At 67.5% G+C, this 56501-nt stretch carries 50 protein-coding genes (1 of these 50 running past the window's edge); 30 read left to right on the top strand and 20 right to left on the bottom strand.

All coding sequences use genetic code 11. The annotated features are described in order from the left end of the window. Nucleotides 1-181 precede the first annotated feature (181 nt). Nucleotides 182-949, top strand: a complete 768-nt coding sequence (locus tag ACEU5R_RS11650; RefSeq protein ID WP_103274422.1) for a sulfite exporter TauE/SafE family protein — start codon at nt 182-184, stop codon at nt 947-949. Between the two features lie 39 nt (nt 950-988). On the opposite strand, the gene ACEU5R_RS11655 is transcribed toward ACEU5R_RS11650, so the two are convergent. Beyond that, nucleotides 989-1849: a LysR substrate-binding domain-containing protein gene (locus ACEU5R_RS11655; protein ID WP_392410266.1), complete on the bottom strand. Its 861-nt coding sequence runs from the start codon at nt 1847-1849 to the stop codon at nt 989-991. A 186-nt stretch (nt 1850-2035) separates the two neighbouring features. Between ACEU5R_RS11655 and eno the strand changes: the two genes are divergently transcribed. The 4 genes from eno (at nt 2036) to copD (ending at nt 5262) form a co-directional block, all read left to right on the top strand. Further along, on the top strand, nt 2036-3334 hold the full coding sequence (eno, locus tag ACEU5R_RS11660; protein ID WP_392410268.1) for a phosphopyruvate hydratase: 1299 nt from the start codon (nt 2036-2038) through the stop codon (nt 3332-3334). Nucleotides 3335-3361: 27 nt separating this feature from the next. Then, nucleotides 3362-3763, top strand: coding sequence for a DUF2946 family protein (locus tag ACEU5R_RS11665; protein WP_392410269.1), 402 nt, complete (start codon nt 3362-3364; stop codon nt 3761-3763). Nucleotides 3764-3979: 216 nt separating this feature from the next. After that, nucleotides 3980-4342: a copper homeostasis periplasmic binding protein CopC gene (gene copC / locus ACEU5R_RS11670; protein WP_392410271.1), complete on the top strand. Its 363-nt coding sequence runs from the start codon at nt 3980-3982 to the stop codon at nt 4340-4342. A gap of 41 nt (nt 4343-4383) precedes the next feature. Further along, complete coding sequence (gene copD / locus ACEU5R_RS11675; RefSeq protein ID WP_392410272.1) at nt 4384-5262, top strand: copper homeostasis membrane protein CopD; 879 nt, start codon at nt 4384-4386, stop codon at nt 5260-5262. A gap of 54 nt (nt 5263-5316) precedes the next feature. On the opposite strand, the gene ACEU5R_RS11680 is transcribed toward copD, so the two are convergent. Continuing rightward, nucleotides 5317-5511, bottom strand: coding sequence for a hypothetical protein (locus ACEU5R_RS11680; RefSeq protein ID WP_392410274.1), 195 nt, complete (start codon nt 5509-5511; stop codon nt 5317-5319). Nucleotides 5512-5817: 306 nt separating this feature from the next. Between ACEU5R_RS11680 and ACEU5R_RS11685 the strand changes: the two genes are divergently transcribed. From ACEU5R_RS11685 to ACEU5R_RS11695, 3 genes are all read left to right on the top strand, one after another. Further along, the gene (locus ACEU5R_RS11685) at nt 5818-6243 is read left to right on the top strand and encodes an Hsp20/alpha crystallin family protein (RefSeq protein WP_103274417.1); all 426 of its coding nucleotides are present in this window, start codon (nt 5818-5820) and stop codon (nt 6241-6243) included. A gap of 79 nt (nt 6244-6322) precedes the next feature. Continuing rightward, nucleotides 6323-6970: a BON domain-containing protein gene (locus tag ACEU5R_RS11690; RefSeq protein WP_392410276.1), complete on the top strand. Its 648-nt coding sequence runs from the start codon at nt 6323-6325 to the stop codon at nt 6968-6970. A gap of 49 nt (nt 6971-7019) precedes the next feature. Then, on the top strand, nt 7020-8003 hold the full coding sequence (locus tag ACEU5R_RS11695; protein WP_392410278.1) for a zinc-dependent alcohol dehydrogenase family protein: 984 nt from the start codon (nt 7020-7022) through the stop codon (nt 8001-8003). A gap of 1 nt (nt 8004) precedes the next feature. Here the strand turns inward: ACEU5R_RS11695 and ACEU5R_RS11700 are convergent, their stop codons facing one another. Then, on the bottom strand, nt 8005-8187 hold the full coding sequence (locus ACEU5R_RS11700) for a hypothetical protein (protein ID WP_392410280.1): 183 nt from the start codon (nt 8185-8187) through the stop codon (nt 8005-8007). Nucleotides 8188-8214: 27 nt separating this feature from the next. Between ACEU5R_RS11700 and ACEU5R_RS11705 the strand changes: the two genes are divergently transcribed. Beyond that, complete coding sequence (locus tag ACEU5R_RS11705; protein ID WP_392410281.1) at nt 8215-9318, top strand: CHAD domain-containing protein; 1104 nt, start codon at nt 8215-8217, stop codon at nt 9316-9318. Between the two features lie 13 nt (nt 9319-9331). On the opposite strand, the gene ACEU5R_RS11710 is transcribed toward ACEU5R_RS11705, so the two are convergent. After that, complete coding sequence (locus tag ACEU5R_RS11710; protein ID WP_392410283.1) at nt 9332-11131, bottom strand: adenosylcobalamin-dependent ribonucleoside-diphosphate reductase; 1800 nt, start codon at nt 11129-11131, stop codon at nt 9332-9334. A gap of 184 nt (nt 11132-11315) precedes the next feature. Between ACEU5R_RS11710 and ACEU5R_RS11715 the strand changes: the two genes are divergently transcribed. After that, nucleotides 11316-11951: a hypothetical protein gene (locus ACEU5R_RS11715; protein ID WP_392410285.1), complete on the top strand. Its 636-nt coding sequence runs from the start codon at nt 11316-11318 to the stop codon at nt 11949-11951. Here ACEU5R_RS11715 and ACEU5R_RS11720 read toward each other — a convergent pair. Genes ACEU5R_RS11720 through ACEU5R_RS11730 form a run of 3 tightly spaced genes read right to left on the bottom strand, consistent with a single transcriptional unit; the run spans nt 11948 to nt 16067 of the window. After that, nucleotides 11948-13222: an NRAMP family divalent metal transporter gene (locus tag ACEU5R_RS11720; protein ID WP_392410287.1), complete on the bottom strand. Its 1275-nt coding sequence runs from the start codon at nt 13220-13222 to the stop codon at nt 11948-11950. The two genes, ACEU5R_RS11715 and ACEU5R_RS11720, sit on opposite strands and share 4 nt — an antisense overlap. Beyond that, nucleotides 13215-15599: a phosphoketolase gene (locus ACEU5R_RS11725; RefSeq protein WP_392410289.1), complete on the bottom strand. Its 2385-nt coding sequence runs from the start codon at nt 15597-15599 to the stop codon at nt 13215-13217. The genes ACEU5R_RS11720 and ACEU5R_RS11725 overlap by 8 nt, the downstream gene beginning before the upstream one ends. Nucleotides 15600-15641: 42 nt before the next feature. Next, a complete protein-coding gene (locus ACEU5R_RS11730; RefSeq protein ID WP_103274409.1) occupies nt 15642-16067 on the bottom strand; it encodes a universal stress protein in 426 nt (141 codons plus the stop codon). 258 nt (nt 16068-16325) lie between these two features. On the opposite strand from ACEU5R_RS11730, the gene ACEU5R_RS11735 reads away from it, so the two are divergent. Further along, nucleotides 16326-17162, top strand: coding sequence for a universal stress protein (locus ACEU5R_RS11735; protein WP_392410290.1), 837 nt, complete (start codon nt 16326-16328; stop codon nt 17160-17162). A 129-nt stretch (nt 17163-17291) separates the two neighbouring features. Here the strand turns inward: ACEU5R_RS11735 and ACEU5R_RS11740 are convergent, their stop codons facing one another. Both ACEU5R_RS11740 and ACEU5R_RS11745 read right to left on the bottom strand, forming a co-directional pair. Then, complete coding sequence (locus ACEU5R_RS11740) at nt 17292-18437, bottom strand: nickel/cobalt efflux transporter (RefSeq protein ID WP_392410291.1); 1146 nt, start codon at nt 18435-18437, stop codon at nt 17292-17294. An 11-nt stretch (nt 18438-18448) separates the two neighbouring features. Next, nucleotides 18449-18727, bottom strand: coding sequence for a metal-sensing transcriptional repressor (locus ACEU5R_RS11745; RefSeq protein ID WP_392410292.1), 279 nt, complete (start codon nt 18725-18727; stop codon nt 18449-18451). 137 nt (nt 18728-18864) lie between these two features. Between ACEU5R_RS11745 and ACEU5R_RS11750 the strand changes: the two genes are divergently transcribed. Both ACEU5R_RS11750 and chrA read left to right on the top strand, forming a co-directional pair. Next, nucleotides 18865-19806: a chromate resistance protein ChrB domain-containing protein gene (locus ACEU5R_RS11750; protein WP_392410293.1), complete on the top strand. Its 942-nt coding sequence runs from the start codon at nt 18865-18867 to the stop codon at nt 19804-19806. Continuing rightward, nucleotides 19803-21185: a chromate efflux transporter gene (gene chrA, locus ACEU5R_RS11755; protein WP_392410294.1), complete on the top strand. Its 1383-nt coding sequence runs from the start codon at nt 19803-19805 to the stop codon at nt 21183-21185. Before ACEU5R_RS11750 ends, chrA begins: the two co-directional genes overlap by 4 nt. Nucleotides 21186-21469: 284 nt before the next feature. Here the strand turns inward: chrA and ACEU5R_RS11760 are convergent, their stop codons facing one another. The 4 genes from ACEU5R_RS11760 to ACEU5R_RS11775 are packed head-to-tail and all read right to left on the bottom strand — an operon-like array spanning nt 21470 to nt 26531. After that, complete coding sequence (locus ACEU5R_RS11760) at nt 21470-22642, bottom strand: iron-containing alcohol dehydrogenase (RefSeq protein ID WP_392410295.1); 1173 nt, start codon at nt 22640-22642, stop codon at nt 21470-21472. Nucleotides 22643-22653: 11 nt separating this feature from the next. Continuing rightward, entirely contained in the window at nt 22654-23661 is a 1008-nt protein-coding gene (locus ACEU5R_RS11765; RefSeq protein ID WP_392410296.1) for an alpha/beta hydrolase, read from the bottom strand. After that, nucleotides 23658-25133: a flavin-containing monooxygenase gene (locus ACEU5R_RS11770; protein ID WP_392410297.1), complete on the bottom strand. Its 1476-nt coding sequence runs from the start codon at nt 25131-25133 to the stop codon at nt 23658-23660. The genes ACEU5R_RS11765 and ACEU5R_RS11770 overlap by 4 nt, the downstream gene beginning before the upstream one ends. A 21-nt stretch (nt 25134-25154) precedes the next feature. After that, the gene (locus ACEU5R_RS11775) at nt 25155-26531 is read right to left on the bottom strand and encodes an MFS transporter (protein WP_103274402.1); all 1377 of its coding nucleotides are present in this window, start codon (nt 26529-26531) and stop codon (nt 25155-25157) included. Between the two features lie 194 nt (nt 26532-26725). Between ACEU5R_RS11775 and ACEU5R_RS11780 the strand changes: the two genes are divergently transcribed. Then, nucleotides 26726-27667: a helix-turn-helix domain-containing protein gene (locus ACEU5R_RS11780; protein ID WP_392410299.1), complete on the top strand. Its 942-nt coding sequence runs from the start codon at nt 26726-26728 to the stop codon at nt 27665-27667. 75 nt (nt 27668-27742) lie between these two features. On the opposite strand, the gene ACEU5R_RS11785 is transcribed toward ACEU5R_RS11780, so the two are convergent. After that, nucleotides 27743-28354: a glutathione S-transferase gene (locus ACEU5R_RS11785; RefSeq protein WP_103274400.1), complete on the bottom strand. Its 612-nt coding sequence runs from the start codon at nt 28352-28354 to the stop codon at nt 27743-27745. A gap of 747 nt (nt 28355-29101) precedes the next feature. Between ACEU5R_RS11785 and ACEU5R_RS11790 the strand changes: the two genes are divergently transcribed. The 15 genes from ACEU5R_RS11790 to ACEU5R_RS11860 are packed head-to-tail and all read left to right on the top strand — an operon-like array spanning nt 29102 to nt 50574. After that, nucleotides 29102-29812 carry a hypothetical protein gene (locus ACEU5R_RS11790; RefSeq protein ID WP_158658417.1) on the top strand — a complete coding sequence of 237 codons (711 nt, stop codon included), beginning with the start codon at nt 29102-29104 and terminating at the stop codon, nt 29810-29812. 5 nt (nt 29813-29817) lie between these two features. Next, entirely contained in the window at nt 29818-31506 is a 1689-nt protein-coding gene (locus ACEU5R_RS11795) for a hypothetical protein (protein WP_392410300.1), read from the top strand. Beyond that, nucleotides 31487-32443, top strand: a complete 957-nt coding sequence (locus tag ACEU5R_RS11800; RefSeq protein WP_392410301.1) for a class 1 isoprenoid biosynthesis enzyme — start codon at nt 31487-31489, stop codon at nt 32441-32443. The genes ACEU5R_RS11795 and ACEU5R_RS11800 overlap by 20 nt, the downstream gene beginning before the upstream one ends. Before the next feature lie 15 nt (nt 32444-32458). Further along, a complete protein-coding gene (locus tag ACEU5R_RS11805) occupies nt 32459-35608 on the top strand; it encodes an SAM-dependent methyltransferase (protein ID WP_103274396.1) in 3150 nt (1049 codons plus the stop codon). Nucleotides 35609-35650: 42 nt separating this feature from the next. Further along, nucleotides 35651-35986 (top strand): hypothetical protein, encoded by a 336-nt coding sequence (locus tag ACEU5R_RS11810; RefSeq protein ID WP_158658416.1) that lies wholly within the window; start codon nt 35651-35653, stop codon nt 35984-35986. Next, nucleotides 35983-36786, top strand: a complete 804-nt coding sequence (locus ACEU5R_RS11815; protein ID WP_392410302.1) for a cupin-like domain-containing protein — start codon at nt 35983-35985, stop codon at nt 36784-36786. Before ACEU5R_RS11810 ends, ACEU5R_RS11815 begins: the two co-directional genes overlap by 4 nt. Continuing rightward, nucleotides 36783-38813, top strand: coding sequence for an AMP-binding protein (locus tag ACEU5R_RS11820; protein ID WP_158658415.1), 2031 nt, complete (start codon nt 36783-36785; stop codon nt 38811-38813). The genes ACEU5R_RS11815 and ACEU5R_RS11820 overlap by 4 nt, the downstream gene beginning before the upstream one ends. After that, a complete protein-coding gene (locus ACEU5R_RS11825) occupies nt 38810-41617 on the top strand; it encodes a phospholipase D-like domain-containing protein (RefSeq protein WP_392410303.1) in 2808 nt (935 codons plus the stop codon). Before ACEU5R_RS11820 ends, ACEU5R_RS11825 begins: the two co-directional genes overlap by 4 nt. A gap of 24 nt (nt 41618-41641) precedes the next feature. Further along, nucleotides 41642-44842 carry a PQQ-binding-like beta-propeller repeat protein gene (locus ACEU5R_RS11830; RefSeq protein ID WP_392410304.1) on the top strand — a complete coding sequence of 1067 codons (3201 nt, stop codon included), beginning with the start codon at nt 41642-41644 and terminating at the stop codon, nt 44840-44842. Next, nucleotides 44829-46667 (top strand): carbamoyltransferase, encoded by a 1839-nt coding sequence (locus tag ACEU5R_RS11835; RefSeq protein ID WP_392410305.1) that lies wholly within the window; start codon nt 44829-44831, stop codon nt 46665-46667. The genes ACEU5R_RS11830 and ACEU5R_RS11835 overlap by 14 nt, the downstream gene beginning before the upstream one ends. Beyond that, nucleotides 46664-47341 (top strand): glycosyltransferase family 25 protein, encoded by a 678-nt coding sequence (locus ACEU5R_RS11840; RefSeq protein WP_158658412.1) that lies wholly within the window; start codon nt 46664-46666, stop codon nt 47339-47341. Before ACEU5R_RS11835 ends, ACEU5R_RS11840 begins: the two co-directional genes overlap by 4 nt. Beyond that, nucleotides 47338-47862, top strand: a complete 525-nt coding sequence (locus ACEU5R_RS11845; protein WP_392410306.1) for a hypothetical protein — start codon at nt 47338-47340, stop codon at nt 47860-47862. Before ACEU5R_RS11840 ends, ACEU5R_RS11845 begins: the two co-directional genes overlap by 4 nt. Then, a complete protein-coding gene (locus ACEU5R_RS11850) occupies nt 47859-49067 on the top strand; it encodes a cytochrome P450 (protein WP_392410307.1) in 1209 nt (402 codons plus the stop codon). Before ACEU5R_RS11845 ends, ACEU5R_RS11850 begins: the two co-directional genes overlap by 4 nt. Beyond that, nucleotides 49064-50065 (top strand): hypothetical protein, encoded by a 1002-nt coding sequence (locus tag ACEU5R_RS11855; RefSeq protein ID WP_103274387.1) that lies wholly within the window; start codon nt 49064-49066, stop codon nt 50063-50065. The genes ACEU5R_RS11850 and ACEU5R_RS11855 overlap by 4 nt, the downstream gene beginning before the upstream one ends. Beyond that, nucleotides 50065-50574, top strand: coding sequence for a hypothetical protein (locus ACEU5R_RS11860; protein WP_392410308.1), 510 nt, complete (start codon nt 50065-50067; stop codon nt 50572-50574). Before ACEU5R_RS11855 ends, ACEU5R_RS11860 begins: the two co-directional genes overlap by 1 nt. Before the next feature lie 52 nt (nt 50575-50626). On the opposite strand, the gene ACEU5R_RS11865 is transcribed toward ACEU5R_RS11860, so the two are convergent. Both ACEU5R_RS11865 and ACEU5R_RS11870 read right to left on the bottom strand, forming a co-directional pair. Continuing rightward, nucleotides 50627-50971, bottom strand: a complete 345-nt coding sequence (locus ACEU5R_RS11865) for an antibiotic biosynthesis monooxygenase (RefSeq protein ID WP_392410309.1) — start codon at nt 50969-50971, stop codon at nt 50627-50629. 103 nt (nt 50972-51074) lie between these two features. After that, complete coding sequence (locus ACEU5R_RS11870; RefSeq protein WP_392410311.1) at nt 51075-51710, bottom strand: glutathione S-transferase family protein; 636 nt, start codon at nt 51708-51710, stop codon at nt 51075-51077. A gap of 105 nt (nt 51711-51815) precedes the next feature. Between ACEU5R_RS11870 and ACEU5R_RS11875 the strand changes: the two genes are divergently transcribed. Continuing rightward, a complete protein-coding gene (locus tag ACEU5R_RS11875) occupies nt 51816-52853 on the top strand; it encodes a pyruvate dehydrogenase (RefSeq protein WP_392410312.1) in 1038 nt (345 codons plus the stop codon). A gap of 55 nt (nt 52854-52908) precedes the next feature. On the opposite strand, the gene ACEU5R_RS11880 is transcribed toward ACEU5R_RS11875, so the two are convergent. The 4 genes from ACEU5R_RS11880 to ACEU5R_RS11895 all read right to left on the bottom strand — a co-directional run. Beyond that, complete coding sequence (locus ACEU5R_RS11880) at nt 52909-53889, bottom strand: Bug family tripartite tricarboxylate transporter substrate binding protein (RefSeq protein WP_392410313.1); 981 nt, start codon at nt 53887-53889, stop codon at nt 52909-52911. A gap of 89 nt (nt 53890-53978) precedes the next feature. Then, a complete protein-coding gene (gene hpaH / locus ACEU5R_RS11885; protein ID WP_392410315.1) occupies nt 53979-54779 on the bottom strand; it encodes a 2-oxo-hept-4-ene-1,7-dioate hydratase in 801 nt (266 codons plus the stop codon). 96 nt (nt 54780-54875) lie between these two features. Then, nucleotides 54876-55289 carry a nuclear transport factor 2 family protein gene (locus ACEU5R_RS11890; protein ID WP_103274380.1) on the bottom strand — a complete coding sequence of 138 codons (414 nt, stop codon included), beginning with the start codon at nt 55287-55289 and terminating at the stop codon, nt 54876-54878. Nucleotides 55290-55321: 32 nt separating this feature from the next. Then, nucleotides 55322-56501, bottom strand: partial view of an NAD(P)/FAD-dependent oxidoreductase gene (locus ACEU5R_RS11895; RefSeq protein ID WP_392410317.1) — the 3' portion only. It continues 47 nt past the right edge of the window; the window shows 1180 of its 1227 coding nt (coding positions 48-1227); its start codon lies beyond the right edge, outside the window; its stop codon occupies nt 55322-55324.

Below are 56501 nucleotides of genomic sequence, written 5' to 3' on the forward strand. Positions count from 1 at the left end.
CCCCCCCCCCCCCCCCCCCCCCCCCCCCCCCCCCCGGCGAGTTCACCGCCTCGGATGGCCGCCGCCAGTTCCGCCGTCAGTCGTTCATACAGGTTCATGTCGCCCGCCGCCGAGTCCGATGTACTCAATACAATGATTGGATTGTATTGCCATGCGACGCCATACTGCCAGGGCACAATAAATGGAGACGATGGTGGACATGTCGATGCAGGCCATGTTGTTGATGTTCGCGCTGGGCTTGCCCTGCGGCGTGGTGGCGGTGACGGCGGGAGGCGGGGTGACGCTGGGCGTGCCGCTGCTGATGCTGGCCGGCATCGCCGCCGACGACAGCGTCATCGCGGTGAAGGTGGCGCTGTGGGCCGCCTTCCTGACGGGCTCGCTGGCCCATGCGAAGAAACTGCCGGAGACCGCCGTGCCGGTGCCCGGATGGCTGTGGCCCATGTGCCTGCTCGGTTCCGTGCTGGGCGCGCAGCTCCTGACCATCATCGACCCGATGCGGCTGCGCAGCGTGGTGCTGTTCCTGCTGGTTGCCTCCATCGTCGGCACCTTCTGGGCCGGACGCCGCCCGAAGACGGTCAACGTCTCGCCCAGCGCCATGCAGCGGTTCACCGGTTTCGTGCTGGTGCTGGTGCTGGCGGTGTATTCCGGGTTTTTCGGCGCCGGCTATGGCGTCTTCCTGATCCTGACGCTGGTGGCGCTGCACGGCCACACGCCGTCCACCGCCGCCGCGCTCGGCACGCGGTTGAGCCTGGTCATCTCGACCGCGTCCGTGGCCGTGTTCATCTGGCGCGGCGTGGTGCCGTGGCCGATGACGCTGCCGCTGGCGCTGGGTTGCGCGCTGGGCGGCACGCTGGGCGCCAAGGCGGTCAGCCGGCTGGGCGATGGCGTCGTGCGCATGACGACCTGGGCGGTCAGCATCCTGGCGGCGATCAAGCTGCTGGCGACGTGATGCAGGAGGCGGCGGGATAGGTCTGGCCGCGCGTCGCGCCTACACGGTCAGCGCGTCCCGCAGCCAAGCCACGAAGGCCTGTGCCTGCGCATTCATGCGCCGCCCGGCGGCGGGCAGGGCGCGCAGTCCGCCGTCGAACTGAACAGTGCCGAATGGCGCCACCAAGGTGCCTTCGGCCAGCTCGCGCGCGATCAATCGCGTTTCCACCAGGGCGACTCCCAGGCCGGACAACGCCGCCTCAATGCATAGATGGGTGTGCGGAAACTCCAGCACATCGCCACGCGCAACCGATTTCCCGGTCTTGGCCTCCCATTGATTCCAGGCGCTGGACGTGTAGCCATGCGCGATCCGCGTCCGCTTCGCGGCCGCCAGCCTGGCGCAGGCCGGCACGCAGACCGCCGCGAAATTCACCGGCGCCAAGGGCAGGGCGCGCCGCTGATCGGCGTCCGAGTAGCTGGACATGTCCCACGCCACCAGCACATCCGCGCCTTCGTTGCGGATCTCGCGCGCCGAGGTCATCGAAAGCCGGATGCGGATATCCGGGTGCTTGCGATAGAACACCGCCAGCTGCGGCACCAGCCAGCGCATGGCGAAGGTCGCGCTGCAGGCCACGTGCACGCCCGGACCGACGGCGCGGCTGCCCAGGTTGTCGTAGGCGCGCTCCAGCTGGTCGAACACGGAACGGGTCACGGCATAGAAGTCGGCCGCCGCCGGCGTCATTCGCAGGCCGGTGCCGTCGCGCTCGAAGAGTTCGGCGCCCACGTCGTCGGCCAGCAGCTTGAGATGCCGGCTGATCGCGCCGTGCGTGCGCGCCAGTTCCTCGGCGGCGCGCGTCACCGAGCCGGTGCGCGCGACCGCCTCGAATGCGCGCAGGGAGGCCAGGGGAGGGAGCTTGCGCATGGGCGTTCTTGAGCGTCCTTGAGCGTTCTTATGTCAGGAAAACTGACGCAATCGTAAAACAAATCGATATTCGGATGCTAGCAGGCTGGCTAGCATTTAACCAATATTCGCCGCCTTGCTCATGCGATCGGTGTCAGGGCCGGCAGCCTCGATTTGTTCAATTGACTAACATATAGGAGTCTCCCCATGCATATCGTCGATATCCGCGCTTTCGAGGCGCTGGACAGCCGAGGCAATCCCACGCTGGAGGTCGAGGTGGCGCTTTCAGACGGCGCCTGCGGCGTGGCGCTGGTGCCGTCGGGCGCGTCCACTGGCATCCGTGAAGCCTGCGAGCGGCGCGATGGCGATCCGCGTCGCTTCCATGGCCGAGGCGTCCTGGACGCGGCCCGTAGCGTCAACACGGAAGTGCGCGATGTGCTGCGGGACATGCGCGCCGACCGCCAGGCGGACCTGGACCAGGCCATGATCGCGCTGGACGGCACGCCCGACAAAAGCCGCCTCGGCGCCAACGCGATACTGGGCGTGTCGCTGGCCGCGGCGCGCGCGGCGGCGGCCAGCCTGAAACTGCCGCTGTGGCGTTACGTGGGCGGCAGCCAGGCCTGCGTCATGCCTGTGCCCATGATCAACGTGCTCAACGGCGGCGCCCATGCCGACAATCCGCTGGATTTCCAGGAATTCATGGTGCTGCCGGTGGGCGCGACCAGCTTCGCCGAGGCGGTGCGCATGGGCGCCGAAGTGTTCCATGCGCTCAAGGACGCCCTGAAACGCGCCGGCCATTCGGTCAACGTGGGTGACGAGGGCGGCTTCGCGCCCGATCTGCGCGCGGCCGAGGAAGCGCTGGACTTCCTGATGGCGGCGATCGGACAGGCCGGACTCCGGCCCGGCCAGGACGTCGCGCTGGGCCTGGATCCGGCCGCCAGCGAATTTCATCGGCCCGCCGGCTACGTCTATGCCGGACAGGACCGGCGCCTGAGCGCCCAGGAGCAGGTCGACTACCTGGCGGCGCTGACGCGGGCCTATCCGATCCTCTCCATCGAGGACGGCATGGCCGAGGACGACCCCGCCGGCTGGAAAATGCTCACCGAACGGCTGGGCGCCAGTTGCCAGTTGGTCGGCGACGACGTGTTCTGCACCAATCCGCGCCTGTTCGAGCAGGGCATCGGGCAGGGCCTGGCCAATGCCATCCTGGTCAAGCCCAACCAGATCGGCACGCTGACGGAGATGCAGCAGGTGCTGCGCCTGGCCGCCCGCAACGGCTATCGGGTGGTCATGTCGCACCGTTCCGGCGAGACCGAGGACACCAGCATCGCGGACCTGGCGGTGGCTGGCCATTGCGGCGGGATCAAGACCGGTTCGATGTCGCGCTCGGATCGCACGGCCAAATACAATCGCCTGCTCAGAATCGAGCGCGAACTCGGGGCCGCGGCGGTATACGCAGGCGCCTTGCCGCCGGGGAGGGGATTGCCGCCGCCACCTGCGTGCTAAGATTTTTTTCCGCAACAGGGGACGCCGATGCGCGCACATGCCAATGCCGGAAGACGATGGGTCGCGCTGATCGCGATGGCCCTGTTCGTCTTCCAGGCATTGATCGCGTCCTCCGCCCTGGCATCCTCGGGCCACGGATCGGACCGGGCCGGCGCCACCACGATCATCTGCACGGCCAGCGGTCCGCGCGTGGTTGCCCTGGATTCGGAAGACGCCGCGCAGCACGCCAGGCAGCAGGGCGGCGCATTGCCGCAATGCTGCACCGCCGGTTGCGCGATGCTGGGCGGTATCACTCCGCCGGCGCTGCTCCTGTACAGCTGGCTGGCGCCCGTCATCCAGCATGCCGCGCCGGCGCCTGTCGCGGCTCCCTATCTCTCCAGCGCCCTGGCACGATTGCCGCAGCGGTCGCGCGCGCCTCCTGCCGCCTGACGCCCGTTACCCGAACGAGACGGATTCCCGCCCTGACAGGGGCGGGCATGTTTGCCGCTTATGCGGCGAGCATATTGCCCGGCCGCCAGCGTGCTTTGTCGCCGCTCGCATTCTGACTCGTGCCTGGGTACGGGCCCAGACGTGTGCTCGATTTCCGGGCGAACGCCAAGCCATGTCTGGCGGAACGCCGTTCATTCAAGGTCCAGGAGAATTTCCATGCTCAAAAAATCACTGATTGCCGCCCTGGTGCTCGCCGCCGCCCCGCAACTCCTCTGGGCGCACGCCCATGTCGGAACCGCCACGCCCGCCAAGGACGCGGTCCTGGCCAAGACGCCGGCCACCGTCACGCTGACGCTGACCGAAGGGCTTGAGGCCGCGTTTTCCTCGCTGACGCTGCAGGATGCCGCCGGCAAGACCGTCCCGACCGAAAAATCGGCCCTGGCGCCCGGTGACAACAAGACGCTGGTCCTGCCGATCGGCAAGGATCTGCCGGCAGGCGTCTACACGGTGAAGTGGCAGGCCTTGTCCAAGGACGGCCACAAGACCAATGGCGCCTGGTCGTTCACGATCAAGCCCTGAGGCCGCATGCAAGCTCCCGCCGCCGACGGCGCGCCCAGGCCATGATCATCGCCACGTTCGCGCTATTGCGCTTTGTCGCCTACATGGCGTCGACGCTGCTGTTCGGCGCCAGCGCCATGCTGGCGCTGAGCGGGTCGCGCGGCTTGAGGCTGTCCGTCGAGGCGGACTTGCGCAAGGTGTTGCGCGGCGCCTCGGTGGCCGGAATGCTGTCCGTGCTGTGTCTCCTGCCATTGCAAACCGCCAGCATCGCCGGCGAATGGCAGGCCATGGCGCAGACCGACATGCTGGCCACCGTGGCGTTGCAGACCCGCTATGGACAGGCCTGGATCCTGCGGGCGGCGGCGATGCTGCTGGTGCTGTGCCTGTTTCTGCGGCCCCGGCCGGACTGGACATGGCCGCGCGCGCTCGCCTCGGGCCTGGCCCTGCTGCCGCTGGCGCTGAGCGGGCACGCCGCGATGGAGGAGGGCAGGACCGGCCTGCTCCACGCGCTGAACGACATGCTGCATTGCCTGGCGGCCGGTTTCTGGCTGGGGTCGCTGCCGGTCTTCCTGCTGATCCTGCGGCGATGGACGGAGCCCGCCTGTCGCGCCGATGCCACCCGGGCCTTGATGCGCTTCTCGACCGCCGGGCATGTCGCCGTCGCGGTCCTGCTGCTTAGCGGCGTCGTCAACGCCGTGCTGATTCTGTCCCCAGAGGGGCTGGATATCGCGTCCGCCTATCAGCAATGGCTGGGGCTGAAGATCCTGCTGGCATTAGCCATGACCGTGCTGGCCATCATGAACCGGTATTGGTGGGTGCCCAGGATCCGGCGACAGCCGGAAATCGCGCTTGGGCCGTTGCGCCGGAACACTGTGCTGGAAGTCTGCGTAGGCGTGGCGATCTTGCTGATCGTGAGCGCGCTTGGGCTGTCAGCGCCGTAATGAATGCGCGGCTGCCCGCGCGACGGCAGGGTGTTGTCGATTTTCTGGACGGCGCTAGCGCAGCCCAAGCCATCCATGCAGGCCCACGTAGATGCCAACCGCGATGATCAGCAGGCTGGAGAGGTAGGGCGCCCGCTGCGCCACCGCGCTGAACCAGGGCGCGTGCCGGCTAACGTGCCGCACGCTGAGCGCCGCGACGACACCGACCGTGACCAGGGTGATGGCCAGCCCGATCGAGAAGCACAGCACCAGCCAGCGTGTGAGAGATGCTCGCGGTGACTCCCAACAGGATGGCGCCGGGCATAAACAGCCGGGCGGGCGACGCGCTCTGGGCAAGCAGCCCGGAAAACGACAGCATGGAATATGTCAAAGAACCCTGAGCACGGCAGGGATTCATTATCGGCGGGCCGGACGGCGGGATCGCCACCGCGCCAACCGGCTCCCGCGTTCGCTCCCGATTTTTTCCCTGACAAAAGTCAACGAGGCCCGGACGCGAACGCTCAAGATGAACTGGACGGTTGCGGTTGAACGCAAGCGGTCTTCCAAGGAGCCACCATGTCCCGACTTACTCAATACAGCCCCCTGTCCCTCGATACGTTCCCCGATGTCTTCCAGGCGCTGCTGAGGCCGATCCGGTCTCGCACGGACGAGGACTTTCCGCGCATGGACATCGACGTCACCGAAGCCGGCGACAAATATGTCCTGAAAGCGGAATTGCCCGGCGTCGAGAAAAAGGACATCTCGGTCGAAATAGACGGCGCCACGGTCATGATTCTCGCCAACAAGGAGCAGAGTAGCGAGGTCAAGGATGAAGGCAAGGTTCTGCGCAAGGAACGTTACTGGGGGCAGATCCAACGCTCGGTGACGCTGGCCAGTCCGATCGATTCGGCCGCTGCCAGGGCCGTATGCGAGAACGGCGTGCTGGTGCTGACCTTGCCGAAAAAAGCGGGCAGCAACGGCCGGCTGCTGCAGATCGAGTAGGTCATGCAAAGGCTGGACGCGACCAGCGCCGCCGGCGCTGGCGCATGGCGGGGCGCCGCCCCGGAACCAGGAGAGCATCATGAGTGACGAAGCATTGCGGGACCGGGTCCGGCAGGCCCTGGCGTTCGAGCCCAGTATCGATGATCTGCATATCGACGTGACGGTCGAGAACGGCGTGGTCATGCTCAACGGCTATGTCGAAACCTATGCGCAGAAGCTGGCCGCCGAGCATACCGTGCAGCGCGTCAAGGGCGTGCGCGGCATCGCCCAGGAAATCCAGGTGCGGACGGCTGCGGCCAAGCAGCTGGCCGACGACCAGGTCGCCGCGCGCGCGCTGAACATCATCGCGTGGGATTCCACTGTGCCCGATGGCAAGGTGCAGGTAACGGTGCAGAAGGGCTGGGTGACGCTGAACGGCACGGTGGACTGGTTCTATCAGCGCGACGCCGCCGAGCGCGCGGTGCGCAAGCTGTCGGGCGTGATCGGCATCTCGAACCAGATCGAAGTCGCGCCGTCGGCGCGCGCCAGCGACATCAAGCGCCGGATCGAGGATGCCTTGCTGCGCAGCGCGCAGCTGGAGGCCAGGCGCGTCGAGGTCAACGTGCAGGACAACAAGGTCACGCTCAATGGCTGCGTGAATAGCTGGATCGAGCGCGGCGCGGCCGAGCGCGCGGCCTGGTCTGCCCCCGGCGTTGCCGAGGTCAACGACAGGCTGGTCGTGGGCTAGGGCGCGATGGGCCCGGCGCCGGCACGCCGGGCCCTTGTGGATACTTCCCATGAGAGCCATGTCGCAACGGGCGCCTGGCGCGCCCCTCAGCCTGGAACGGTTGCCCACGCCCCGGCCCGGCCCCGGCCAGGTGCTGCTGAAGGTCGAGGCATGCGCCGTCTGCCGCACGGATCTGCACGTGGTGGACGGCGAGCTGCCGGGCCTGCGGTATCCGGTCACGCCCGGACACGAGGTGATCGGCATCGTCGAGGAGACAGGCGAGGGCGTCGACCCGCGCCTGGCCGGCCGCCGCGCCGGCGCCGCCTGGCTGGCCTGGACTTGCGGCCGCTGCGCGTTCTGCCTGACCGGACGCGAGAACCTCTGCGATGCGGCGGCGTTCACCGGTTATACGCGCGACGGCGGCTTTGCGTCACACATGCTGGCCGAAGCCGCATATGTGTATCCGCTGCCGCAGGCCGGTCCGGCCGAATCCATGGCGCCGTGGATGTGCGCCGGCCTGATCGGCTGGCGCGCGCTGCGAGCGGCTGGCGACGCCCGCCGCCTGGGCGTGTACGGGTTCGGCTCGGCCGGGCAGGCGCTGGCGCAAATCTGCGCCTGGCAACATCGCCGTCTGCATGCCTACACCCGACCCGGCGACGCCGTCGCCCAGTTGCACGCGCGCACGCTGGGCGCGGCCTGGGCCGGCGACAGCGGCGTCGACCCGCCGGAACCCCTGGACGCGGCCATCATCTTCGCGCCCGTCGGCGAGCTTGTACCCATGGCCTTGCGGGCCGTCCGCAAGGGCGGATGCGTCGTGTGCGGCGGCATACACATGACGGACATTCCCGCATTTCCGTACCGCCTGCTGTGGGGCGAGCGCAAGCTGGTGTCCGTGGCCAACCTGACGCGGGCCGACGCCCGCGAATTCCTGGCGCTGGCCCCGGCGGCGGGCATACATTGCGACGTCCGGACCTATCCGCTCGAACAGGCCAACGACGCCCTGGATGACCTGCGACAGGGGCGCCTGCAGGCCACCGCTGTGCTGATTCCCTGATTCAGCGGATTTCCAGCCGGTCGGCGACGCCCGCCACGGCGGCCCCCCATCCCGTCTCCCGCCTCGCCAGAGCGGCATATTGAGCATGGTCAACCAGAAAAATCGGGCCGTTCGGTTTCGGCCCGACCGTCGCGAGCTTGACTCGCGTCAACAAGCCTGTTGCGCCAGCGAGTACCGTGGTCATGATCACCACCCACACAGGAGCGCGGTCATGGCGCAATCAACGCGGCCGGCATCGGCCAACGGCAGTGCCCGGCAGGATACCCGCGCCGCCGGGCGACCGGCCAGGAGTTCGGCCGACGGCGCGGTCCGAAGCCTTGCCGGAGCCAAGGCCTCGAGCCCAGGCAATGGCGCGGCCCGGGCGGAGCCCGCGCCAGCCTTGCACACGGGGCTGGAAGCCGTCGCCGCCACCTGGTTCGGCGAAATCTGGAGCCGCGCGCATCGGTTGGGCGAGGGCCGGGCCGCCGTGGCGGACGCCGGCCCGGATCTCATCCATGATCTGCGGATCTACGTGCGCCGGCTGTGCGCGCTGTCCGACCTGCTGCCACGGCCGCCAGGCGCGCGCCCCATGCGTCGCGCGCTGCGCAAGGAAGTGGCCTGGGCCATGCAGCCGCTGTCGCGGGCGCGCGATTGGGACGTCTTCACGATGGAAGTGCTGCCGCAGCTCTGCGATGCCGATCCGGATATCGATCCGCAAGCCTCGGCCGCGCGGGCCCGCGCCCGCTCCGAGATCGCGCACGACGAGATGTACGCCAACCTGCAGACCGAACGCTTCCAGGCCATGCTGCGCCTGCTCCGGGAACGCAGCGCGGAGATCCCCGCCGCCATGGCCGAGCGCGCGCCCCGGTCGCTGTATCGCGCGCTCGGCCGCCGCCTCGAGGGTTGGGACGCGGCGCTGCGCGCGCGCCTGGATAACGCCGCCGACCAGGGGCCGCGGCGCCAGCATGCGGCGCGGATCCGCGTCAAACGCCTGCGCTATGCCAGCGAGGCGCTGTTGCTGCTCAGTCCATCCCGCAAGCTCGAGCGCTACGTCAAGGCCCTGGCCGACGTGCAAGGCGCGCTGGGCAGCGCGCAGGACTTCCGTACAGCCGCCGCGCTGGGGCGCGATGTGTGTGTCAGCCTGTCGACCGGCAGGCTGACGGGTCGACAAGGCGACAAAGCGGCCCTGCGATTGCTGCGCAGGGCCGGCGATGGCCTGCGCTCAGCCAGCCGGCGCCTGCTGCGGCGGCCGTCTTTCTGGGCGCAGGCCAGCCGCGGACGGGTGGCCCGACGCCTCGGGCCCGCTGGCGCCGAAGCGCCGCGCGCCACCGCGTGACGCGGCATCCCCCTCAGGCGGCCGCGGGAGCCGCCGGGCCTGTCTGCCCTTCGTGCCGGGCCGGCTCCAGCACCGCCGGCATCCGGGGATCCGGCCGGAACACCGTCAGACCTTTCACTCCCAGGCGCCAGGCTCGCAGGAACAGCGCGCCGACCTCTGCCGCCGTGCACTCGGGCGGCAGCGGCACCGTCTTCGAAATCGCGGCATCCACCCAGGGCTGCAGCGCCGCCAGCATGGCGATATGCGCGGATGGGGCGATATCGGCCGCGCGGCGGAAGTAGGGCGGCAGTTCGTCGCCATCGCCATGCAACCGGCGCCAGAGCCGCCATGCGGGATTCTGCGCCACCACGTTGCGCGCCGGGGCCTCGCCGATGCGCAGCCGGCGGCGATACTGCCACGCGTGGGCCGGCTCGATGCCGGTCGAGCAATTGTCGAAGAAGGCGATGCTGACGCTGCCCGTGGGCGCGAACGAAACCAGATGGCTGTTCCTGAGGCCGTGCCGCCGGATGGCGGCCTGCACGGCGGGCGGCAGGGGTGGCCATCCGGCCCTGGGCTCCAGATACGGTCTTGGCGCATAGGCGGGAAACACGCCGCGTTCAGCCGCCAGCCCGGCCGACGCCAGATAGGCCTGGTCGCGGATGCAGCGAGCGATCCGCGCGGCGAACACGCGCGCGGCCGGCGAGCCATAGTCCAACCGCAGCATCAGCAGCGCATCCCCAAGCCCGGACAGTCCCACGCCGATACGGCGCTTGGCCTGGGCCTCGGCCGCCTGTTCCGGCAAAGGCCAGCGGGTCAGGTCCAGCACGTTGTCCAACAGGCGCACCTGTATCCGCACGCGTCGTCCCAGCTCGCTGAAATCGAAGCCGGGCGGTCCGTTCGCGCCGAACGGATTGCGCACGAAGCGCGACACATTGATCGGCCCGAGCACGCAGCTCCCATGGGGCGGCAGGGGTTGCTCGCCGCAAGGGTTGGTGGCCGACAGGCGTTCGCTGTCGCGCAGCGGATTCAGCGCATTGATCGTGTCCACGAACAGCACCCCCGGTTCAGCGTCCCGGCAGGCCGCGGCGGTCAGCGCCTCCCACAGCCGCCGCGCCGGCAGGCGGGCATAGGGCCAGGTTCCATCGTCGCCACGCACGCCTCGCTGTGATGCCTGTCCGCCCGCCGGCGGGCAGGCATGGCGCAGGGTCCACGCCTCGTCGTTCTCCACGGCCCGCAGGAAGCGGTCGCTCAGCGCGACCGACAGGTTCAGGGTCGGCCAGCGGCGCCGTCCGGCCTTGGCGCGCAGGAAGGCGGGCAGGTCGGGATGATCGCAGGCCAGCACGCCCATCTGCGCGCCCCGCCGGCGCCTGGCCGGCGTGGCCAGGGCCTGGCAGGCCTGGTCGTAGCGGTCGATGACGGCGCATGCGCCGCCCCGACCCGCGCCTGAGTCCGCGGGCGGCACAGGGCTGAAGTCATAGCCGACACCACCGCCCATGGACATCGTGCGCACGGCGCGGGCCAGCGCCGCATCCAGGCCTTGCGGCCAGCCCAGGCCAGGATCGATGGCAGGCTGGACGAAGCAGTTCACCATGGTGGCCCCGCCGTCACCGTCGCCGTCTGCGGCGCCGGCATTGGCCATGATGCGCCCCGCGCCGATCGCGCCGGCGAGGAAATTTTCCAGGAAGAGGGCGGCGTGGCGTTCCCGTTCCGGTCCGGCCTCCCGCGCCGCCAGCGCGATTGCCACCCGGCGGTACGTATCGATCCGCAACGACTCGCCTGGCCACGCGTAGCGGTCCGCATAGACCAGATCCGAAATATCCCCAGGCTCGGTCATGGCGCGTCCTCGTGATGCTGGCGCATCGGCCCGCATGGCCGCGCCGATGCCTTGGTGTAGCACCGCCCCGAGGCGCCGTGCTTGACTGTTGTCAACAGCGGGCGGGCGCGGCCATGCGTCAATGGACTTGTCCGTCCGGACGGCAAGGGGCCGCCGGACACTTGCCCAAGATCAGGGAGCCGGTATGAAAACGCGCCTCGCCCTCGTGCTGTTCCATGTCCTGCTCATGCTGTTGCCGACGGCCGGCGCCCGGGCGCAACCGGCCAGGAGCCCGATGACCGTCTCGCCTGCCATGCTCGCGCGCGTCGATCAGGAGTCCGAGGCCGTGCTGTTGCGCCTGTACCGGCTGTCTCCCCGGGCGCGCGCCGTGCTGGCCCGCGCCTTCGGCACGCTGATCGTGCCCGGCCTGCGGGCGGATGGCGGCATCCTGGGAGTGGCCTATGGGCGCGGTGTGCTGATCGAGGCGGGCGGCGAACGCACCTATTACAACGTTATCGCCGGTCCGCCCGGGGCCATACTCGGCCTGGACGACAAGTCCCTCGTCCTGTTCTTTTCGACACAGGACGCGCTGCAGACGTTCCTGGCCGCGCCGGGCTGGGTGGAGGGCGAGAACGGCGCCATCCAGATCCTGGACGAGCAGGCCCTGACGGGGCCGCGCGGTCCGGCGCCAGGACCGATCGCCGGTTTCATCCTGGCCGACGACCATCTGGCGCGCGGACTGTCCCTGTCGGGCAGCCTGTTCATCAAGGTGCCGATGTTCCTGTGCAGCGACGCGTCGGCCGCCTGCGCCGCCGACGGCGCGATGCCCCAGGGGCGCTAGAGCGTGGCCAGCATGGCGACGACGACGAGCGCCATGACGCCCGTGGCGCTCCAGCCCGCCAGGCGCAGGCAGGGACCGATGACATGCGCGCCCATGACCTTGGGCCGCGACGCCAGCAGCATCATCACGCTCATGATGGGCAGCGCGATCACGCCATTGCACACCGCCGCCCAGAACAGTTCCGCCACCGGATCGAGCGGGGTGAAGCACAGCGCCACTCCGCCCATGGTGGCCGCGCCGATGATCGCGTAGAAGGCCGCGCCCTCGCCCTTGTCCAGCCGGGCGTCCAGGCTGCCCGGCCAGCCGGTGGCCTCGGCCACGGCATAGGCGGCCGACCCCGCCAGCACCGGCACGGCCAGCAGGCCGGTGCCCACGATGCCCAGGCAGAACAGCGCGAAGCAGAAGTCCCCGGCCAGCGGCCGCAGCGCCTCGGCGGCTTGCGCGGACGTCTGGATAGCCGCGCCGCCGTCCGCGTGCAGCGTGGCGGCGGTGGCGAGAATGATGAAAAAGCCAATCAGGTTCGAGAAAGTCATGCCAACCAGGGTATCCGCGCGGATGCGCCGCAACTGTGCCCGCAGGCCGGCCCCGGAGCGCGGCCGCCCATCATGGCCGGACTCCATCTCCAGGGCGGCCTGCCAGAAGAACAGATAGGGACTGATGGTGGTGCCGAACACCGCGACGATCATCAGCAGCGCATCGTGGCCGAGCGCCAGGCCGGGCAGGGCGGTCTCGCGGATCAGGGCTGGCCAGTCCACCTCGACGGTGAAGGCGACCGCGACATAGGCCAGCAATGCCAGCGTCAGCCATTTGAGCCAGCGCACGTAGGCCTGATAACGCATGTACACCTGCAGCGTCAGGCTGAGCGCGCCGAAACCCGCCGCATACAGCCCTACCGGCCCTCCCGCGACCAGATGCACCGCCTGCGCCATCGCGGCGATATCCGCGGCCAGGTTGAGCGTGTTGGCCGTCAGCAGCAGTCCGACCACGGCCCACAGCACTATTGGCGGAAAATCGCGCTTGATGTTGGCGGCCAGGCCGCGCCGCGTAACGCAGCCGATGCGCGCGCTGACGAGCTGGATCGCGACCATCAGCGGCAGCGTCAGCGGCATGGTCCACAGCATCGCGTAGCCGAACTGCGCGCCGGCCTGGGAATAGGTGGCGATGCCGCTGGGATCGTCGTCCGCCGCGCCGGTGATCAGGCCGGCGCCCAGCGCGGGCGGGCCGATGGGCGCGGGCTTGCGCCGGCGCGCGCGAGCCCGCCCGTCACGCATTCTCCAGCCCTTGGTCGGGCCACCGGCCATTGCGAATCTCTTCCGGATCCAGGCCTTCGGCGCGCGCCTGGGCCAGCTGCCGGTCGCGCTGCGCAAGCAGGCGCTCGCGGGCGGCCGGGGCGCAGCCACGCAGGCGCGGCACGCGCTCGAGCACATCCATCGCCAGGCTGTAGCGGTCGATGCCGTTGAGCACCGCGAGTTCGAACGGCGTATTCAGGTCTCCCTCTTCACGATAGCCATGCACGTGAAAGCCGGCATGGTTGCGCCGGCGGTAGCACAGCCGGTGGATCAGCGCGGGATAGCCATGGAAATTGAAGATCACCGGCTTGTCCGCCGTGAACAGCGCGTCGAACGCCTCGTCCGGCAGGCCATGCGGATGCACGGCCGGCGGAACCAGCGTGAAAAGATCGACCACGTTGACGAAGCGGATCTTCAGGCCGTGAAACAGGGACTTGAGCAATGCGACCGCGGCCAGCGCTTCCTGCGTGGGAATGTCGCCGGCGCAGGCCAGCACCACATCGGGCTCGTGCTGCACGAACGTGCCCGCCCAATCCCAGGCGCCGATGCCGGCCCGGCAATGGCGCGCCGCCCCGGCCGCGTCGAGGTAGACGGGGTGCGCCTGCTTGTCGGCCACGATTACGTTGACATGGCCGACCGACTGCAGGCAATGCCGGGCCACGCTCAGCAGGCAATTGGCGTCCGGCGGCAGATAGATGCGCACCACGTCGGGCCGCTTGTTGGCCGCCACGTCCAGGAAGCCTGGATCCTGATGGCTGAAGCCGTTATGGTCCTGGCGCCAGACGACCGAGGTGAGCAGCAGGTTCAGCGCCGGAACCGGGGCGCGCCACGGCGCCAGCCGCTGGGCCTTGTCCAGCCACTTCGCGTGCTGGTTGAACATCGAATCGATGACGTGCGCGAAGGCCTCGTAGGTGGCGAACAGGCCGTGCCTGCCGGTCAGCGTGTAGCCTTCGAGCCAGCCTTGCAGCGTCTGCTCGCTGAGGATTTCCATGACGCGCCCGTCCGGGGCGAGGTGGCCGCCGTCGGCATCGCCCTCCAGCCGCTGGACCATCCAGGCCTTGCCGCTGGCTTCATAGACCGCCTCCAGGCGGTTGCTGGCGGTCTCGTCGGGGCCGAACAGCCGGAAGCGGTCCGGATTTGCGCGCATCACGTCCCGCAGATAGGCGCCCAGCGCCTGCGTGGGCGACGCGTCGGCGGCGCCGGGCGCGGCGACCGGCAGGCTGTATGCGTCCGGCCCGGGCAGGGCGAGCGGACGCCGCAATGCCCCGCCATCGGCATGCGGATTGGCGCTGACGCGGCGCGCGCCGGTCGGGGCCAGCGTCCTCAGCCCGGCCGCCAGCCGGCCCTCCTGGTCGAACAGGGTCTCGGGCTGGTAGGCGCGCAGCCAGGCTTCCAGCGCCTGCAATTCCTGCGGCCGCCCGGCAGGGTCGGCCAGCGGAACCTGGTGCGAGCGCCAGGAATTCTCCACGGCATGGCCGTCGACCCGCCGAGGCCCGGTCCAGCCTTTCGGCGTGCGCAGCACGATCATGGGCCAGCGAATCCTCGCCGGTCCGCCGCCGCCGCGCGCGCGGGCCTGGATCGCCCGGATTTCCGCCACGCACTGGCCCAGCGCGCGTGCCATCTTCCGGTGCATGGCGGGCGGATCGTCGCCAGCCACGAAACAGGGGCGATAGCCATGCCCCTCGAAGAAGGCCTGCAGTTCCGCGGGAGGGATGCGCGCCAGCAGGGCAGGGTTGGCGATCTTGTAGCCGTTCAGGTGCAGGATGGGCAGCACGGCGCCGTCGCGCGCCGGGTTCAGGAACTTGGCCGATTGCCAGGAGGCGGCCAGCGCGCCGGTTTCGGCCTCGCCGTCCCCGACCATCGCGGCGACGATCAGGTCGGGATTGTCGAAGGCCGCCCCAAACGCGTGCGACAGGCTGTAGCCCAGCTCACCGCCCTCGTGGATCGAGCCGGGCAGTTGTGGCGTGCAGTGCGAACCGATGCCGTGCGGCGCCGAAAAGTGCCGGAACAGGTGCGTCATGCCGGCCTCGTCCTGCGAGCATTCGGGATAGCGCTCCGAGTAGTGCCCGTCGAGATAGGCATGGGCCAGCACCGCCGCGGCGCCGTGTCCTGGGCCGCACACGAACATCAGGTCCAGGTCGTGCTCGCGGATGAGGCGGTTCAGATGCGTCAGCGTGAAGCTCAGGCCGGGGCACGTGCCCCAGTGCCCCAGGATCCGCGGTTTGATGTGCGCCGGCTCCAGCGGCCGGCGCAGCAGGACGTTGTCGCGCAGGTACAGCATGCCGGCGCACAGGTAATTGCTGGCCCGCCAATAGGCGTGCAGACGGTCCACTTCATTGTTGGACGGCACGGAAATCATGGCTTCCCCTGGTCTGGCCGGGCCAGCTTCCCCGCGCCGGTCCTAGTTGACCAGCACGACGGGGAGATGGACGATATGCAGCAGCTTGAGCGCCACCGACCCGAGCATGAGGCTGCCCGCCGCGCCCAGGCCGCGCGATCCCATCACGATATGGTCGCACTGTTGCTCGGCCGCGTAGGCCTTGATGGCTTCGGCGATCTTGCCGACCCGCAATCCCGACTGATACATGACGCCTGCCTTGTCCAGCGCGATCCGGGCATCGGCCAGCGCCGTCCTGGCTTCGTCCTCGTAGTACTCCTGGATCATGTCGCTCGACACAAAGGCAAGCACCGTGCCCGAGACGATCGGCGGCTGCACGTTCAGCAGATGCAGGTTGCAGGCGCCATGCTCGCGGACATGGTCGATCATGTAGTGCACGGCGCGCAGCGAATTGGCGGATCCGTCGACCGGGATGAGTACATTCTTCATGGCGCCTCCAGGCGGAGCAGGATGTAGCGGGGAAGGGCAGGCATGCGCCCATCATCGCGCCGCCACGGCGCGCGCCCTTGACGGCGGTCAAGCTGGCGCGCTCTTTTGCGCCCGGCCTCGACGTTCGTCCCTGTTTTTCGCTTGACTATCGTCAACCCGGAGCCGGACCGCCGGCGCAAGATGGCAGGACAGACCAGGCCGGGCAGGGCGCGCAAGCCGGCCGCCGGCAACCCATGCAAACACGGGGAGATATTCGCCATGTTCCGCCGCATCGCCGTACATCTCGACAACGGCATCGACTGCCGCCGCCGCGTTGAATTCGCCCTGCAGATGGCCAGGCCGCACGATGCCCATCTCACCGGCATATTCGCCAGCTACATGCTGCCGCGCTACTTTTACGACGAAGGCGGCATGTGGGTCCGCGCGCTCGACCTCGTCAAGGAACTCAACGCCAAGGGACGCATGGCAGTGCAGGCGGCGTTCAGCGAAGCCACGGCGCAGGCCGGCGTGGCCGCGTCCTGGCGCCAGGGCGAGGACATGCCCGCCGAGTGCGTCGTCCGGCACGCGCGTCATTCGGATGTGCTGATCCTGGGCCAGGAGAATGCCGGCGACGTGGAAGCCGCCACCGGCAACGACTTCGTTGAGCAGGTGCTGCTATCCGCCGGGCGTCCCGTCATCGTGCTGCCGACGGCGGGGTCCTTCCGCAACGCGGGCGCGCGGGTGCTGTACTGCTGGAACCAGAGCCGCGAGTCGGCCCGCGCGATCGCCGACGCGGCGCCCTTGCTGCGCGGCGCCAGCGCGCTGCGCGCCCTGACGCTGGGCCACGGGGCCCCGGCCGATCCGGATCTGCGGGCTTCCTTCGAAGACCTGGCCGCCTACTGCGCCAGCCACGGCTTTCCCCAGCTGGAGTCGGAGTTCCGCGACGCACGAGAGGCCGGCATCGGAGACGCCATCCTGAGCGCGGCCGCCGATTTCGGCGCGGACCTGATCGTCATGGGGGCATACGGACACAGCCGCACGCGCCAATGGATCATGGGAGGCGCCACTCGCTCGCTGTTGGAGGCGATGACCTTGCCGGTGTTTTTTTCTCACTAGGCGACGCCGGGCGGATGCCGGGAAAAGAGGCGGCCGTCGTTGGTTTGCATAATGCAGAGCGATGAAAGAGCATGCGCAATAGTCGTCAAGCAGCAACAAGCGGAGCGGTGCTGGCCCTCCTTTCCGACGCTAGGCGGAAGGCAGTCCAAGCCATCCATGGGCGCCAACGTAAATGCCGACTGCGATGATCAGCACACTGGACAGGTAGGGAGCCCGCCGAGCTATTGCACTGAACCAGGAAGCACGCTGGGTAACGTGCCGCACGCTAAGCGCCGCAACTGCCCCAACAGTAACCAGGGTGATGGCCAGCCCGATCGAGAAGCACAACACCAGCACAGCCCCTAAGGTGAACTCCTTTAACTGCAAACACAGGAGCAACACGGTGATGGCCGCAGGGCAGGGAATAAGACCTCCCGTCAGTCCGAACAAAGCGATCTGCCAGTTGGTCACATTCCGGTTCGCGAATCGCCGACGGATGTCGTTGGCATGCGCCAGCTGGTGGGCGTCCTGGTATTGCTCAGCCGCGACATCCAATCCGCGCAACGGTTCGTGACTGTGATCGTGTTGGTGGTTATCTGGCTGCAGGAACGCGACGTCATAGCTGTGGACGCGGCCACCGTGAGTCAACGCCAGGCGTGCCATGAACTCATGAGGTTCCGGTACCTGTTCCAGTGACTCTAGGTAGCCATCCTTCTGCACGAACAGGAACACCTGCTGACGGCCATCGGTTCGTTCGGTTGTCAGCGTCACATCCTCTGCCTGACAGTGACTCCCTCGCAGGTTGGTCAGACGCCACCGAGGAGGTACGCCGTCCTCGAACACTTCGAGGGCGACGCGGCCGTGCCCGGTGTCGACCTCGTATCGCTCCAGACCGTGGGTGTGCCCGTCGTGCTCATGATTGTGATGGGAGTGGTCGTGCGCGTCGCCATGCTGTTCCCGCCAGGTTCGCCAGAACATCCAGGCCGCGATCAACACGATGACCGCGCCCGAGGCCAGCTGGAAGTAAGGCTCCAACGCCTCGGCAGCCACGCCTCGCCATAAATACATGCCGCCCAGTCCGATGCCCCACACGATCAGCGTGTGCGAAATGGTCGCGGTGACGCCCAGCAGCACGGCCTGCCACACCGTCCCCCGGATCGCGACGATGAAGGCGGCCATCATCGTCTTGGAATGGCCGGGCTCCAGGCCGTGCAGGGCGCCCAGCAGGATGGCGCTGGGAATGAATAGCCAGGCGTGCGAAGCACCCTGAGCGATCAGCTCGGAAAACGACAACATGGAATAACGCCTTAGAGGTACTTGGTGATCTCTTTGAATTCGTCGATGGTGCGCTGCCTGTCCGCGTCCAGATCGCCCACGGCATCCTGCAGGCAATGGTCGATGTGGTCCTGGATCAGAACCTTCTTGGCCTGTGATATGGCCTTCTCGACGGCATGCAGCTGCTGTGCAAGTTCAAGGCAGGGGCGGTGCGCTTCCATCATTTGAAGAATGCTGCGCAGGTGGCCTTCCGCCCGCTTGAGACGCTTGGCGACGGCATCGTGATGGTGGTGGGGATCAGGTTTCATCATGGTCGCATCATATCCCCCCCAGGAGGATATGGACATCGACACCATGCGTACAACCAGGAATCTCTGGTGTTTCCTTGAATTGAAGAGTACGCTACAGAATAGTAGATATTTCTACATAGATATTGTTGGCGCTACAGATGACCTGGCTGACTCTGATCCTTTCGATGCCCACCGAGAACGCGACGGCACGCATGCGCGCCTGGCGGGCGCTGAAATCATCAGGTGCGGCGGTGCTGCGCGATGGCGTCTATCTATTGCCGTCATCGGACCGCACCCGGGAAACCTTGAACGCGATCGCGCATGCCGTGCAAGAGAGCAGCGGGACGGCTTATCTGGCCGACACCGGGTTTCCGGATGACGACTCCGCGCGGCTCACAGCGCTTTTCGACCGATCCGCAGACTACGCCGAACTGATGAAGAGCATTGAGCCGATTCAGGCGGTGCTATCCCCTGATACGGCGATGGATGCGTTGAAGCGATTGCGCAAGCTCCGAAAGGTCTACGCCCAACTGAGCGACATTGATTTCTTTCCGGGGGAGGCCCGGCGCCAGGCTGACGCCGCTTTGCTTGAGCTGGAAGAGGGCGCCAATCGCGCGCTCTCTCCGGACGAACCGCATGCGGTCGACGGCGCCATCGTCCGGCTGCTTGTCGACGACTATCAAGGGCGGACCTGGGCTACACGCGCGCGTCCCTGGGTGGATCGACTGGCTAGCGCTTGGCTGATTCGGCGCCACATTGATGAGGATGCCCGCATCCTGTGGCTCGCTTCGCCAGCGGAATGCCCAGACAGCGCCCTGGGATTCGACTTCGATGGCGCAAGGTTTTCCCATGCAGGCGCAAAGGTGACGTTCGAAAACCTGGTCACCGCCTTCGGCTTGCAAAGCAAGGGCATGGACCGGCTCGGCGCCATCGTTCACTTCCTGGACGTCGGTGGCGTTCAGCCTCCGGAGGCCGCCGGGGTGGAGCAGGTCCTGGCCGGCCTGAGGGCAACGATTGCCGACGACGACCAGCTCCTGGCGCTCGCCAGCGGAGTCTTCGATGGGCTCCTGGCCAGCTTCGAGGAGGAGGGCAGAGCATGAACACGCAAATCCAGGACACTGCCACGCCCACTGGCGAGCCCGTCGACAAGGTGCTCGAGCGACCCCAGCCGGTCAGCTTCCGGCAGGCGTTCTGGTTCTGGTTGAAGCTGGGGTTCATCAGTTTTGGCGGCCCGGCAGGGCAGATCGCCATCATGCACACCGAGCTGGTGGAACGCCGACGCTGGATCAGTGAACGACGATTCCTGCATGCCCTCAACTACTGCATGCTGCTGCCCGGGCCGGAGGCGCAGCAGCTCGCAACCTATATCGGGTGGCTGCTGCATCGGACTTGGGGCGGAATCGTCGCGGGAGGCCTGTTTGTCCTGCCGTCGCTGTTTATCCTCATCGGACTGTCCTGGGTCTATGTCGCCTGGGGCGATGTGCCCGTCATTGCCGGCCTGTTCCATGGCATCAAGCCGGCCGTGACCGCCATCGTCCTATACGCGGCCCATCGCATCGGATCGCGCGCGCTGAAAAACCCCGTCCTCTGGAGCATCGCTGCCGCGGCGTTCGTCGCGATCTTCGCGCTGGCGTTGCCGTTCCCGCTGATTGTCGCGATCGCGGCATTGATCGGCTTCGTTGGCGGTCGGCGATGGCCCGGGTATTTCCAGGTGGGGTCGCGTCATGGATCGAATTCGCGAGGCTACGGTCCGGCATTGATAGACGACGACACCCCCTCGCCAGCGCACGCCAGATTTCGCTGGAGCCGCCTGATCTGGATCGTCGCCGCCGGTGTCGCGCTCTGGGCCACGCCAATGGCGATACTTGCGGCGATTTATGGATGGCAAGGCGCGTATACGCAGATGGGCTGGTTCTTCACGAAGGCCGCCTACCTGACCTTCGGCGGCGCGTATGCGGTGCTGCCATACATCTATCAAGGCGCGGTCGATCATTACGGATGGCTGACGCCGATACAGATGATCGACGGACTGGCGCTTGGAGAGACCACCCCCGGCCCCTTGATCATGGTTGTGGCTTTCGTCGGATTCGTAGGCGGGTACGCGCAGGGCTTGCTTGGCCCGGAGCTGCTGTTCGTGGCCGGAGCACTCGCGGCGGTCATCGTGACCTGGTTCACGTTCCTGCCGTCATTCCTGTTCATCCTCGTGGGCGGGCCATTGGTTGAAGCCACGAAAGAGGACCTGAAGTTCACCGCGCCGCTGACCGCCATTACGGCGGCCGTCGTCGGCGTCATCCTGAACCTGGCCGTGTTCTTCGGCTATCACGTGTTATGGCCGACGGGGCTGGCGGGACATTTTGACTGGGGCGCTGCGCTGATTACGGCAGGCGCCGCGACCGCGCTGTTCAGGTTCAAGCGCGGGGTGATCGAGGTGATTGCCGCTTGCGCTGTCGTGGGTCTCTTGCTCAGGCTCGCTGCATGAGGAAGGCATCCCAGGTGCCTTCGTTGGATTCATATGGCATGCGTTGCCAAGTGGCAGGAGAGGAGCCAGCCACTTTCCGCATCATTCTAACTTTACATAATACACATTATGCGTATTACGGGCATGGACAATAGAGACGGGATCCTGTCAGCGTTCCACGCTTTCGACCCGCGATCCAACCGCTGTCTCCATTTCCCTACGGATTCGCCGCCCGGATCCCCGGCGAGCCAGGATCCGCCGCCCGACCAACGCCAAGGAATCCACAATCGCTCGTCCCGTGCCGGCTACCCGCCGACCGGCTCGAACGCCGCCGCATAGATCGCCAGCGCATCGGCTTCGGTCACTTCCCGAGGATTGTTCACCAGCAATCGCGTCTGCCGCATGGCATCGCTGGCCATCCGCGCCAGATCTCCCCGCTTGACGCCGACCTCGCCCAGGCTGCGCGGAATCCCCGTGTCGACAGCCAGCCGTTCAAAATAGCCGACCAAGGCAGCCGTCCTGGCCTCGTCGCTGCCCGTCACGCCCGGAACCACTACCTCGGCGATTTCGGCATAGCGCCTGCTGGCGGCCGGCGCGTTGAATTTCAGCACGGGCGCCAGCACCAGCGCGTTCGACAACCCATGCGGAACATGGAAAATGCCGCCGATGGGATATGCCAGCGCATGCACGGCCGCGACCGGCGAATTGGCGAAGGCCTGGCCGGCGAACATGGCGCCCAGCAGCATGGCGCTGCGCGCTTCCCTATTGCCGCCGTCCCGGCACGCGGTCAGGATATGGCGGGACAACAGCTCCAGCGCCTTGATGGCCAGCATGTCCGACACCGGGTTCTTCAGATGCGCCGAGGTGTAGGCCTCGATGGCATGCACCATGGCGTCGATGCCGGTATAGGCCGTGGCGGCGCCGGGCAGTCCCAGGGTCAGTTCCGCGTCCAGAATCGCCAGATCGGCGTACAGCTGCGGCGCGACCACGCCCATCTTGGTGGTTTCCCCGGTCGTCACGATGGATACCGCCGTCACTTCCGAACCGGTGCCGGCGGTCGTCGGCATCTGCACCAGAGGCAGGCGCTGGCCGGATACTTTCCCGACGCCATACATGTCCGCCAAGGGCTGCTGGCCCGCCAGCAGCACGGCCAACAGCTTGGCCACGTCCATGGACGAGCCGCCGCCCAGGCCCAGCACCACCTCAGCGTCTGCCTGGCGGGCGCGCTCGGCGGCGTCCAGCACGACGGATTCCGGAGGATCGGCGACCACATCGTCGATCACGGTCACCTGCCAGCCATGCCTGGCCAGGTCGGCCAGGGCCGGCGCCAGGAGGCCGCTCTTGTGCAGGAAGCCATCGGTGACGACGCACAGCCGGACCTGCGCCGGATACTGCTTGCGCAGCAAGACGCCGAGCTGGCGCGCCGCGCCGAATTCCGAAATGATGGTCGGGACAGTCTGGAATTGGAAAGCGTTCATAGGACGATGCATCAGGAGTTATGCAGCAAGGTTTCACGCAGGAACGCGGCGGCCCGGATCAGCATGACGCGCCCGGTATCGATACGGCCCGCCGACGTGATGATGCCATGCGCGTGCGCTGGCAGGTGGTGATGTTCGACACGCGCGCCGGCCGCGATGGCTCGCGCGGCGTAGGCCACGCCCTCGTCCGCCAGGGGATCCAGCCCGCAACTCAGCAGGAACAGGGAAGCGTTGGACGGGCGCGGCGCCAGGAGTGGAGAAAGAAGCGGGGAGAAAAGCGAGGGAAATCGCGTGTCGTCCAAGGAAGTACCCGGTCGCAGGTAGTGGTCGCGGAACCAGTGCATCGAGTTGGCGGTCAGTGGGAATCCGGTGACGATGCGTTGGTACGAAGCCGTCTCGCCACGCAGATCGGTCACGGGATAGAACAGCACCTGCGCCCGCACGATGCAAGCCCGAGGCAACAGAACCTGCGTGTTCGCCAGGACCGCGGCCAGGTTGCCGCCGGCGCTGTCGCCCGCCAGGCCCAGCCGCGAAACATCCACGTCCAGGCTCGCGGCATGATCGACCAGCCAGCGCAACGCGGCGGCGCAATCGTCCAGCGGCGTCGGAAACGGATGCTCGGGCGCCAGGCGATAGTCGACGGCGTACACCGCGGCTCCGCTTTCCCTGGCCAGCGTCCGGCAGATGGCATCGTGCGTGTCCAGGTTGCCGATCACCCAGCCTCCGCCGTGCATGAACAGCACTGCCGGCGGCTTGCCCGACGCGTCGCGGCGATACTCTCGCACGCGCAGGGTCGCGCCTGGAACCGGCACCTCATGATCGCGGACGACGGCGCAATCGGCGCGCGGCAGGCCATTGGCCTCACAGCCGCGCAGGTAGTTGTCCCGCGCGGTGGCCAAGGGCACGTCCTGAAAAGAAATCTCGCCGCTTTCCCGATAGGCCTGGATCAGGTCCCGCGCATCCGGGGCGATCGAGGATAGCGGGACGCGCTCGACGTCCTGCTTGCGCCGTTCGCTCATCGCGCCGTCTCCGCGCGCAGCCACAGATAGTCGTCCGCGTTCCAGCGCACGGCCGCCTGGTACTGATCAGCGGTCCCGGACCAGTTGTTGATGACCTTGCCCGCCGCGTTCTTGTACCAGCTGGAGCAGCTGGCGGAAAACGCCGACGTGGTCATGTCCGCCTGCAAGCGCTCGTTGTAGCGGGCGTACACCGGCGGCTTGACGCTCAGCGCCGCGCCCTGCTCCTGCCCTGCCCTCAGCGCCTCGACGATGTAGCGCTGCTGGATTTCCAGCATGGTGATGATCGAGTTGTGATTCAGATTGGTGTTGGGCCCGTAGATCAGGAACATGTTCGGAAAATCCGGCACGGCCATGCCCAGATAGGCGGCTGCGCCCTCTTCCCACGCCTGCGACAGGTTCGCGCCCGCCGCGCCCAGCACGGCCAGATCGCCATGAAAAGCCTGGCTGGCGAAGCCGGTGCCGAACACCACCGCGTCGAACGGCAGCTCCTCGCCATCGGCCGTCACGATGCCTTGCGCGTAGAAGCGCTTGATGGGCCGCGTTTCCAGCGTCACGTTGGGCCGCGTCAGCGCGGGGTAGAAATCGTCGGAGCGCAGGATGCGCTTGCAGCCCAGCTCGTAGTCCGGCGTCAGCTTGGCGCGCAGCTGCGGGTCGGCGACCTGCGCCGCCAGGTGCGCCTTGGCGACGTCGACGCCCTGCCGCTGTTCGTCGGTGCCCATCTGCGTGCGGCGAAAGCCGTTTTCGCGGAACGCATGCAGATGCCGGCGTGACGCCTCAAAGGCGGCAGGATCGGCCTCGTAGGCATCCAGCTGCTCCTGCGTGAACACCTGCTGATTGCGTGGCATGATCCAGTTCGCCGAACGCTGGAACACCGTCAGGTGCGCCACTTCGGGCGCGATCTCGGGCACGTACTGCACCGCCGACGCGGCATTTCCGACGGAGGCCACGCGCTTGCCGCGCAGTTCGACGGCGCCATTCCAGCGCGCGGAATGGAAGCTCGCGCCCCGATAGGTTTCCAGGCCGGGGAAGGCGGGAATCGACGGTTGGTTCAGCTGCCCCCACGCCGGCACGAAGTACGTGGCCGTGTAGCGTTCCCCTCCGCGCGTCTCGAAGCGCCACAGGCGGCTCTCGCCATCCCAGCGGGCCTCGGTGATCTCGTGATTCAGGCGCAGATGCGCGCGCAGGCCATAGGCGTCGGCCAGCCGGTGCATATAGCCCAGCAGCTCTTCCCGCCCCGCGTACATGCGGCTGACGCGCAGGTGCGGAAAGAACGAATAGCAATAGAGATGGGCCTCGGTGTCGCAGGCCGCGCCCGGATAATTGTTGTCCAGCCAGACGCCGCCGATATCGCCGGAGCGCTCCAGGATGACGAAATCCTCGTCGCCGTTGCGCGCCAGCTGGGCGCCCATGCCCAGGCCCCCGAAGCCGGCGCCGAGGATCAGCGTGCGGAAATGCGTAATGCGTTCACTCATGATGCTTCTACTCCAATCGAATCAGGCGCCGTGACGGTCCTGGTGGGCGCGGTCCACCTCGTGCAGGGACACATTGCGGGTTTCCGACAGCACGGCCAGCGCCAGCAGGGACAGCACCACGGTGCCGGCCAGATAGGTCACGATGGGTCCGGTGCCGCCGTAGTCGCGCAGCAACAGGGTCGCGACCAGCGGCGCGATCGAACCGGCCACGATGGTCGCGATCTGGTAGCAGAACGATGCGCCGGCATAGCGCATCGAGGTCGGGAAGATCTCCGAGAAGTACGCCGCCTGCGGGCCGTAGCAGAGCGCCTGGAAGAACAGCCCCATGCAGATGACGCCGAGGATATGAACGTTCGAGCCCGAATCCAGGCCAGGGAAATACAGGAACGCCCAGACCAGCAAGCCGGCATAACCCAGCGCGATGCAGGCCTTGCGCCCGATGCGGTCGGACAGGTAGCCGCCGAACAGCATCGAGAAGAACTGGAAGATGTTCGCGATGAACATGATGAACATCACCGTCTGCGACGGCAGCTTGGCATGCACGGTGAGATAGGTGATGGAGAACACCACGATCACGTAATAGACCGTGTTCTCGCCCACCCGCAGCAGGATGCTGAAGAAGGTCTTGCCCGGATAGGCGGCCAGCGCGTCCTTGAGCGAGGCCGCCTTCTTGCGCGCCTCTTTCTGCCGGCGATAGGATTCCACGAAAATCGGCGCGTCCTCCACCGAACGGCGAATGTAATAGCCGACGAAAACGATGATCCCGGACAGCCAGAAGGCCACGCGCCAGCCCCAATCCAGGAAGGCCTCCTTGGACAGCAGCGAGGACAGGCCGAACAGCACGATCGAGGCCAGCACATTGCCGATGCAGGCCGCCGATTGCGGATAGCTGGCCCAATAGCCGCGCCGGTCGGGCGGCGAGTGTTCGGCGATCAGCAGCACCGCCCCGCCCCACTCCCCGCCCACGGCGAAGCCCTGGATGAAGCGCAGCAATACCAGCAGCGCCGGCGCCGCGAAGCCGATGGCCTGGAACCCGGGCAGGCATCCCATCAGGAAGGTGGAGGACCCCACCAGCAGCAAGCTGAATTGCAGCAGCTTCTTGCGGCCCAGCCGGTCGCCGAAATGGCCGAAGACGATGCCGCCCAGCGGCCGGGCGATGAAGCCGACGGCATAGGTCGCGAACGCGGCGATGATGGCGCTCAGGGGGCTGTCGACCTTGGGGAAGAACAGCGGCCCGAACACCAGGGTGCTGGCCACGCCGTAGATGAAGAACTCATACCACTCCGCGACCGTCCCGGCCATCGAGGCGGCCACGACTTTCTTGATTTCACTGTTGCCTGATTGCTGCGCGGTAATCCCGCCCGCCGGGGCGACGCCCGCGCTATTGCTGATGGCCATGCCGACCTCCTCCTGGTAACCGATTTCTTGTCTGTCTTGGGGAAAGCGCGAGCATCAAGCTTGATCGCGCTCAAGACATATGGAATAAAATCCACATAGGAGACGGGAGCGTATCGCCGGCCCCAGAGCCGAGTCTTGCATCAACGCGCAAGCGACTTGCGCCAGGCTGCAAAGACATCCTCCAGGAGAGACATATGCAGTTGGTTTTCGATGCCCGGCAGCATGCGCTGCCGCAACGGCGCGAGTTATGGCAGACGGCGCTGTGCAGCGCCTACATCGCGCTGGATGCGGAACTGCCGGGCACCAACGACTACCAGGGCAGCCTGAGCAAGGATGATTTCGGTCCGGTGTCGATCACCGACATCCGGCTGTCGCAACACGTGATCCGCCGGCGCAGGCAGCATCTGGCCCAGCTCGACAAGGACTGCTACTACCTGCAGATCCTGCAGAAAGGCCACGCGCAGCTCGTCCAGGGCAGGCACGAACTGCCGTCGAATCAGGCGGTCGCCGCGATGTTCTATTCCGGCGAGCCCTACGACCTGCAATGCCTGGCCGACATCCGCGCGCTCTATCTGGAGATCCCGCGTGAAAGCCTGAGAAGCCGCCTGGCGCGGCAGGATTTCCCCATCGCGGGCAACGTCGGCATCGGCAGCGGCGTCGGCAAGCTGGCCGCGCAGCTATGCGTCAACCTGGCGGCGGAAAGCCGCGCCATCACGCATGCCGACAAGGCCCGGCTGGGCGCCGAACTGCTCAACATCGTGGCGCTGGCGCTGGACCGCGACCCGGGTCCGGACACGGATGGCGACCCGCATCGGCAGGCGCGGCTGAGCCTGATCCAGTCCTGGATCGAGCAGCATCTGTCCGACCCTGAACTGTCGCTCGAAGCGATCGCCCGGCATCACAACATCTCGGTGCGCCTGCTGCATCATCTGTTCCGCCAGGAAGGTGAATCGCCCGCGGAATGGATCTGGAGCCGGCGGCTGCAGAAATGCCATGACCTGATCCGCTCGCCGCAGGAAATGCACCGCTCGATCACGGACATCGCCTACTCGCTGGGTTTCAGCAGCTCTTCGCATTTCAGCAATGCGTTCAAGGCCAGGTTCGGCATGCGGCCCAGCGAGGCGCGACGCGGCTAGGTTGAGCCGGGCGAGCCGTCCCGCCACGGCCTCATGGAAAATGGGCAGCCTGCCGGCGCGGCCGTCGTTCAAGCGCTAATCGTGCGGAAATGCCTGGAACACGGGCAAGGCTTCCGCTTGTGCCGACAGCTGCGCCAGTCCGGGATGGTTCCGGGCCTGGATGGCTCCTGGCAACAAGGCCTGCGTGAACCGCCACGCCACCGCCGCCGTCACGGCGAACTGGCCGACCTTCTTCAAGGGCAGCGTCGGCGTCCATGTCTTGTGCAAGGCGGTCTCGAGCGTCGCGTAGGCCGCGTCCAATTGGCCCTGCACACGGGCCACCCAGGGCTCGTGCTGCTTCTGCGCCGGACGCAGATTTCGTTCATAGACGATCTGCACCGTCTTCTCGCAAGCCGCCAATGCCAGCCCGATGACGGCCGTGGCCTGGCGCCGCTGCGCCAGGGAATCCGGCATCAGCGTGCGTCCGCTGGCATGCTCCGCATAGTCGATGATGAGCGTGGAATCCATCAGTACCGTGCCATCGTCCAACACCAGCGTGGGCGCCTTGACAACCGGATTGATGGCCTTGAATTCGTCGAAGGCGCTGAAGACGGATAGCGGCTGATGATCGAAATCGACGCCCAGCAGACGCAGCGATATGGCAGTGCGCCGTACATAGGGGGAATCCAGCATGCCGATGAGCTTCACGTTTTCTCCGAATGGTTGACAGCCTGGGGCGCCCCTGTGAATGGGCGGACGGCATCATCGCATATCAGCGTCGCGACGCGCCAGGTCTCAGCGTATTCCCACCTCCCCTTGCCTGCCTGAATGCGGAAACCCGATTATCTCGGCGCGCGTCCGCATATCCGATTTCATTCCAATTCATTGAAAATCCATAAATCAAAAAACCCCTAAGATCACATCCTCGCGGCGCAATGCGGCCAAGGCATCGGTACGTGCATATACTCGCCAGATTGCGAATCAGCCGGGCTGACCTATATTTTCAAAGCATGTATATGCCAATAATTGCACCCGCCCGCCGACGACCGAGGGACATGCGTTTCCTCTTGCTGCCCGGGACATTGCACGGGAATGTCAACGCGCCGAAGCGCACTCTGCTCTTCCGCCACATGACGGCAAGAATGCATGACTCAAATAATGGGCCATCCCGGCGCTGCACTCATGACAAAGCCTGGCTGATATAAATCGGCAATAAATCCGAAATACAGAAAACATATAAATGTCTACAGTCGCCTTTCCGCGATTCAGGGCATTCCCTAGCCGCCGATTATTTTCTCTTGCTAAATATTTTTCTTGCGAGCATTATCGGTGCCTCGTCGCAAATTCAGGCCATTATTCGATTGCTTCGGTATATAAAACCGAACGCTGTCCATTATTGCGCCCGACGTGCCCGTGACGATTCCAGAAGTCTCCCGCTTTCAAAAGAGCATGCCGATGAACGATACAAATTCGCAATCGACAGTGGGCCTCTTGAATGTCGATGCCGCCTCGGAACAGGATGATCGCTGGCTGTCCGGCTTGATGCGCGGGTGGACGCGCGCCATTGAGTTGCGCGACTGGAACGGGTTCAAACAGATGCTGAACCTGGACGAAATCTACTATTTCGGCCAGCCGACGCCGCTGGAAGATGCCGTACAGACGCTGCAGAACCAGTTCAAGAACGCCTGCGACATCGAAATCAACCAGCGCCAGATCGGCAACAAGATCCTGCGCGACGGCAGCCGTCGCATGTCCTTCGCCCTGGATCTGTACTGGACCGCGCTGCCGGACTGGCAGGAACGCCAGGAGCACATCGTCGTGCATGCCGTCCTGCGCGCCAGCCGGGCCACCTGGGTGGCCGAGCAGCTCGTCATCGACCGCAACCTGGATGTCGACGGGAATGCGCCGGTCGCGCGCGCCACCGCGCCCGGAGACATCCCGGAACCCATCAGCCCCCAGGCCGGACAGGCGCAATCCCAAGGGCATGGCGGCCCCGCGCTGGAAGCCGCCGTGGACGCGAAAGCGCTCTATTTCGTCAACCCGGACACTCGCCAGGCCGAGGCCGCCGCGCCCTCGCATCCGCCACCAGCGGGCAAATCACGTCACGTCGTGTACATGCCCGTCATCATCGACGGCGAAACACTGCAGGCCATCCTCGGATCCTGACCGCCATGCGCACCGCCACGGCCGCGCCGCATTGCGATGCCATCCATGCGGCGCATATCGCGCGCGTGACCGTCGAGACACTGGTCGGCCGCCCGCTCAGCCACGCCAACACCCCGTTCGTCGACGCCTGCCTGCGCAATCTCGGCATGCTGGCCGACCGGCTGGATGGCTTACGGGGCTCGCTGGCTGCGCCGCATGGCGCGCAGGCCGCCGACCTGGCGCGGCAGCTGCGGGCGGTGGCGCTCGCGCCGGGGCAGGACGCGATCCACGCCTGCGGGCACTACATACGCGAGTCCTTTGGCCTGTATGCCGGATTGATGCGCGTGGACCGGCCCCGCACCGATGCCCCTGCCGATCCGCTGCGCGGCATGCGCCCGCGCGCGATCGTCGTGGCCATCGGCCCGGGCCTGGGCATCGGCGACGAGATCAAGCTGCGGCCGCTTTTGCAGCGGCTGGAGCGGCACTTCGCCGTTCCGGCGGATGCGATGCACGTCTTTTCGTACTGCCCGGCCATCTGGCGCACCCTGCAGGGCGACTGGCGGACAGGTGATCTCGGCAGTCAGCCCATGGCGGCGTTCGATCGCCTTACGGCCTTGCGCGACGCCCATCCCGTGGCCGGCCAGGTGCTGATGGTCTTCTGCAACTTCCTGCGCCGCAACGGACTGCGCACCATGCTGCCCTACGAGGACTGGCACGACGTGCTGGACATCTCGGTCGGCTCGGGAGAGATCTCCATCCACCGTCACGGACAGCGCTCGGAGATGCACTGGTGCGGCATGGACCTGGATCATCCTTGCCTGAGCCGTGCGCTGCATCGGATGGGCAGCCACATCCTGCCGCGCGGCGATGCGCCGCTGTCCACGGCAGCGCCCTCGCCGGCCCGCCGGCCCTGGACGCGCGGCGCGCCTTTCCGAATGTTGATCAGTCCGTTCACGTCCAAGCGCTCGCCGCACACCGCCCACGACTGGGCCGAATGCGTTGCTGCCATGGCGCGCGCGCTGCCCGGACGGCGTCCGGTGCGCTGCACGGTGCTGCCCGGCCTGACGGCGGAGTGCCGCTCGCATGCGCAGGACATTGCCCGCCTGGTCAGCTATCGCCTGAACGGCCGTGGCCACGCCGAGCTTGCCCATCCCGACGGCCTGATGCTGACCGCGGACAACGCCATGGGCTACGTCGCCGGCGAACTGGCCAGGTCCGACCTGCTGCTCGGCATCGACACGTATACCGCCCACTTGGCGGCCGAGACAGGCACGCCCTCCATCGCCCTGTGCCTGGAACACAACCCGCGCTTCTGGGCGCCCTCCCCCTGGACGTTCTGGTTCAACCTCCAGACCGGGCCACAAAGCGTGATGCAGGCGGCCCGCGCCGTCACTCGCTTGCTGGATCCCGAAGCCCGCGCCGGCCTGCCCTTCGCCGGACTGGCGCACGCCGCGTCCACGCTGGCGCAATCCGGTGGCCTCGCCGCCGCCAACACGGTGGCGTTGCTGGATCAGGCTTGGCAGGCCCTGCCGCTCGGCGTGCAACGCGCGCTCGAACGGCTGGACGACCGCTATTCCTGGCCGTATCGGCGGCCGCGCTTGCAGGATCACAACTCGCCGCACGAACGGGACCTGCTGTCGCGTTCCAATTTCCTCAGGCTGCTCGGCCTGGCGGCCCCCTCTCTGTGGAGCAACGATGATCACGCTGCCCATTGATCTGCTGGACGCGACGGTGCGCACGCGCGCGGCCGCGCATGCCGAGCGCCACGGCGCGGGATTGCGGGATTTCCGCCTGCGCGTCGAGGCCCAGTTCCAGGTGGAAGTGGCGCGCACGCGCCAGGCGTTCTCGGCCGATGCCACACGCGCCGGCGCCGCCGCCTTCGTCCAGCATCTGGGCGGGTACGTCGGCTGGCTGGGATGGTCGAGCTGGTGCGCCAGCCATCTGGCCATGCCGTTGGGACTGAGCGGCGACGCCGACACGCGCCGCCTCGCGGCTGCCATGCTGGTCTATGCCGGCCCACGGGTCATGGACGACGCGCTGGACAACCACCACACCTATAAGGGCAAGCGCACCACCCTGGTCGGCGCGCTGGCCCAGAGCCACCCTCAGCTCGACGACGGCCAGCGCCGCGCCTATGCCATGCTGGCAGGCACCTGGATCATGCTGGCGGGCATCGAGCGCCTGCATCGCCATGCGGGAGAAGCGGCCGCGTTGACCACGCTCAGGATCTGCGAGCGGATTCCGCCCGGCATCCTGCTGGAGGGAATGGGCTCGGGTCAGGCCAACCTAGCCGAATACCAGGAAATCCTGCAGATGAAGTCGATCTGGTACGACGAGATCCTGTACCGCAACCTGCTGGACCCCTGCCCGACGCCGCTGCGCACGACCGTGCTTCAGGCCACCGCGCACCTGTCCCGACTGGCCCAGTACCTGAACGACATCGTCGACCATGACGCCGACGCGTCCGCCGGCCAGCCGAACCTTTGCACCTGGGTCTGCACGCCCGACGACATCCTGGATATCTGCGCGCAGGAAGTGTCGGCCATTCTGGCGCTGATGGAAGACCTGCCCGAGGAGGTTGGCGACGCATTGGCCGCCTCGTTGAACGATACCCATCGCGCCGCGCTACGCCTGAACGAAACCCAACCCTAGTCTCGGGAGCCGAGCATGTCCCTTGGATATCCTACCCGCAGCGAAGCCGATTCCGCGTGGATGGAACTGGCCCACCAGATCTATGCCGACATTCCGTCATTGAGCGACACCGCCGCCCGCGAACCGGCGACGGCGACCGGCGAGCTCACCATCATCGGATCCGGCATCGGCGTCATGGGCTTCACCCGCGACGCCGAGCAATACATCGACGACGCCGACCACGTGGTCTTCTGCGTGGCGGATCCCGCGACACAGGTCTGGCTGCGCGACCGGCGTCCCGACGCCATCGATCTATTCGCGCTCTACGACGACCGCAAGCCGCGCTATCACACCTACATGCAGATGACCGAGGCCATGCTGTACCACGTGCGGCGTGGCAGGCGCGTGGCCGCGGTGTTCTATGGCCACCCGGGCATCTTCGTGCTGTCGACGCACCGCGCCGTGGCGATCGCGCGGCGCGAAGGGCATCGCGCGCAGTTGCGGCCCGGCGTCTCGGCGCTGGACTGGCTCTGCGCCGACCTGGGGATCGACCCCGCCTACCCCGGCATGCAGACCTTCGAGGCCACCGACATGCTGTTGCGCCGGCGCGCCATCGACCCCGGCTCGCACGTGGTCCTGTGGCAGGTCGGCCTGATCGCCGAGATGGGATTTCGCCGCCGCGGCTTTCACAATCGCCGCTTCGACTATCTGGTCGAGTATCTGCGCGGCTACTACAAGCCCGATCACAAGATCGTGCACTACATCGCGTCCCGCTATCCGACCCTGCCGCCGGTAATCGAGCGCTACACACTGGACGAGCTCCTGAATCCGGAGGTTCACGCCCTGATCACCGGCATCTCCACGTTCTATGTTCCGCCGGCGCAGGCGCGCGCCGTGGACGTGGACTTTGCCCGCGAAGTCGGCCTGATCCAGCCAGGCCAGCATGTCGGCAAGCCGCGCCTGTCGCGCCCGCTGGACCGCTACGGCCCGCGCGAAATGCGCGCCATCGCGGCGCTCAAGGACTTCCGCCCGCCGGCCGACTATCACTTCCAGACCGACACGGCAGCGGCCCGCTTCCTGCTGGCCCTGTCCGAACAGCCCGAACTGCGCCGGCGCTTCGAGGCCAATCCCGAGCACGCCCTGGCCTCGTTTCCCGGTCTCAGCGCGGAAGAACGCAAGCAGCTGGCCAGCCGCCGCACCGCGCGCACGCAGCGGGCCGCGCGCGGCGCCGCCGTCAGCATCTCCCCCGGCGAGCAGTTCGTGATCGACCTGGAGACCAAGCCCGCCGTCGCCAACCAATGGATGCAACTGCTGAACACGGCCGTCAAGGCCAGTCCCAAGAACTGGCAGCCGGTCGAGGACTGGCTGTCGCAGAATTACCAGGGCCTGGCCCTGTCCGATGTGTCCGACGCGGTCGCCAGCACCCAGGCCTGGCTGCTGCTGATGTGGAACGGCGTCTACGCGACCAGCGGCAACCAGCCCCAGGCCTTGTTCGTGATGGCCGGCGCGCCGGGAGACGGCGTGGATACCAGCACCGTGACCAGCGGCACGGTCTATCTCAATGCCTCGCCGCTGTTCAAGGTGTCGTTCTCCGGCGGCCAGCTGACCTTCAGCCAGAAGGACGGCAATCCCTGCAATGGCTCGCTGACCTTCGCCAATCCGGGCGCCTCCACGCCGCAATCGGTGTCTGGCATGCTCTGGCAGGACAGCCAGGGCAAGCCCGCGTCGAACAACTTCACGGCCACGCTGCAACCGCTGCCCAGCAATCCGCTGTCTGTCTGGACCGGCGAGTACACCACCGTGTACACGGACAATCAACAGGCGGGGCCAGGGGTCGCGGTCTTTCTGCCGTCCACGGCCAATCCGTCTCCGGCACTCTACATCGACGGCCAGGAGATCAGCGGCACCACCTTCGTCAACCCGACCATCACGTGGTCGGGAGGACAGCTCAGCTTCGCGCTGAACGCCAGCACCACCGGCGCCCTGACCGTGAGCGGCAACATTGCCGGACGCCCCATCACCGGCAACACGGTGGCCAGCAGCGCGACGGGCTTCGCGGGCCAGTACGCGACCCAGCTCGTGGTGTCCGTCAAGGGCGCGAACGTATGGCAGCCGTTCTATCAGCTGGGTTTCACGGCGCCGGCCAGCGGTTCCACGACCTGCACGGCCTGGCTTGGCGCGCAGTCCTTCACCGCCCAGTTCTCCAACCGCCAGCTGACCTGGAGCAACGGCCCCTCGCAGATCCCGAACGGCCAGCTGTCGCTATCGGTGAACGCGCTGACCAATGCCGCCTGCTTTGTCGGGGTTACCTGGGCCAACGGCGCCACCAAGCCCACGTCGCCGAACTTCCAGGGCATCGCCTCGGCCAATTCCCCGGCCAACTTCGTCGGCAACTACAACACCACGCTGGACCAGCAGCCTGCACAGGTCCTGAGCATCGGCGGCGATCCCAATAGCATCCAGGTGACCTACGGCTCGGAGAAAGTGACCTACAGCTTCTTCACGGGTCAGTTGAGCGGCACCACGCCCAGCGGCTTGAAGCTGAACGCCGTATTCAAGTACGTGACCCAGGGATCGCACACCCCGCCGCAGTACGTCACGGCCTTCACCGGCACGCAGACCGTCAACAGCGCCCAGCACCAATGGGACTCCAGCCAGCTCAGCAACGACGCCCAGCAATGGCTGGGTACGTACAGCACGTTCCTGGTCGACGCCGGCAACGGCAGTCTGACCGCGGGCGGGCCGACGCTGACGCTCTCGGGGACCGCCAGCGCCTTCACCGTGCAGATCACCGTGAACGGGTCCACCACGACGCTGCAGAATCCGAAGTACCAGACCACCGGCAACACGCTGTACTGGTCGGGGGAGAACGTCAGCGGCGACAGCAGCTACAACAACGGCGCCATCTCGTTCTACCTCGATCCGCGCAAGCAGCAGCGCGCCTTCAAGGGAATCTTCTACGCCAACAAGCCCGCGCCGACCGCGATCAACTGGTATGGCACGCCCGCGGGCAACACCCCCAACCCGCCCTCGCCCGGCTTCCCGTGGTGGGGCTACCTGCTGATCGGCCTGGGCATCGGCGCCCTGGGCGTGGGCGGACTGTTGCTGTGGCGCGCCCGGGTGAGCGGCTACCAGCGGCTCGCGACCGACGACAGCATCGAAATGTGGGAAAAGAAATGCCAATGACGCCCGCCCGCCCCTAATCTGACTCATAGCCCGGACACTGACATGGCGAACACTCGACTGTTGGAAGGCGGTACCTGCCAGGACCTGGAAGACGATTTCGACGAACAATCCGAAGAATTCGACAATGCCTCGGACGATGCCAGCCTGAACAATCCAGAGGAGCTGGACATCGGCGACGATGTCGAGATTCCCGACGATCCCAACGTGGACGTCGACGTGGACGCCGATGTCGAGGCGGACATCGAGACCGAGGTCGACGTCGATGTCGACGTCGATGTCACGCTCGAAATGTTCCTGGAGGAGGATCTGGAACGCACCGAACCCGGCATCGACTTCGTGACCGGCGCGGAGGGACTGGACGGGGACGAACGTCCATGAGCGCCTATCCGGCCAAGATCCAGCGGCTGATGCGGACCTGGCGGGGCCCCTTCGACAGGGTCGAGATCCTGGAGCGCGCGCATACGCCGGACGAGGACATTCTCGCGCACTTCAACGGCGCGGCCCGGCCCGTCGTGGTGCGCGGCTACCTGGCCGGCACCCCGCTGGCCGGCATCACCTTCGAGGACGTGCGGGCCAGGGCGGGCGCGCTCATGCTCGACCCGCGCTGGAAGCCCTCGCACATCTACAACACCATCGACAGCAGCGCCAATGACGCGCGGATCAGCCTGGACGACTATCTCGCCGCCGCTGTCCTGGGCGAGACGGTGCGCCAGGATCTCTATGTCCGATTCCGGAACCTGCGGGTGCCGCTGGAGTTCCGCAACGCGCTGGGCTTGCTGCGGCCGGCCTTCCTGCGTCCGCACGAGGTGCACCTGCCCTGCATCTGGATGGGCGCGGCGGGCTCGTGCTCCAACCTGCACACCGACCCGCAGGACAATTTCGTGCTGTGCGTCATCGGCCACAAGCGCTTCTGGCTGCATCCGCCCAGCGCGCTGCCGGACATCCAGGCCGAATCGGTGATGGGCAGCGCGTTCCTGCGCAGTCCGCTTGATCCCCGCGAGGCCGGCCATCCGGTGCCCACCGTGGCCCTGGATCTGTACCCCGGCGACCTGCTGCTCTTGCCCATGGGCTGGGCCCACTTCGTCGAATGCCTGGCGCCTGCCTTTACCTACAACTACTGGCTCGACCCGCGCGAAACGCCGTTCTTCGAGCGAGCCAGCACCGGGACGCGGCAATGAACCCAACACAGTCGCTGGACGCCCTGCTGGACTGGCGCGCAGAGAACCAACCCGATCTGCCCGCATTCGCCTTCATGGACAGCCGGCTCGACATCGTCGACACCGACAGCTACGCCACCCTGGCCCTCGCGGCCAGCCGGGTCGCCGCCGCCTTGCGCGCCGCTGGCGTGGCGCCGGGTGCGCCGGTGATCCTGGCCTGCGCGCCGGGCCTGGATTTCGTCCGCGCGTTCTACGGCATCCTGCGCGCCGGCGCGGTGGCGCTGCCCACGCAGCCGCCGACCGAGAAGAACGCCATCGCCAGGCTGGAGCACGTGGCCGCCGGCAGCGCGGCCACCTGGGGCATCGCCACCCGGGCGACGCTGGCCACGCGGGATCCGGCACTGCAGCCGGCATCGCTGCGCTGGCTGGCGGTGGAGGATTGCCTGGCCGGCCCGCCCGATGCCGGCCCGTCCGGCAACCGGCCGGACGCCATCGCGATCCATCAATACAGTTCCGGCACGGTCGGCGTGCCGCATGGCGTGCGGATTTCCCATCGCAACCTGTTGCACAACAGCGAGCTGATCCGTCGCGCGTTCGTGCATACCTCCAAGCAGCGCGGACTGGTCTGGCTGCCGCCCTATCACGACATGGGCCTGATCGGCGGCATCGTGCAGCCGCTGTACGCCGGCTTTCGCACGACGCTGATGGCGCCGCGCACTTTCCTGCGCTCGCCGCTGAACTGGCTGCGCGCGATCACGATGACCGGCGCGACCACCTCGGGCGGCCCCAACTTCGCCTACGAGTCCTGCCTGGCGGCCTCCGACGACGAGATCGAGCGCGCGAACCTGGACCTGAGCCGCTGGCTGGTCGCCTTCAATGGCGCGGAAACCGTCAACCCGGCCACGCTGCGGCAGTTCGCCACCCGGTTCCGCCGCTTTGGCTTCCGCATGGCGTCCTTCACCAGCTGCTACGGCCTGGCTGAGGCGACCCTGATCGTTTCGGCCAGCAGCCATCTGCACAAGCCGTCCCTGCTGGACGTGGACCGCAACGCTCTGGCCGCCGGCCAGATCCGGCTGACGACCAAAGCCGACCGCGAACACCGCAGGTTGGTCGGACTGGGCACGCCCTTGCAGGCGGTGCGCGTCATCAAGCAGGATGGCAGCGAGGCGTCGCCCTATGACGTGGGCGAGATATGGGTGGCCGGCGACAGCGTCGCCGAACCCGTGGGCGACGAGGATTCCGCCTTCCACGCACAGTTGCCGGACGATCCGGCCCAGTACGTCAGAACGGGCGACCTGGGCTTCGTCTACAAGGGCGAACTCTATGTGGTGGGCCGCAGCAAGGCCATCGTCATCGTGCGCGGCCGCAATCATCACGCCGAGGACATGGAAGCCAGCTGCCGGGCGCTGGAGCCGGCACTGGCGCAGATGGGCGCGGCCGCCTTCGGCGACGACGAGGCCGGCATCGCGGTGGTGCTGGAAGTCCCCCGCCGGCATCCCGACATGCCGGGCCTGCTGGAACGGGTTCGCGGCGCGCTGGCCGAGCAGCACGGCATCGCCGTCGACGAGGTCGTGCTGGTGCGCGAACGCAGCCTGGCGCGCACGCCCAGCGGCAAGATCCGGCGCAGCGCCGTGGCGGCCGCGCACCGGGCCGGACGCCTGAGCCCGCTGTCGTCCTGGCGCGCGCACTGCCAGGAAACGTCGCGCACCCGCCCGCCCCTGCCTGCCATGCCGGCCCTCGCCAGCCTGCCGCGCGAGACGGCCCTGGCGCAGATCCGCGACTGGCTGGCCGCGCTGCTGGCCGCGGAACTGAACATGCAGAAGGCGGACATCAATCCGGACACCCATTTCGGCGTGTACGGGCTGGATTCGTTCGCCGCGGTCAACCTCGCCATGCACATCGGGGATCAATCCCGCGTCGATCTGGAGGCCACCTTGTTCTGGGACTATCCCAATTGCACGATGCTGTCCGAGTTCCTGGTGGACCCGGCGCGGTTGGGGGCCGCCGAGCTGGCCGACGCCGCCCTGGCGACGGGAGCCGAGGCATGACGGCCCCCATCAATGTTCTGGCCATCGGCGACAACCGGGGCAACCTGGCGTTCGCCGACAGCGCCACCGGCGCCGTCCTGGGCACGGTCACACTGTCGCGCGGATACCTGTCCGCGCCCGGACTCGCCTGGAACGGCATACTCTACGCCGGGGAAAGCACCACCCAGTCGACGACGCTGCTGCACGCTTACGACCCCGCCGTGTCGCCGGTCGCCGACGGCTGGGCCAACACCGTATCGGTGAGCGGCAGCGTGGATGCCACGCCGGTGGTCATGGACGGCGTCCTGTGGTTCGCCACCAGCCAGGGCAACCTGATCAGCGTCAGCAGCCCGCAAAGCGCGTCGCCCGTGCTGGGCACGCCTGTCTATGTCTGCGGCAGCACGGCGCCGGGCAAGGTGTCGGCCCTGCTGTCGACGGGAGACCATCGCACGCTGGTGCTGGTCACCGCCAAGGGTCTGTTCGGCGCGGCCGTGTCCGGCACGACGGCAACGGTGCTGTGGTCCACCCTGGGCGGGGTGGACCTGACGGTCGTGGCTCCCGCGCTGCTTGGCAACCAGCTGTTCGTGGCTTCGGGGTCGACGCTGTATGAGGTGACACTGGCGCCCAACGGCATACAAGCGCCCAAGGCCATCGAAGCCGAAGCCGCCATCGGCGTGCTGATCCCGTTGGACCAGGACCGCCTGCTGATGGGTAGCGTGAATGGCGCATACGTGCTGCTTGATACCGTAAATGAACAGAGCCTGGGCCGCTTCACCCTGTCCAGCAGCGCGGGCGCGGTGCCGTGGACGCGAGAACTCGGCCACAGCCTGCTGTCGTTCGCGACCAATGGCACGCTCACGCTCAATACGGTCAGTGTCGATCCCGACGGCACGCTGGACCCGACCCTGGCGTGGCACATGACCAGTCTCTCCAGCTTCATATCGCCACCCGTGCGGATTGGCGGGCTGGTCGCCGGCATAGGGACGGACGGCAAGCTCTACACCTACGATCTGCAGTCGCAAAACACGGTGCTGTCCGGCGCGGCCGTGCTGGCCAGCGGCGCTTCCTCGGCCGCGATGACCGCCATGGAAGTGATCCAGCGACCGAACAGCGCCAGCGTGACTTTCCTGCTCGACGGCGAAGAGTACTTCCCGACGATGCGCAACGTCTTGATCGCGGTGCTCAACGGGTCCTTCGCCACGCCGGCCAGCCTGCCCGCCGATGTCTCGTTCGAGGGCCTGATCAAGGCCATCGGCAGCGCCGGCCACAACGCCTACGTCATGATGTGGAACACATCCATCGCGTATGCGATGACCGACATCGGCAACTGGGCCAACACACAGATCGCCACGACGCTGGGCGCGGTGCTCTTCCAGAAGCTGTTCGATACCAACGGCGCATTCAAGGGCGACCATCGCTTGAACGCCCAGACCGCGCTGGGTCTCAAGGGGGCATCGAATGTGTCCGTCTACCTGGAAAACTACCAGGCGCAATGGCCGAACTGGTATCCCCTGCCTGCCGAACTCGGCTCGAACCACCAGAAGATCGTGATCGCCAGCGTCAACGGCACGCGCATCGCCCTGGTATCCGGCTTCAATACGATCACGCCCTCGTACTACGACAGCAAGGCCCACACCATGCTGGACCAGGGCGGCAACTACGACGGCGCCAGCTGGCACGATACCGGCCTGGCCCTGACCGGCCCCGCCGTCGATCTGATCGAAGCCGAATTCGACCGCCGCTGGTCCAAGGCCAACAGCAAGCCCGCGCCGTCCGGCAATACCTATGTCAAGGTGGCCAACTGGATGATCGCGCGCAACTCCATCATCGGCCCGGCCGGCACCCCGCCGCCGTATGTCTCGCCGCTGCCCTCGACCCCGCAGGTGCCCGCGCAAGTGGCCATCACCTGCAACGAACGGATGGACTTGAGCGGTTCGGCCTCCAAGCTCCAGGCGCTGCTGACGGACGTGCACCAAATCCTGGATCAGCTGATCGTCAACATCAACAAGGCCACGTCCTACATCTACTTCGAGAACTTCACCTTCACGTCCTCCGAGATCGTGGCGGCGCTGGCGGCCAGGCTGATCTCCCAGCCGGCCAGCTTCCGCGTCATCGTCATGGTGCCTCATCCGACCGTGAGCGAGTACCGCGACGACTTCACAATCGAACAGGGACAGTTGAAACTGATCCGCTATGCCTATGCCGCGCTGAAGCTCGCTTCGCAGGACTGGGACTACTACGCGCTGCAGGCCGGCGACATCATCACGAGTCAGGACACCACCTCGCTGAACTTCGATCCGCGCGGCATCGAATACACCACCGTGACCTTCACCAAGGGAGGGACAACGCGCCGGGTATGGATACACGAGGTCTGGAACATCCACGACAGCGCGACGCAACCGCAGGTCTGTTTCTGCTCCCCGGCGCGCTACTTCGCCACACCGCCGTCCGACACGGGCAAGGCGCTCCAGGGCCAGCCGGCCAACTACCGCGGCATCTACGTGCATTCCAAGCTCGCCCTGTTCGATGACCGCGTCGCGGTGGTGGGCAGCGCCAATTTCTCGCCCCGCAGCCTGCGCATGGACGGCGAAATGAGCGTCTTCATCAATGATTCCGCGACCGCCCTGGGCATCCGCCAGCGCCTGTTCCAGCACTGGGGCATGACGACGCCCTCGGCCTGGTGGAACGACGCCAACAGCTATGCGACAACCACGACGAACAGCGTTGGCGTGCTGCCGCTGCGCTACAGCGCGCTGCCCCAGAAGCCGGTCAGCTACACCTGGTCGTTCCTGACGACCTTTGTCGACCCCTCCCAATTCCTATGAGCCCCGCCGCTTGAAGGAGCGCCCGTGCCAATCGCATTCATCGGTGGGACCACGCGGCAGCAAGCCGTGCTGAATGCCGCGGCGGCCTTGCTGACCGACGCGCTGGGCTCGGCCACGACCTTGCCCGCCTCGCCCGCCTTGCAGGCCCTGTTCGGCGCCGGCACGTCGCCGGCCACCGTCAATGGCAACTACGCCGCCGTGCTCGCCCGGATCGGCGCGTTGACCATCACCTTTGACCTGACCAAGCCGCTGTCGGTGCAGATGATGGACGGCATCTGCATGCAGATCGTCAATTCCACCACCACGACCGCCACCGCCCAGGTCCTGGACGCCTGCTGGCAGCAGGTGTATCTGGATTCCGCGTCCGGCACCATCGCGCTGGCGGCATCGTTGATGCATGAGTTGGGCGTGGCATATGCCGGACTGCTCGATTTCGAGGGATCCTCCAGCCTGTCGGGCGCCCAGGCCCTGGCGGCCAGCGATCCGGCATCCGCCTCGGTCAGCGCGATGAACTACGTACAGGCGCTGTACCCGCTGCTGGAACTGCCGCCGCCACCGCCAGCCCCCGGCGGCATCGCGATCCCGACCGTCGGCACGCTGCTGAACTTCTATCAGACGGTCGACGGCAGCGTGCTCCCGGGCATGGCTCCGCTGGTGCAATCTCCAGTGACCGCGCCACCGCTGGGATACGGCCGCCTGGCGATGTTTGGCGAAAGCGGCGCGCAGATGTCCGCGCTGCATGCCTACGATACCTACCAGGGCCAGGACCTGTGGCCCTACAGCGCGCCCATCGTCAGCGGCCCGGTGGACGCGACGCCGGTCGCCACCGGCAACACGGTGTGGTTCTGCACCGGCCAGGGAAACCTGGTCTCGGTGGACATGACCAACCCCGCCACGCCCGGGGTCCAGTCCGCGCTCACCTTCATGAACGCCGCCTCGCAATCGAAGGTGACCGCCACCCTGCTGGGCGGCGATGGCGCGACGCTGTACGCGGTATCCAGCATGGGCGTCTATGCGCTGACGCTGGGTTCGCAACCCGCCATCAAGTGGAGCGCGCGCACCAGCACCGACTTCTCCGCGTGCGGCGCCACGCTGGCCGCCGGCCTGCCCTTGGCCGCTGCCGGCAGCACGCTCTACGGCTTCAAGGCCGACGGCTCCAGCTGGACGCTCGCGCGGCCCGCCGCCGTCACCCTGCTGGTCAGCCCCGGATCCGGACAGGCGCTGCTCAATGGCCAGGGCGACAGCTTCGACGTGGTGGATACCGCCACCAAGGCCGTCGCCGCCAATGTGGTCCCCCCCGGCATCACCGGCATCGATTTCTCCAAAGTGCTGCTGGTGGGCGACCGGCTCGTCGTGCCAGCGCGCTCGGGCCAGCTGGCGGTGTATGCCTGGACCTTCATCGACCTGCCCGGCACCTGGTGGCAGTGCTGGTCCGTGACCTTGTCGCAGCCGCTCTCGGCCACGCCGACGTTGTGGGGCACGACGCTGATGGCGCAGGACGGCGCGGGCAATCTGTCGGCCTTCGATCTGTACACTGGCGCGCGGCGCTGGCGGCAGACCGGCACCGCGACCGCCAGCGCCGCCCTGGGCGCCAGCGCGATGGTGAACGAAGCCGACGCGGCGCTCTATCCCCAGGGCAATTTTGCCGGCACGCCCGCGCTGGTCAGCGCCCTGCCCTCGCCCCTGCCCGCCATCGCCAGCGCCATGCCCGGGCCGTCCGGCTCCTACGCGCTGCCCAGCGCCTCGGGCACGACCGGCGGCGAGATCTACCTGCCCAGCGCCGCGCTGGCCTTGTCCCCGGCGCCGACCGCGATCGCCGGCTGGGGCCCGGACCAGGTCGGCGCCCTGCTGACCCAGCAAAGCCTGCCCTACAACGGCGTGACCACGCGCGCCTGGGTCAGGGCCGCCACAATCAACTGCCTGGGCACCTGGTTCGTGCGCGACAGCGCCAACGCCGTGTTTGGTCCCAACGTGGCGATGATCGACTTCAACGGCAGCTCGCTGCCGCTGGCCTCCAGCGTGACGGCGGTGGTGGCCGTCGGCGGCAATGGCTCGCCGGTGCCCGCGGGCGTGCAGACCGCCCTGGCCATGTCCGGTTCCACCGCCCAGGACACTTTCCAGCTCTATCCGGGCGATCTGGACTTCACCGAACGGGTCAACATCAACGCCGCCACGCTGGCCCAGGCCCAGGCCACGCTGGGCACGATCGTGCGCAGCCGGGGGATGACGACGCCCAATGTCCCCGGCATCCTGGCGCAGCTGGTCGAGCTGAAGTTCGGCATCTACCCCTATCCCTTCCAGGCCTCGGGCAGCAGCGAGGTCGGCCCCAAGGGCGCGCCCATCGCCTGGACTCCGGCCCAGATCACGGCCGGCCAGATCACGGGCACGCGCACGGACACCGGGCAGTCCGCCACCATTGCCTGGGCCGACGTCAGCAGCAATCCGGGCTGGATCAAGTTCGACTGGATCTTCTCGAACCCGTCTCAGCAGATCGTGATGAACACCAGCAACGTGCTCGACCCGACCTGGCAGGATCCGGTGGGCAACATCACCACCATGGACGGCGCCCAGGACGCCTTCCTCCAGGAGATCTACCTGGACACCCGCCAGGAATCGCTGGTGGCGAGCCTGTACGCCGCGATCGGCGCCGACCTGCGCGCGTACTACCTGGCGCAGCTGGCGCTGGAAGTGAAGAAGTTCGGCACGCCGGGCAAGGCCAAGTACAACCTGGGCAAGGTCGCCAAGCGCCTCTACAACCTGACCCGCATGTCCGGACGGCTGCTGGACGCCGTCTATCTGCAAAGCCTTTTCTCGGCGCCGATCGCGCTGGTCTACCAGATATGGAGCCGCATCAAGGGCGTGGGCGAGGCCGCCACCGAAACCTCCATTCCGGTGGCTCAGATCAGCGCCCAGACCCAGGCGCTGCTGACGGCCTTGCAGGCGCAGCAGGGCCTGGACGCCACCTCCAGGCAACAAGTCGCGACAGACCTGCAAGCCATCATCACGGCGCTGGCCGCCAATCCGCTGCCTTCCAATTTCGACGCCTTGATCGACAAATGCCAGCTTGACTGCCTGACCTGGGTCAATTCGGTCTTCAACTCCATGCTGCGGGCCAATGCCGGCCTGCAGGCCTACATCGATTCGCTGGTGGCCCAGAGCGTCACCGCCGGCGACGTCGCCCGCAGCCATCCACGCATCTACGAGGGTCCCGATGACTGGTCCTGAAACCACGCCCGATACGCCCCGGCACAGCGCGGCAAACGTGCTGGGCCTTTGCTCCACCGGCCATGGCGCCGCCGCGGCCCTGGTCTCCGCCCGCCACGGGGTGCGCGCCCTGACGCTGGACCGCTACACCGGCTGCAAGCATTCGCTGCTGTTCAGCCGGCGCGAGCTGACCGACATCCACAGCGGCGAGTCCGACGTGGACCACGCCATCCGCGACGCGCTCGACTATTCATTCAACGGCTTTCCGCCGTCATTCATCTCCGAGGACGCGCTGCTGCCATTCGTGCGCCACCTGCTCGGCGGCCTGCCGCTGGGGCCGGAAGACATCGACATGATCGTCACCGCCGACTGCCACTTCGCCTTCAACTGGGGACGCGTCGGCACGCTGCTGGAATGCCTGTTCCCCAATGCCGAGGTCGTGCGCGGCCTGGAACACCACCAGATCCATCAATGGCAGGCTTACCTGCCCAGTCCGTTCGAGCGCGCCGCCGTGCTGACCGCCGACGAGAGCGGCGAGGATCTGGGGCGCATGGACGAATCGCGGATCGCCATGACCCTGAGCCATGCGCATGGCCTGAGCATGGAGGTCTTGCAGGAACACCTGCATCCCGGTAGCAGCCCCGGACTGCTGTACGCCGAATTCTCGCGCCATCTGGGGTTCTACGCGGGCGACGAAGGCAAGACCATGGGCCTGGCTTCCTATGGCCGCGACACGCTCTACCGCAAGCTGCGGCCGGCGCTCGGACTGCACGAGGACGGCTCGTTCTCCTTCCCGCCGGCGGCCGAATACCTGCCCCAGGTCGCGCGCTACGCGCCACGCCGCGAGGATGGCGCGCTGCTGCCCGGGCATGCCGACATCGCTTTCGCGATCCAGCGCATGATCGAGGAGATCATGCTCAACGCGGCCGGCGCGCTGCGCCGCCGCCTGCCGGACGTGGACGCCATCTGCCTGGCCGGCGGCGTGGCGCTGAACAGCTGCGCGAATCAGCGCATCGCCGACGAGGCGGGTTTTCGCCAGCTCTACATCGCGCCCAACCCCGGCGACAACGGCCATGCGCTGGCCTGCGCGCTGTATGGCGCCCAAATCCTGGCGGGACATCCGCGCGCGCCGGTGGCCACCGACTACCTCGGCCCGCCCGCCGAGACCTCGCAGGCGCTGGAACGCACGCTGGCCGACCACGGCATCTCGACGCGCCAGGCCAGCGCGCAAGACATCGCGGCCCTGCTGGCCGAGGGCCGCATCCTGGGTCTGTTCCAGCATGGTTCAGAGCACGGGCCGCGCGCCCTGGGCAATCGCAGCATCCTGGCCGACCCGCGCAGCCCGGCCATGACCCATATCGTGAACGCCCGCATCAAGCATCGCGAACTGTTCCGGCCGTTCGCCCCGGTGGTCCTCTACGAGCAGGCGCGGCAATGGTTTGACCTGGGCGAGGCCGGCGATGACGAAAGCCCGTTCATGCTGCGCGTGTTCCCCGTCCGGGAAGCGCTGCGGGACCAGCTCGGCGCCATCACGCACGTGGATGGCACCGCGCGCGTGCAGACGCTGCGCCGTGAACACAATCCGTGGCTGTACGAGATCATCGAGGCGTTCGGCGCGCTCACCGGCGTGCCGGTGCTGCTGAACACGTCGTTCAATCTGGCGGGCAAGCCCATCGTCGAGACCGCCGCCGACGCGATCGAATGCTATCAGTCCTGCGGCATGGATGGCCTGCTGCTCGGGCAGCGGCTGACGCTCAAGCCGCAAGCCACGGCCCACCCGGATCCGCAGGCGTCCGAGGAATTCGACGAGCTGCAGCGGCTGGTGTCGCACCTGAGAGCCGCATGATGGCGGGCCATTTGGGGCTGCCCTGCGGCGTCTATTGCATCAGCCTGCCGCGCAGCGGTGCGCGCCGCCGGCATATGGAAAGGCAATTCGGCCGCCTGGGCTGGCCGGCGACCTTCGTCGACGCGGTGGAAGGCGCGGATCTCGACCTCGACGCCATGCGAGGCGCCGGCGAGCTGCATCCGCAGAATGAAGGACTGTCCGGCCCCATGTCGCACGCGGAAGTGGGCTGCGCGCTGTCCCATGCCCACGTCTGGCGCATGCTGTGCCAGTCCGACCGGCGCTATGGACTGGTGTGCGAAGACGACCTCGTGCTGCCGCCCTCGCTGGATCTGTGGACGCTGCTGCGCGGGCTTCCTGGCGATGGCGACCTGGTCTACCTGCATTATCTCAACGACGAGACGCTGGCCTCGATCCGGCCCGCCTTCAATCCCGAGCGGGACACGCCCGTTCGCCGGGCTGGCGCCCTGTCGGTCTACGAGGCCTGGTCCTGTGGCGGCGCCAGCTGCTATCTGGTGACCCAGCGCGGCGCCCGCAAGCTGCTGGAACATCTGCGCGGCATGCGCTATCCCAGCGACGGCTTGCTGGCCAGGCTGACCGCCAGCGGCCAGCTGCGCGCCTACGCGCTCTGGCCACGGCCGGTGGCCATCCACCCCTTCGAGTCAACCATCCGATGACGACCCTGGACGCCCCGGTGGCCCACGCGGGCAGCGATGCGCTGTCGCCACAATTGCGCGCGCTCGCCGCCCGCCTGGTGGGCGCCGCGCCCACCGACATGACCGACGTGGTCCGCTCCCTGCGCGCGCAGGCGCCGGTGCCCGCCGCGCGGGCCTTCCGCTGCCGGCTGGAACCGCAACTGTGGCGCGATATCGGCGCCCTGGCGAGCGGACAGGACCGCATCACGGCGCTGGCCCTGGTCGACCTCGCCAGGGCCATGCTGGCGCTGGACCCGCACGCCCGAGAACGCACGCGCACCTACAGCCGGCGCTGGCGCATCCAATCCTCGGAAGACCTGCGCGCCATGCTCGCGCGCATCGACAGCGTGGCGGAAGCGGCGATCTACCTGGCCAGCTTCAAGCCCCGCGGGCTGATCGTCACGCTGCCGTTCGGACTGGCCGCCGAGATCCTGCTGCGGGCGCACGGCGAACGGCCGCGCGACGATGGCGCCCTGCTCGACTGGCTGGAGAACGGATCATGAATGACATGCGCTTCAACCCCTTTGCCAAGAATTTCTCGGCCGCGCCCTATGCCCACTACCGGGACTTGCGCGAGCAGGATCCCGTGCACAGGAGCGCCATGGGCATCTGGGTGCTGACCCGCTATGCGGAAGTCAGCCAAGTCTTGCGCGATCCTTCATACAGCTCGGAAGTCTCGCGCTGGCCCGGTTTTGCCCAGCGCTACCGCTCGCGCCCCGGCGTGGCGTGGCTGCTCACGCACTCCGTGCTGAATCGCGACGAGCCGGATCACAAGCCGCTGCGGCGGGCCATCATCCAGGCGTTCAGCCCGGCCAGCGAAGGACGCCTGGCGCGGATGATCGACGACATCCTGGAACAGCGGCTGAACGCGCTGGACGGCGACCAGGATTTCGATGCCGTCGGCGACTTCGCGCTGCCCGTGCCCGTCAGCACGGTCTGCCGCGTATTCGATGTCGCCTCCGCCGACCAGGCCCAGGTCAAGGCCTGGTCCAACCAGGTGGCCTCCTTGATCGAACCGCTGCCCGCGGCCCCGGTGCTCGGTGATGCCGCGGCCGGCATCGCCGCGTTCAAGGAATATCTGCGCGAGAAAATGGAATGCCCCGAGGATGCCGGACTGGCGGGCGATCTGATGCGTTCCATGCAGGAGCATCCCGTCGGGCTCGAGGACGCGCTGGCCAATCTGGTGCTTATGTTCCCCGCCGGACATGAGACCACCGTCAATCTCATCGGCAACGGCCTGCTGTTGCTGCTGCGCCATCCCGAGCAGCGACGCCTGCTGCGGGAGCAGCCCGATCTCTGGCCCAAGGCCATCGAGGAAATATTGCGTGTCGAATCGCCCCAGCAGATCGCCTGGCGGGTGGCGACGCAGGACCACGAACTGGCGGGCAAGCGGATTGCCGCCGGCGACCAGCTCATGCTGGTGCTGGGCGCGGCCAACCGGGATCCCGAGGTCTTCGAGGATCCCGAGCGCTTCGACATCACCCGCACGAACAACAGGCACGTGGCCTTCGGCCTGGGACGCCATGCCTGCCTGGGCGGCTGGTTTGCCCGCATGCAGGGCCAGCGCGCGCTGCAGGCCATCGTCGCGCGCTTTCCCCGCCTGTCGCTGGCGGGCGCGCCGCTCTGGCATCCCACGGTCAGCTTCCACGGTCTGCGGCATCTGCCGGTGACGCGGGCTCCCGCCTTCCCCAACGGAGGACAGCAATGAAGCGCTTGCGCGTGCTCATCATGACCGGCTTCGAAACCCTGACGGGCTTCATGCTGCCCATGGAACACCGCTCCATCGTCTGGGGGCTGGACGAGCAGAACATCGAATGGCACCTGTACAACCCCTGGAACCCGCTGCCCCGGCTCGACCGCTATGACGCGATGTACGTCTCGGTCTACCGATACTACAACCGCAACTATGTCTACTACGGCGCGCGCCGGGAAGCGGAACTGCTGGCCCGCGGCTTTCCCGTCATAGGCACTGTCGAGAACGCGCACAGCCTGCATTCCTTCTACCTGAGCCGCTGGGCCGATGCCGGCATCGAATGCGCGAAGTACCAGCATTTCTCGGCCTTCGAGGACATCACCGACCTGACGTACCCGCTGGTGCTGCGGCGCGACGGCATGCATCGGGGGTCGGGCATGTATCTGGCGCGCACGCCCGAGGACGCGCAGCGCACCATCGAGACCCAGCGCCGGCTCGCCCTGCAGACCTATCCGGACGCGAAGGGCATGCTGCCCCTGAATCTCGCCATCGAGTTCGTCGAGACCGAGCGCTCCGGGCTCTACTTCCACAAATTCCGCAGCTATGTCGTGGACGATGAGGTGATTCCCGCCCACTTCATGCGCTCGATATCCGCCTTCGTCAACTACAAGGATGCGGCCCTGTGGGCGCAGACCTGCTCGATGGACGAGGTGTTCCGCCTGGAGGGCGAGCCGCATCCGGAACGCGTGTTGGCGGCGGCACGGGCGGTGGGCCTGGACATCATCGCGCTGGACTACAGCCGCCTGCCCGACGGGCGCTACGTCTTCTGGGAAGGCAATCGGGTGCGCGCGACCGCCGGCGACTCGCACGTGGCCTGGCTGGGCATCCGCGACACCGACATGCGCTACGGCGCCTCGGTCGCCCGCCTCATCCGGCGCCGTGCCCGCCAAGCCGACCCGGCCAGGCCGGCCGTGCCGTTCGCACAACCGGCCGCCGCCAGCTTCCTGCGCTGATGGACACGCCGCCGCCGGAGGCGCTGGCTCTGTTGCGCGAACTGCGCAGCGCCTTCATCCACGGTGACTGGACGGCCTTGCGCGCCACGTTCGCGCATGCGCAGTTCAGCATCAAGGGCAGCGCGACCACGGTCGAATCGTTCCAGCGCTTCCTGCATGTCCGCCGGTTCGTGCTGACGGATCTGGTGCTGGAACGCGTGCTGGACCTGCGGGCGCGGGACGATGCGCTGGTCCTGACCGGCCGCTACGCCCTGATCGGGCAACGCGGCACGCAAGCCAGCCGCGACGGCATCATTTGCGACGCCACCCTGTCGCTGGCCCGCAGCGGCGCCCTATGGCTGGTGACCAGCCTGCATGCGGTCTGTCCGCCCGAACGCGCCCTCTGGCACAACCGGCCGAATGCCGAAGCCCCCATCGACTACGCCGACGCGTCGGCCAGCGATGGCGATGCCCTGGCCGCCCAGGGCATCGTTGCCGGCTGCCCGTGGCGCTGGCGGGCGGATGCATGATGCTCAGTGCGCCTCGCGCCCGCCAGCCCTGGGGCGCTCAAGCCGCACGAGGTCATGCCCCGGGCAGCACCAGGTCATCCACGCGATAGGTATGGAATTCGCTCGTGGACACCTCGTCGAGCCGGCGGAATTTCTCCAGGAATACCGGATCGGAAAAGAACTCGTCCACCTTGTTCGCGCCGGAAATGGCCTCGATGTTGACAACGGTCTTGCCGTCGGTGCTCTTGGACAGATTGCTCCACAGGAAGCCCTGCTTGGTGCGGGCGACGTAGTGCACCACGTCCTGGATGGCGCTGAAGGCTTGCTCCTGCTTGCCGGGATGGGCATGGATGACGTTGACGATGAAGACGGTGGGCTGGGGGCCGGCAACGAAGGCGGCGACGTGTGCGGATGTCATGGTCTGGGTTCCTTGGGGGTGATGACGGACGGCAGTGTGCGCCCGGGAACCCGTTGGAAAAAGCAGCCGGCGGGCGCAACATTGCGGACCGTTTCGTCCGCAATCAGCCGCCCTGGTTTTCCCGCACGGCGGCCTGCACCGCCGGCCTCGCCTCGATGGCCTCCAGCCACCGGCCCACGTGCGCGAACGGCGCGATGTCCAGCTGCAGCTCCTCAGCCGATCTCAGCCAGGAAAAGGCGGCGATGTCCGCGATCGAGTAATCCGGCGTGGCCAGATGGCGCGATTCGGCCAGCCGTCGGTCCACCACGCCCAGCAGGCGCAGCGACTCCTTGCGGTAGCGCTCGATCGCCTCTTCGTTGCCGCTTTTGGAGCCATGCAGGAACCACCAGAGCTGGCCCAGCATGGGGCCGATGCCGCCGATCTGGAAATGCAGCCATTGCTGCACCGCCAGCTGTCCGGCCAGCGTGTCCGGCTGCAGATGGCCGGTCTTGTTGCTCAGGTACGAAAGAATCGCGCCCGATTCGAACACCGTCAGCCCGGCCTCGTGGTCGACGATGGCGGGAATCTTGCCGTTCGGGTTGATCTTCAGGTATTCGGGCCGCTTTTGCTCGCCCGCGCCCAGGTCCACGGGATGACGCTGGTGTGCCAGGCCCGCCTCATGCAGGTAGATGCCGACCTTCAGGCCGTTGGGCGTGTCGGCGGTGTAGAACGTGATGGGATTTCGGTTGTCGGCTGCCATGGAGCGCTCCGGTTTGATTGCGTGGAATACTTGCTGCTACAATAGTTGCAAATGCAATTCTAATCAAAGCACGCGCCGCCGCGTGCATCCGCCGAGCAAACACTGATGTCCACCCGCACGCACAATGGGCCGCGACCTTCGGCCAGCACTCGCGCCGCCGCACAGGCCTGCCTGGCGCGCATGGCCGCCCGTCGTTCCGGCGCGGCGCATCAGGCACGGGAGTCGCCGGCCGCGATGGCTCGGGGACTGGCGCGCGCGCTGCTCGCGGATGCCGGGGACGCCAGCCACCTGTCGCTGATCAAGGGCCCGGGCGCGGACGATGTGCCCGACGCCGGCCTCGCGGCGGCCTGGCCGCTGCGCTTCGGCGGCGCGGAGCCTGGCCATGAAAAACCGCTGCTGTATTTCTTGCGCGCCAGCGCCGCCAGCGCGCTGCGCGCGGCCTGCTGGGAAACGCAGGATCGCGGCATCATCCTGAACCTGGCGGAAACCACGCCGTCGCGCTGGACCAAGGGCGTGATGCCCGATGTGCCGGTCTGGCTCAATGCCTACCTGCCCTGCACGCCGTATGACCCGGCATCGGCCGACGAGGCCCGCGCGATCCTGCGGGGCGCGCTGCAAGCCCTGTATGTGGACGGTGACGCCGGCTGCTGCTACCTGACGCTGCATGGCGATGACGCGGGCGCGGATCCGCTCAGCGAGCCGGACGCGCAAGCCGCTTGGCGCGGGATGTACCGCATCGGCCCGGCGTCGGCCGACGCGCGGATCCGGCTGTGCGGCGCGGGCAAGGCCTTGTCGCGCGTGATCCAGGCGGCCGGGTGGCTGCGCCGTGACTGGGGCATAGACAGCGAGATCTGGAGCTGCCCCAGCTATACGCGCCTGGCGCGCGACGCCGGCGCCGCCGACCGCTGGAACGGGCTCAACCCCCTGATGACGCCCCGGACCTCGCATCTGGACGCCTGCCTGAACGGCGATGCGCGCCCCGTGCTCGCGGTCACGGACTACCACCAGCCCATCGCCGGCCAGATCGGCGCCCATGTGCGGGCGCCTTTCGTGGCGGTGGGCGCCGACTCGCAGGCCCGCGAGCATGCCAGGCCCGCCGACGCGCAGTGGCTCGTCGCCATGGCGCTGCGGATGCTGGGCTGATCCGGTCGCGCGGCGCGCAGGCGGTCCGCTTGCGCACCGCCTGCCCTGGCCCCGCTCAGTCGATCGACGCGCCGGCGGTCTTCACCACCTTGCCCAGCCGCTCGTATTCCTCGGCGCCGAAGTCCTTCAGGCCGGCCCGCGTGGTCGGCGACGGAATGGCGCCGCGCGATTCCAGCATCTTGCGCACCTCGGGCTTCTGCAGCACCTGGTTGAGGGCGGCGTTGAGCTTGTCCAGCACGGCGACCGGCGTGCCCTTGGGCGCGTACAGGCCGTCCCAGGCGTAGAACTCGTAGCCCTTCACGCCCGCCTCGCTGACGGTGGGAATGTCCGGATTGGACGCCACCCGTTCCGGCGTGGTCACGCCCAGCGCGCGCAGCTTGCCGGCGGCGATCTGGCCCGAGACGTTGGGCATCACGTCGATCATGAACGAGATGCGGCCGCCCAGCAGGTCGGTCATGGCCGCGCCGCCACCCTTGTACGGGATGTGCATGACCTTGATGCCCGCCATCTGGTTGAGCAGTTCACAGGCCAGGTGCGACGAGGTGCCGTTGCCGGCCGAGCCACAGGTCAGTTCGCCCGGACGCGACTTGGCGTAGGCGATCAGCTGCTCCAGGGTCTTGAAGCGTTCATCGGCGCTGTTCACCACCAGGGCCGCGGCAATGATGGTGAAGCGCGACACCGGCTCGAAGTCGCCCGGCGCGTAGCCAGGACTCTTGTAAAGCCAGTGATTGGTGGCCTGCGTGCCGTTGGTGCCATATGCCAGCGTGTAGCCGTCGGGATTGGCGCGCGCGGCGATGGACGTGCCGATATTGCCGCCGGCGCCCGGCCGGTTTTCCACGATGATGGTCTGGCCCAGCTCGCGTCCCAGCGGTTCGGCCATCAGCCGCGCCAGCGTGTCGCCGCCGCCGCCGGCCGCGAAGGGCACCACCAGGGTGATGACGTGGGTGGGCCAGGCCGGCTCGGCCTGGGCCGTACAGAACGCCAGCGACGCGCAGGCGGCGGCGACCGTTCCGATCAAGCTCTTGTAGGGTTTCAAGTTTGTCTCCTGTTCAATGGTAGCGCGCGCCCTGTGTAGTGGATATGTGGCGCGCGGGTTGCTGCGGGTATTCCTGGATCCGGCTTTCCTCAGACGAAACGGCAGCTGACGGCGCCCAGCGCGCCGTAGTCGACGTGGAAGGTGTCGCCGCGCTCGGCGTAGACCGGCCGCGTGAAGGAGCCGCTCAGGATGATCTGCCCGGCCTCCAGCGCCACATCGTGCTCGGCCAGCTTGTTGGCCAGCCAGACCACGCCGTTGGCCGGATGATTCAGCACGCCGGCCGCCAGGCCGGTCTCCTCGATCACGGCGTTGCGCGACATCATGGCGCCGACCCAGCGCAGGTCGGTGTCGCCGACCCGCACAGGGCGGCCGCCCATGACCACGCCGGCGTTGGCCGCGTTGTCGGCGATGGTGTCGAAGACCTTGCGCGGGCGCTTGGTGTCGGGATCGATCTGGTGCGAGCGCGCGTCGATGATTTCCAGCGCGGGAATCACGTAGCGCACGGCGTCCAGCACGTCGAACAGCGTCACGTCCGGCCCTTGCAGGCGGCGCTCCAGGATGAAGGCCAGTTCCACCTCGACGCGCGGCACGATGTAGCGATCTCGCGGGATCTCGGCGCCGTCGCCGTACAGCATGTCGTCCAGCAGCGCGCCGTAGTCCGGCTCGTCGATCTGCGACGACAGCTGCATGGCGCGCGAGGTCAGGCCGATCTTGTGGCCGACCAGCCGCCGGCCCGCCGCGATCTTGGAAGCCACCCATTCACGCTGGATGGCGTAGGCGTCGGCGATGGTGATGTCGGGATGGTCCAGCGACAGCTGGCGCACCTGGCTGCGGCCGCGCTCGGCCTGGTCCAGGCGCTGCGCCAGCGCCTTGATGGTGGCGGAATCCATGGAAGGTTCTCCGGGATGATTGGGATTCGGTGACTGTGATGCAGTGGCTGTGATTCGATGGCTGCGATTCAGTGCCTGAGGCTCGACATCCGGCGCTCATTCGGGCGGCAGATGGCGGCGGCTGCGCTTGTCCTGCAGCCGCCAGCCCTGCGCGGTGGCCACCAGCGTGTCCTGGCATTCGCGGATCGCGACCAACCGGGGCGCCCCGCCCTGCTCCGTGGGCCGGCTCTCGTAGGCGGTCAGGAAATAGGCGACCGTGGCCCGCGATCCGTCCAGCGTGGCCAGCCGCAGATTGGTCACGACATGGCAGGTGGCGCGATCCGGCGCGCGGCCGTTGAGCGCGTCCAGGATCTGTTCGCGGCCGGACAGCAGCCGTCCTTGCCGTTCCCAGCAGCCGTCTTCGGTCATCAGCGCGGCGGCGGCTTCGTGCCGGCGCGTATCCAACGCATGGAAAAACGCCAGCACGGTTTCTTCGCAAGCGGCCTTGGTAAGCAGGTGTTCAAGTTCCATTGCATGCTCCTTGCCAGGTTCCGGGGTCGCCATCATCCGATCTGGGCGCTGGCCAGCGGCGCGTCCGACCGGCGCAGCAGCGCCGGATCCAGCACCGCGCCCTGCGCGATCCATTTGCGCAGCTGGCGCAGTTCGCGCGCCGCGTTCACTGTCACGCCCGCCACGGCGCGGCCTTCCGCATCCAGCGCCACCGACAGCAGCGCGCGGGCATCCGCCTGCGGCCGCAGCACCTCGCTGGCCGCCAGCGCCGGAAAGCCGACGATCTGCACCATGGCGTCGTATTGCTCGGACCAGACCGCGCCGGTCGGCCGATACGCTTCGCCCAGGCCCAGCGCCGACAGCGCCGCCGCCGTGCCCTGATCCTGCGCGTTCTGCCAGGACTCCAGCCGCAAGCGGCCGCCGCCGGGCCGCGCGGACACGGCCACATCGCCGGCCGCGTATACGTCCGGCGCCGACGTGCGGCAACGCTCGTCCACCAGCACGCCGCGATCGCAGGCAATGCCGGCGTCGCGCGCCAGCGCATCGTTGGGCGTAAGGCCCACGCCCAGCACGATCGCGTCGGCGGCGATCGAGGAGCCATCCGCCAGTTCCGCCACGGGCCGGCCATCGGCTGAACCGCCCACGGCGCGCAGGCCGGCGTTCAGCCGCAGCGCCACGCCGTTGGCCGCGTGCAGCGTCGCCAGATGCGCCGACACGCCCGGCTGCACGCTGCGCGCGCACAGCCGCGCCTCGCGCTCCAGCACCGTGACCTTGCTGCCGGACTGGCGCGCCGTGGCGGCGACCTCCAGCCCGATCCAGCCGCCGCCCACGATCAGCACATGCCGGTCGGGGCCCAGCCGGGCGCGCAGCCGTTCGGCGTCGGCCCGCGTGCGCAGCACATGCACACCGTCATGGTCCACGCCCGGCAGCGCCGGCACCGTGGGCCGGCCGCCGGTGCAGAGAATCAGCTTGTCGTAGGCCAGCGCCTGGCCGGCGGACGTGTCCACCCGCCTGTCCGCGACGCGCAGCCGCAGCGCCGCGACGCCGGGCTCGAACTCGATGCCCATCGACTCCAGCTTGTGCGCGGCGAACAGCTCGGTGCTTTCCGCCAGGGCCTGGCCGGACAGCACCGCCTTGCTCAGCGGCGGCCGTTCGTAGGGCGCGTGCGGCTCGTCGCCCAGCAGCACGATGCGGCCGTCGTAGCCGCGGTCGCGCAGCGTGGTGGCGGCCCAG

Origin of the sequence: Achromobacter sp. 413638, from assembly GCF_043119405.1 — a bacterium.
GTDB lineage: Bacteria > Pseudomonadota > Gammaproteobacteria > Burkholderiales > Burkholderiaceae_B > Achromobacter.

Coding starts and splice junctions, on each gene's coding strand:
- copD (WP_392410272.1), top strand. CDS start 4,384: ATGATCATCGCCACGTTCGCGCTATTGCGCTTTGTCGCCTACATGGCG.
- ACEU5R_RS11710 (WP_392410283.1), bottom strand. CDS start 11,131: ATGACCGAGCCTGGGGATATTTCGGATCTGGTCTATGCGGACCGCTAC.
- ACEU5R_RS11765 (WP_392410296.1), bottom strand. CDS start 23,661: ATGAGCGAACGGCGCAAGCAGGACGTCGAGCGCGTCCCGCTATCCTCG.
- ACEU5R_RS11740 (WP_392410291.1), bottom strand. CDS start 18,437: ATGTTGTCGTTTTCCGAGCTGATCGCTCAGGGTGCTTCGCACGCCTGG.
- ACEU5R_RS11650 (WP_103274422.1), top strand. CDS start 182: ATGGAGACGATGGTGGACATGTCGATGCAGGCCATGTTGTTGATGTTC.
- eno (WP_392410268.1), top strand. CDS start 2,036: ATGCATATCGTCGATATCCGCGCTTTCGAGGCGCTGGACAGCCGAGGC.
- ACEU5R_RS11770 (WP_392410297.1), bottom strand. CDS start 25,133: ATGAGTGAACGCATTACGCATTTCCGCACGCTGATCCTCGGCGCCGGC.
- ACEU5R_RS11845 (WP_392410306.1), top strand. CDS start 47,338: ATGACGACCCTGGACGCCCCGGTGGCCCACGCGGGCAGCGATGCGCTG.
- ACEU5R_RS11815 (WP_392410302.1), top strand. CDS start 35,983: ATGAGCGCCTATCCGGCCAAGATCCAGCGGCTGATGCGGACCTGGCGG.
- ACEU5R_RS11780 (WP_392410299.1), top strand. CDS start 26,726: ATGCAGTTGGTTTTCGATGCCCGGCAGCATGCGCTGCCGCAACGGCGC.
- ACEU5R_RS11835 (WP_392410305.1), top strand. CDS start 44,829: ATGACTGGTCCTGAAACCACGCCCGATACGCCCCGGCACAGCGCGGCA.
- ACEU5R_RS11750 (WP_392410293.1), top strand. CDS start 18,865: ATGACCTGGCTGACTCTGATCCTTTCGATGCCCACCGAGAACGCGACG.
- ACEU5R_RS11700 (WP_392410280.1), bottom strand. CDS start 8,187: ATGACCACGGTACTCGCTGGCGCAACAGGCTTGTTGACGCGAGTCAAG.
- ACEU5R_RS11715 (WP_392410285.1), top strand. CDS start 11,316: ATGAAAACGCGCCTCGCCCTCGTGCTGTTCCATGTCCTGCTCATGCTG.
- ACEU5R_RS11695 (WP_392410278.1), top strand. CDS start 7,020: ATGAGAGCCATGTCGCAACGGGCGCCTGGCGCGCCCCTCAGCCTGGAA.
- ACEU5R_RS11805 (WP_103274396.1), top strand. CDS start 32,459: ATGTCCCTTGGATATCCTACCCGCAGCGAAGCCGATTCCGCGTGGATG.
- ACEU5R_RS11735 (WP_392410290.1), top strand. CDS start 16,326: ATGTTCCGCCGCATCGCCGTACATCTCGACAACGGCATCGACTGCCGC.
- ACEU5R_RS11795 (WP_392410300.1), top strand. CDS start 29,818: ATGCGCACCGCCACGGCCGCGCCGCATTGCGATGCCATCCATGCGGCG.
- hpaH (WP_392410315.1), bottom strand. CDS start 54,779: ATGGATTCCGCCACCATCAAGGCGCTGGCGCAGCGCCTGGACCAGGCC.
- ACEU5R_RS11655 (WP_392410266.1), bottom strand. CDS start 1,849: ATGCGCAAGCTCCCTCCCCTGGCCTCCCTGCGCGCATTCGAGGCGGTC.
- ACEU5R_RS11890 (WP_103274380.1), bottom strand. CDS start 55,289: ATGGAACTTGAACACCTGCTTACCAAGGCCGCTTGCGAAGAAACCGTG.
- ACEU5R_RS11800 (WP_392410301.1), top strand. CDS start 31,487: ATGATCACGCTGCCCATTGATCTGCTGGACGCGACGGTGCGCACGCGC.
- ACEU5R_RS11865 (WP_392410309.1), bottom strand. CDS start 50,971: ATGACATCCGCACACGTCGCCGCCTTCGTTGCCGGCCCCCAGCCCACC.
- ACEU5R_RS11720 (WP_392410287.1), bottom strand. CDS start 13,222: ATGCGTGACGGGCGGGCTCGCGCGCGCCGGCGCAAGCCCGCGCCCATC.
- ACEU5R_RS11875 (WP_392410312.1), top strand. CDS start 51,816: ATGTCCACCCGCACGCACAATGGGCCGCGACCTTCGGCCAGCACTCGC.
- ACEU5R_RS11690 (WP_392410276.1), top strand. CDS start 6,323: ATGAGTGACGAAGCATTGCGGGACCGGGTCCGGCAGGCCCTGGCGTTC.
- ACEU5R_RS11745 (WP_392410292.1), bottom strand. CDS start 18,727: ATGATGAAACCTGATCCCCACCACCATCACGATGCCGTCGCCAAGCGT.
- copC (WP_392410271.1), top strand. CDS start 3,980: ATGCTCAAAAAATCACTGATTGCCGCCCTGGTGCTCGCCGCCGCCCCG.
- ACEU5R_RS11870 (WP_392410311.1), bottom strand. CDS start 51,710: ATGGCAGCCGACAACCGAAATCCCATCACGTTCTACACCGCCGACACG.
- ACEU5R_RS11705 (WP_392410281.1), top strand. CDS start 8,215: ATGGCGCAATCAACGCGGCCGGCATCGGCCAACGGCAGTGCCCGGCAG.
- ACEU5R_RS11685 (WP_103274417.1), top strand. CDS start 5,818: ATGTCCCGACTTACTCAATACAGCCCCCTGTCCCTCGATACGTTCCCC.
- ACEU5R_RS11760 (WP_392410295.1), bottom strand. CDS start 22,642: ATGAACGCTTTCCAATTCCAGACTGTCCCGACCATCATTTCGGAATTC.
- ACEU5R_RS11825 (WP_392410303.1), top strand. CDS start 38,810: ATGACGGCCCCCATCAATGTTCTGGCCATCGGCGACAACCGGGGCAAC.
- ACEU5R_RS11820 (WP_158658415.1), top strand. CDS start 36,783: ATGAACCCAACACAGTCGCTGGACGCCCTGCTGGACTGGCGCGCAGAG.
- ACEU5R_RS11725 (WP_392410289.1), bottom strand. CDS start 15,599: ATGATTTCCGTGCCGTCCAACAATGAAGTGGACCGTCTGCACGCCTAT.
- ACEU5R_RS11850 (WP_392410307.1), top strand. CDS start 47,859: ATGAATGACATGCGCTTCAACCCCTTTGCCAAGAATTTCTCGGCCGCG.
- ACEU5R_RS11840 (WP_158658412.1), top strand. CDS start 46,664: ATGATGGCGGGCCATTTGGGGCTGCCCTGCGGCGTCTATTGCATCAGC.
- ACEU5R_RS11730 (WP_103274409.1), bottom strand. CDS start 16,067: ATGAAGAATGTACTCATCCCGGTCGACGGATCCGCCAATTCGCTGCGC.
- ACEU5R_RS11665 (WP_392410269.1), top strand. CDS start 3,362: ATGCGCGCACATGCCAATGCCGGAAGACGATGGGTCGCGCTGATCGCG.
- ACEU5R_RS11775 (WP_103274402.1), bottom strand. CDS start 26,531: ATGGCCATCAGCAATAGCGCGGGCGTCGCCCCGGCGGGCGGGATTACC.
- ACEU5R_RS11855 (WP_103274387.1), top strand. CDS start 49,064: ATGAAGCGCTTGCGCGTGCTCATCATGACCGGCTTCGAAACCCTGACG.
- ACEU5R_RS11860 (WP_392410308.1), top strand. CDS start 50,065: ATGGACACGCCGCCGCCGGAGGCGCTGGCTCTGTTGCGCGAACTGCGC.
- ACEU5R_RS11790 (WP_158658417.1), top strand. CDS start 29,102: ATGAACGATACAAATTCGCAATCGACAGTGGGCCTCTTGAATGTCGAT.
- chrA (WP_392410294.1), top strand. CDS start 19,803: ATGAACACGCAAATCCAGGACACTGCCACGCCCACTGGCGAGCCCGTC.
- ACEU5R_RS11810 (WP_158658416.1), top strand. CDS start 35,651: ATGGCGAACACTCGACTGTTGGAAGGCGGTACCTGCCAGGACCTGGAA.